Raw genomic sequence first — 56,720 nt, 5'->3', positions numbered from 1 at the left:
CGCGCAGGCGCGGCTTCTGGGCCTCCTGGCCGCAGGCGGGCGCTCCGGGCGGCAACCTGCTGGCCACCGGCGTGCTGGCCGTGCTCGCCGCCTGGCAGTCGGACGAGGCGTTCCTGAGCTGGGGCTGGCGGGTGCCGTTCCTGCTGTCCGGCGTGCTGGTGCTGATCGGGCTGTGGATCAGGCTCACCATCACCGAGTCTCCGGTCTTCCAGCAGGCCGAGCCGGAGGAGACGGCGCCGATCGTCGGCGTGCTGCGCCACCACTGGCGCGACGTGCTCACCGCGATCGGCGCGCGGCTGGCGGAGAACATCTCCTTCTACCTGATCACGGTGTTCGTCATCACCTACGCCAAGGCCCGCGGCATCGACAACTCCACCGTGCTGAACGCCGTGCTCATCGGCTCGGTCGTCCACTTCGCGACGATCCCGCTGTGGGGGGCGCTGTCGGACCGGGTGGGCCGCCGCCCGATCTACCTGGCCGGGGCGGCCGGCGTGGGCCTGTGGATCTTCGCGTTCTTCCCGCTCGTCGACACGGGCAACTTCCTGGCGATCACGCTGGCGGTGACCGTGGGGCTGATCTTCCACGGCATGATGTACGGCCCGCAGGCGGCCTTCTTCTCCGAGCTGTTCGGCACCAGGATGCGCTACACCGGGGTCTCGATCGGCGCGCAGCTGTCGGCGATCGTCGCCGGGGCGCTGGCGCCGGTCATCGCGGTGGCGCTGCTGCAGGCGTTCGGCAGCGGACTGCCGATCTCCGTCTACCTGGGCGGGGCGGCCGTGCTCACCCTCATCGCGGTCTTCGCCGCCCGGGAGACGCAGGGCCGCGACCTGGCGGAGCGGATCCGCGCGTGACGGCCGGGCCCGCCCGTGCGGTCGCCGGAGAGGTCACCGCACGGGCGGGCTCTTGGCCTCCTTCGGCCGCTGCACGTCGCTGGCGTCCTTCAGGTAGCGGTGCCTGCCGGCGCGGGCCAGCCGGACGATGTGCCGCGCTCCGGGCAGCCGCCGCCCGAGCCGGTGCAGGGCCGTGTCGCGGCCGAGCGGCGAGCGGCGGGCGGGCGTGACGGCGGCGACGGGCCGGACCGCGGCCCTGCCCCGGCGGAACTCCAGCGCGAACCGGAGCCCGGCCTCCTCCTCGGCGGTGCGCAGCGACACCGCCCACAGGCCCGGCCCCAGCTCGTCCGCGCCCGGCATCATCCGCTTGACGGGCACCTTGGCCACGAGCTGCCCCGCGATCTCGCCTGGCACGCCGGGCTCGACCAGCGCCGGGGCGCACACCTCGCGGGCGCCTCGCGCGCCGCTGCGCAGCACCAGCTCCAGCGGCGGCCCGCCGCTCGGCGGCACGTACGGCACGGGCAGCACGACGTACAGGTGCCCGCCCTGCCGCCGGACCGTCACCGCCGGCGACACCAGCGCGATCGACTCGGGGAACGAGCGCGGCTCGACGGCCAGGCCCAGCTCGCCCGTGTCGGTCCAGCACGGCAGCACCAGCCGGGACCTGGGCCGCTGCGACAGCACGCCGAGGCAGTTGAGCGGGCCCTCGGGCCGGCGCACGCGGCTGCGAGCCTGGTGCGCGCCGCCGTACATGCGGACGTGCACCTCCCACTGGCCCGGCAGCAGCGGCTCGCCCATCGCGGCGGCGGTCACGTCCACGCGGGCCTCGCCGACGAGCTGCACGCGGGTGTGGCGGCGCCCGTCCTGGATGCGCTCCACCCGGTAGGCCACGGGCAGGAAGTGGACGACGCCCGTGTCCGCGTGCCGGACGTAGACCTCCAGGCGGGCCCGTTCGACGGCGGAGGTGACGTCCGTGACGGCGTCGGGCAGCAGGCCGGCGTCGAGCGAGCGCGGCGGGATCCAGAACAGGCGGTCGCCCTCGGCGCGGAATCTGGTGGGCCGGCCGTCGCCCCCCACCACCTCGACGGTCAGCGCGAGCACGAGCACGTGGGCGTCCCAGCGGACCTCGGTCAGGTCGGCGCGCAGGCCGGCCCGCCGCGTCGAGTTCGCCAGGAGGACCAGCTGGTCGAGCCGCCCGGCGCGCAGCAGCGTGGCCACGGCGCGGAGCTGGACGGGCAGGTAGCGGTCCAGCCGTTCGGGGAACCGGTCGAGCACCAGGCCGCGCAGCAGCCGGAAGTACACGCTCCGGTCGGCCGACGAGGCGGCGAACCCGCTGCTCAGGAACGGCCTGAGCACGGTGGAGCGGAACCAGTAGCCGTACATGCGGTCGCGGTGGCGCCCCTCGCCGATGTGGGCGTCGATGTCGTCCAGCAGCGCCCGCAGCTCGGCGACGACCGTACGGGGGTCGTCCGCCGGCTCGGGACGCTCGCCGAGGTGGCAGCAGACGTGCTCGGCGAGGATCGAGACGACCTTGGCCTGCAGGTAGGCGCGCACCACGAAGGCCTGCTCGGCGATGTGCCCGCCGGGCTCGTCGAAGCTCAGCTCGTGCTCCTGCAGGAACGCGCGGCGGTAGAGCTTGTGCGGGGTGAGCAGGGCGAACAGCCGGTCGCGCAGGATGTCGGCGCGCCCCCGGCTGCGGTGGAAGGCGCTGACCGGCGGCCCGGAGTCGCGCACCAGCCGGCCGACCAGCACGTCGGCGTCGGTCTCCACCGCCCGGTCGTGCATCCGCTGCAGGGCGTCGCGTTCCAGCCGGTCGCCCTGGTCCATGAGGTAGACGTAGTCGCCCTGGGCTGCGGCGATGCCGACGTTGCGGCCGGGCAGCGGCGAGCCCGTGTGCGGCAGGTGGACGACGCGGACGTTGCGGCGGACGGCGGCGACGGTGTCGAGCCGCTCGGCGATCCCGTCGGTGGACCCGTCGTCCACGAAGATCACTTCGTACTCGTCGGCGGGCAGCGTCTGCTCCAGGACGGAGCGCAGGCACGCGTCGGCCGTATCACCGGGATTGTGGACATCGACGATCACACTGACCTTCACACCCATGCGGCCAGCGTGCGCCCACCCCCGTCAGGGGACGCGGCGGCTTGCCGATTGCAGAGGGAAAGATGACCCTCTGGTATCGGCGTCCAGACCGTCAGTACCAGCCGACCCGCTGCGAGTGGCCCCAGGCGCTGCAGGGCGAGCCGTAGCGGCCCTTGATGTAGCCGAGACCCCACTTGATCTGGGTGGCGGCGTTGGTCTGCCAGTCGGCGCCGGCGGAGGCCATCTTGCTGCCGGGCAGCGACTGCGGGATGCCGTAGGCGCCGGAGGAGCGGTTCATCGCCCGCTCGTTCCAGCCGCTCTCCTTGTGCCAGAGGCTCTCCAGGCAGCCCCACTGGTCGGCGCCGAAGCCGAAGGAGCCCATCATCGCCTTGGCGACGGCCTTGTTGCTGCCCGGCGAGGGGTCGCTGCCCGGCGGGAAGTTGGCGGGCGGGAAGCCGTCGCCGCCCGGCGCCCGCTCCTTGACCTCGACCCAGGAGTAGTCGCCGGGACCGCCGCCGCCCGCGCGGCCGTCCTTGAGCTTCTTGGCCCGGTACGCCTGGGCCGCCGCCGCCTTGAGCGCGTCGGCCTCGGGGTCGGGCGTGTAGAGGTCGCCGCTGGCGATCGCTGCCATGTCGTCCAGCTCGAACACCGGCTTGACCGGGGTGTTGGCGTTCTGGATGGCGGTGTAGGCGGTGAAGCCGCCGCCGCCGAGAAGGATCGCCGCGGACAGGCCGACGACCAGCACGCGCTTCGGCCTCACCCGGGACGGTGTGCGGGCCGGCCGGCGGGCCGAGCGGGGGGATGCGGAAGCGCGGCGCTCACTCACCTTCGGACCTGGGCTCACGAGCAATGAGCTTGCCCTGTCCCGGGGGGTGGTCCGCAACCGATACGAGACATTCGGTTGGTGTTCTCATGGTGATCGCCTGCTTGGCGTGCCGTTTCCCGTCGGGTGTGAATTTCCTCACAGTTCCCGTGGGCCCCGGCGGCACCGGGATCCTGGCGCGAGGACCACCCTTCGGGCGCCCGTACCGAAGGGAGGACCGCTTTCAGGGTGACCGGGGTTCTTTGTAGTCGCGTGAGTGAGCTGTCACAGTTTCATGACACTAGGCGGAAGCATGCCTGACCGGGGCGAATAATGTTCGTGTGGCCGGCATCCTCCTCGTCGAAGACGATCCCTCAGTCCGCACCGCTCTGGAGCTGGCGCTGACCAGGCAGGGCCATTCGCTCACCTCGTACGCGACCGGCGAGGAGGCGTTGGAGCACATCCGCTCGCGCCGCCCGGAGATCGCCATCCTCGACGTGATGCTGCCCGGCATCGACGGGGTGGAGGTGTGCCGCCGCATCCGCCGGCTCGACCAGCTCCCCGTCATCCTGCTCACCGCCCGCGGTGACGACCTCGACGTGGTCGTCGGCCTGGAGGCGGGCGCCGACGACTATGTGGTCAAACCCGTCGAGCCCAGGGTGCTGGACGCCCGCATCCGCGCCATCCTGCGCCGGGCCGAGTCGGCCACCTCCGACCGCATCACCTTCGGCGAGCTCGTGATCGACCGGGGGGCGCTGAAGGTGACGCTGGCCGGCAAGGAGATCCACCTGACGCCCACCGAGCTGCGGCTGCTGCTGGAGCTGGTCCGCCACCCCGGCCAGGTGCTCAACCGGCGCTACCTGCTGCGCGAGGTGTGGGACCACACCCACGTGGCCGACTCGCGCCTGGTCGACGCCTGCGTCCAGCGGGTCCGCGCGAAGATCGAGCCGGTGCCGGCCGAGCCCGTGTTCATCCACACCGTCCGCGGGTTCGGCTACCGGTTCAGCCCCCCGTGATGCGAGCACGGCTCGCAGCACGGCCCGTGCTGCGGCCCCCCACCGGGCTGCGCGCGCGGCTGGTCATCACCTTCACCCTGGTCGGGGTGCTGGCGTCCGTGCTGGTGGCGACGATCGGCTTCGAGCTCGCCAAGACCGCCCTCGTGCAGCGGGCCGAGGACAACGCCATCGGCGTGGTCACGAGGGAGCTGGACCGGATCACCTTCCCCATCGGCCGGCTCCGGCCGGGCGAGGCGGCGCCGGGCAGCGCCGAGCTGGCCTCGCTGGCCCAGGCGCTCGACGGGCCCGGCCGCAGCGTCATGGTGGAGTATCGCGACCTGACCTACTCCGACGGCCCGCTGACCATGGACGACGTGCCGAACGAGCTGTACGGCAGGGCCAAGGGGCACCTCGTCACTCAGCGCAGGGTGATCGACAACGAGCTGTGGCTCATCGTCGGCTCCGAGGTCTACCGCCAGAGCGGCAAGGACGCCGAGGCCACGGGGCTGCGGGCGTTCGTCTTCTTCCCGCTCCGCGCCGAGGAGAACCAGCTGTCCATGCTCAGGACCCGGCTCACCCAGGGCGGCACGGCGGTCGTGCTGATCGCCCTGGTCGTCGCCCTGGTGTCGGCCCGGCAGGTGCTGCTGCCGGTGAGGCGGCTGAGCGCGGCCGCGCAGGCGCTCGGCGAGGGCAGGCTCGACACGCGCCTGCCGGTGCACGGGCAGGACGAGCTGGCGGAGCTGACCTCCAGGTTCAACGACGCGGCGGCGGCCCTGGAGCTCAGTGTGTCGGAGCTGCGCGCGCTGGAGGCCATGTCACGCAGGTTCGTGGCGGACGTCTCCCACGAGCTGCGCACGCCGGTGACCGCGATGACGGCCGTGGCCGACATGCTGCACGAGGAGGCCGACCGGCTGCCCCCGGACACGGGTGAGGCGGTGCGGCTGGTGCTCCGCGAGATCGAGCGCCTGCGGGAGCTGATCGAGCACCTCATCGAGATCAGCCGCTTCGACGCGGGCACGGCCACGCTCAACCTGGAGACGGTGAACGTGGCCGACGCCGTCCACGACTGCCTGGAGGTGCGCGGCTGGTCCGGCGAGGTACGGGTCAGCGCCCCGAAGGGCCTGGCCGCCAACCTCGACCCGAGGAGGTTCGACGTGATCGTGGCCAATCTCGTCGGCAACGCGCTCAAGCACGGCGGACCGCCGGTGCAGGTCAGCGCCCGCGGCACGGAGAACGGCCTGGAGGTGAAGGTACGCGACCACGGCAAGGGCATCCCCCCGGAGGCGCTGCCGCACGTCTTCGACCGGTTCTACAAGGCCGGGGCGGGGCGGGCCCGCAGCCAGGGCAGCGGTCTGGGGCTGGCCATCGCGCGGGCCAACGTGCACCTGCACGGCGGCACCGTCTCGGTGCGTGCCCAGGACCCCGGCACGCTCTTCACGGTCTGGCTGCCCCGCGCATGACCGGCCGGCGACTCCTGGGAGCCACGCGCTCGGGCGCGGCGCTGCTCGTCACGGCGGTGGCGACGGCTGTGGCGGCGGCGGGGTGCGGGATCGCGCCGACCGACGTGCAGGAGCGGGCCAAGCCGCCGACCGTCGAGGTGCCGCCGCCGTCCAAGACCATCTACCTGCTGAAGAACGGCCAGCTCGCGCTGGAGCCCGCCGACGTCGAGTCGGACACGGTCGAGAGCCTGCTCACCGCCCTGTTCGCGGCCTCCGGCCAGCCGCTCGGCGACCGTGACACCGCGCTGCGCGGCTTCACGTTCGAGGGCATCGAGGACTCGCTCAACCCCGTGCAGCGCGATGAGGTGCAGCTTCCGCGGACCTCCACGTTGACGGTGTTCGTCAAGGGGCAGGGCCGGCTGTCCAGGCTCGGCAAGGCCCAGATCGTCTGCACGGCCCAGCAGGACGCCGCCTTCGAGCAGGTCAAGATCGTCCATCAGTACGAGAACCGCCCCTCCAGGACGGAGGGGCGGTTCATCTGCGGAGATCTCAGGTGAGCTAGAGGGTGATGTCCTCCAGCATCTCGGTGACCAGGGCGGCGATCGGCGACCGCTCCGACCTGGTCAGCGTGACGTGCGCGAACAGCGGGTGGCCCTTGAGCTTCTCGACCACCGCGACGACGCCGTCGTGCCGGCCGACCCGCAGGTTGTCGCGCTGGGCGATGTCGTGGGTGAGCACCACCCTGGAGTTGGCGCCGATGCGGCTGAGCACGGTCAGCAGCACGCCGCGCTCCAGCGACTGGGCCTCGTCCACGATCACGAAGGCGTCGTGCAGCGAGCGGCCCCGGATGTGGGTGAGCGGCAGGACCTCCAGCATGCCCCGGTCGAGGACCTCCTCGATCACCTCGGGCGTGGTCACCGCGCCGAGCGTGTCGTGGACGGCCTGGCCCCACGGCCCCATCTTCTCGCCCTCCGTGCCGGGCAGGTAGCCGAGCTCCTGCCCGCCCACGGCGTAGATGGGGCGGAAGACGATGACCTTGCGGTGCTGGCGGCGCTCCAGCACGGCCTCCAGGCCCGCGCAGAGCGCCAGCGCCGACTTGCCGGTGCCGGCCCGGCCGCCGAGCGAGACGATGCCGATCTCCGGGTCCATGAGCAGGTCGAGCGCGATGCGCTGCTCGGCGGAGCGGCCGTGCAGCCCGAACACCTCGCGGTCGCCCCGCACCAGCCGCACCGACTTGTCGGGCAGCACCCGGCCGAGCGCCGAGCCCTTGCTCGACAGCAGCCGCAGACCGGTGTGCGTGGGCAGGTCCCTGGCCTCCTCCAGGTCGGCGGTGCCCTTGTCGAAGAGCGTCTCGACGTCCTCGGTGGTGACCTGCATCTCGGCCATCCCGGTCCAGCCCGACTCGACGACCAGCTCGGCGCGGTACTCCTCCGCCGCCAGCCCGATCGAGGCGGCCTTGACCCGCATCGGCAGGTCCTTGGAGACCAGCACCACGTCGCAGCCCTCCGCGGCCAGTGCGCGGGCCACGGTCAGGATGCGGGTGTCGTTGTCGCCCAGGCGGAAGCCGACGGGCAGGATGGAGGGGTCGCTGTGGTTGAGCTCGACCCTGATGGTGCCGTCCCCCGTGGGCATCGGCTCGTCCAGCCTGCCGTACCTCACGCGCAGGTCGTCGAGGTAGCGCAGGGCCTTGCGCGCGAAGTAGCCGAGTTCGGGATGGTGCCGCTTTCCCTCCAGCTCGGTGATGACCACGATCGGGAGGACGACCTCGTGCTCCGCGAAGCGCGTCATCGCCGCCGGGTCGGCTAGCAGGACCGAGGTGTCCAGCACGTACGTGCGCTTGCCCGGCTCGCGCTCGGTGGGCTGGGTGGAAGGGTTGCTCGAGGACACTGCCACACGTTCTCCCCCGGGCACCCGCGGGAACGGGCACCCTGCAGACGAGGTGGGAATCGGACCGGACCCGTGCCCTCGGCCGTCACGTGCCGTCGGCGCCGGGTTCCGGCCCCCCTCGGCAGTTCGTGGCGCAAGGATGGGCCCTTTCCGGAGTGTCCGGCCTGTGACCGGACACTTCCAACGTTACGTACTGGATACCCAGATGTCCCATCAGGAACCGTAACGCCGGTGTCTCGCGGCATAGTCGCGCAGCGCCCGCAGGAAGTCGACCCTGCGGAAGTCAGGCCAGTAGGCCTCGTGGAAGTAGAACTCCGAGTGAGCGCTCTGCCAGAGCATGAAGCCCGACAGCCGCTGCTCGCCCGACGTCCGGATGAGAAGGTCCGGGTCGGGCTGACCGCGAGTGTAGAGATGCTCCGCGATGTGCTCGACATCGAGAACCTCGACGAGGTCCTCGATGCTCGCCCCCTTGCTGGCGTGCTCCTGGAGGAGTGAGCGCACCGCATCGGCAATCTCACGTCTTCCTCCATACCCAACTGCAACGTTCACAATCAGGCCCGGACGGTGTGATGTTGCTTCTTTCGCATTTTTCAGGACATTGGCTGTCCTGTCGGGCAGGAGGTCGAGCGCGCCGACGGGGCTGATCCGCCAGCCCTGGTCCACCAGCTCCTGCGTCACGTCCTCGATGATGCGCAGGAGGGGGTCCAGCTCCTCGCGGGGCCGGTTGAGGTTGTCGTTGGAGAGCATCCACACCGTGACCACCTCGACGCCGGTGTCACGGCACCAGGTGAGCAGCTCGGAGATCTTGTCGGCGCCCTTGCGGTGGCCGCTGGAGACGTCGCGCATGCCCATGGCACGGGCCCAGCGGCGGTTGCCGTCGATGATGACCCCGACGTGCCGGGGCATGCTGTCCCTCGACAGCTTGGTCTCCAGCCGACGCTCGTACAGCCGGTAGACCAGGTCGCGCAGGCCCACGGAGTCCCTCCCCAGTGGTGCGGTGCCAATGGCCGAATGACCTAACAGGCAATTATCACCGCGTTTCGCCTGTGCCCGCCCCCTCAACGGGATTCCTGGGGAGATCTTCAACCGGATTTCGCGCCAGCCCCCGGCCGCCGAGGCATCCTTCGGCCTCGTCCACCAGCCCGCTCACGAACTCCGCCAGCTCTCCCGACGTGAGCACCGCCCGCATGCCCACGCCACCCGTCCCCCACGCCTCCACGAAGGCACGGCGCGTCAGCCGCCACTGGCCGGGCCGCCCCGCCCGCGGCACCCAGAGCGGGATCGTCCGCAGCTGGCAACGCAGCTCGCCGCCGCCCACCACGCTCGACCTCGTACGGTAGCGGAACACGAACAGCTCGCTGTCCGGCTCCTCGTCGGGGAACCTGTCATCGGGATCGGGCCATCGCGCCGCCGCCCCACGCCCGGACCGCGCCTCGGCCACGCCGCGCGCCAGCCGCGCCAGCAGCCAGCCACAGCGCTCCCCCACCGTCCCGTACGGCGTGCCGTCGCGCCGGAGCTCGAGCGTCACCTCGTACGGCACGCCCACGCTGTCCGTGCACGCGACGGGCGTGACGGTCAGGAAAGATCCATCGACGCAACGTAGTCCTCCCACGTCGGTGGGATATCCGCCGCCAACTTCGCTAAACCCGCAAAAGCCCCCAAGAGTCCTGCCGTCCCCGGGCACGAGGCGGCCGGCCCCGCGCAGGGCGGGACCGGCCACGGGAAGGCGCCGTCAGGACAGGCGGTCCAGCAGCGCGTTGTACTCGTCCCACAGCTCCTTGGGCAGGTGGGAGCCGAACGTGTCGAAGTGCGAGCGGATCAGCTCGGCCTCCTGGCGCCAGACCTCGGGATCGACGCTGAGCAGCGTGCGCAGGTCCTCCTCCGACAGGCTCAGCCCCTCGGTGTCGAGCGTGTCGGGCACCAGCCCGATCGGGGTGGGCACGGCCTTGGCGTCGCCGTCGAGGCGCTGCACGATCCACTTGAGCACGCGGCTGTTCTCGCCGAAGCCCGGCCAGATGAACCGCCCGTCCGCGTCCTTGCGGAACCAGTTGACGTAGTAGATGCGCGGCGGCCTGGCCCCCTGACGGCGGCCCATCTCCAGCCAGTGCCCGAAGTAGTCGCCCATGTTGTAGCCGCAGAACGGCAGCATGGCGAACGGGTCGTAGCGCAGCTCGCCGACCTTGCCCTCGGCGGCTGCGGTCTTCTCGGAGGCGACGTTGGCTCCGAGGAAGACGCCGTGCTCCCAGCTCAGCGACTCGGTCACGAGCGGCACGGCGCTGGCGCGGCGGCCGCCGAACAGGATCGCCGAGATGGGCACGCCCTTGGGGTCCTGCCACTCGGGTGCGATGGTCGGGCACTGGGCGGCGGGAGTGGTGAAGCGGGCGTTCGGGTGGGCCGCCGGCTCGTCGCTGTCAGGGGTCCAGGAGCGCCCCTTCCAGTCGGTCAGGTGCGCCGGGGGCTCGTCGGTGAGCCCCTCCCACCACACGTCGCCGTCGTCGGTGAGCGCGACGTTGGTGAAGATGCTGTTGCCCCAGAGCGTCCTGACCGCGTTGGCGTTGGTGACCTCGCCGGTGCCGGGCGCGACGCCGAAGAAGCCCGCCTCGGGGTTGATGGCGTAGAGCCGGCCGTCCTCGCCGTACCGCATCCAGGCGATGTCGTCGCCCACGGTCTCGACCTTCCAGCCGGGGATCGTCGGCTGGAGCATGGCGAGGTTGGTCTTGCCGCACGCGCTCGGGAAGGCGGCGGCGACGTAGCGGGCCTCGCCGTCCGGCGGCGTGAGCTTGAGGATGAGCATGTGCTCGGCCATCCAGCCCTCGTCGCGGGCCATGGTGCTGGCGATGCGCAGGGCGTAGCACTTCTTGCCGAGCAGCGCGTTGCCGCCGTAACCGGAGCCGTACGACCAGATCTCGCGCGTCTCGGGGAAGTGGCTGATGTACTTGGTGGAGTTGCACGGCCAGGGCACGTCCTGCCGGCCGGGCTCCAGGGGCGCGCCGACGCTGTGCACGCAGCGCACGAAGTCGCCGCGCTCCTCGATGAGCCGCAGCGCCCGCTCCCCCATGCGCGTCATGACGCGCATGGACACGGCGACGTACGGCGAGTCGGTGATCTCCACGCCGAGCTGCGAGATCTCGCCGCCGAGCGGCCCCATGCAGAACGGCACGACGTACATGGTCCGCCCGCGCATGCAGCCCTTGAACAGCTCGCCGAACGTGGCCCGCATCTCCGCGGGGGCGATCCAGTTGTTGGTCGGCCCCGCGTCCTCCTCGCGCTCGGAGCAGATGAAGGTGCGGTCCTCGACCCGGGCCACGTCGCTCGGGTCGGACTTGGCGTAGAAGCTGTTGGGCCGCTTGGCCAGCCGCGTGAACGTGCCCTGCTCGCAGAGGAGGTTGGTCAGGCGCGTCCACTCCTCCTCCGAGCCGTCGCACCACTCGATCCGATCGGGCTGGGTAAGGGACGCTATCTCGTTCACCCACGCGACCAAATCGCTATTGGTCGTCGGGGCCGGGACTTCTACGGAAAGGGACACGGCTACGGCTCCTCCACTCTTCAGGGCCCAGTCATCATTAACGACGAAGCGGCGCCGAAGCCAATTGGCATAGACCTTTCGGCGGCGCCCGTCGTCGCAGGCAGCGGCCTTGACGATTGCAGCAGCCTACCCACGCGGAGCGGTTTTAAAATTGTCACTTCCGGGCCCTGGTATAAACCACAGCCTCTGGTCTAAACCAATGAGGCGACTGGTATAAACCATTTCCCGCCCGATTTCCCCTGCCCCGCGCGGCGATCAGAGGTCGGGGCCGGAGGCGCGGACCCGGTCGACGTGGCGCAGCGCGTCACGCAATTCGGCCAGCCAGGTGTCGGTGTTGCGGCCGACCAACCGCACGCACCAGGCCAGCGCGTCGCTGCGGCTGCGTGCCACGCCCGCGGCGACCAGCGTGTCGAGCACCTGGCGCTCCGACTGGCGCAGCCGCGTCATCACCGGCACCGACAGTGTGGTGAACATCACTGTCTGCCCGCCGCAGACGACACCCCACGAGACCTTCTGCCGGAACTTCCGCTCGGCCTCCCGGGCGATCTCGACCCGCCGTTCGCGGGTCTCCTCACGGAAGCGCGCCACCATCCCCTCGACCAGGGCGGGACGCTCCTCCTCCGGCACCTCGCCGGGCGGGTCGGGCAGGACGCCGACCACGGCGATCTCCTCGCGGTCCTGAACGATCTCCGGCGCGGCGGTGAACCAGCCCTCCGGAAGTCGCCCGGCGAACCAGGCGCGCACCTGTGCTGCTTCCATGTAATCAGAATTACACGACAACAGGCCGAATGCACGCGCCCGGCGAGACGCCGAGAGCGGGACTACCTGACGCGGGCCGCCACGGGCGGGCTCACGCGGACCACCCCGGCGAAGTTGCGGGTGTGGACCGGGGCGATCTTGACCACGTCGCCGGTGCGGGGCGCGTGCAGCATCTTGCCGTCACCCCAGTAGATGGCCACGTGGGAGATGTAGCCGGGGTTGGTCGGATCGCTGCGCCAGAAGAGCAGGTCGCCGGGCTGCGCCTGCGAGAGCGGCACCTGCGGGCCGGCGACCCACTGCTGGTGCGTCACCCGCGGCACCCTCACCCCCGCCTGGGCGAAGGCCCACTGCACCAGCCCGGAGCAGTCGAAGGTGTCGGGACCCTCGGCGCCCCACACGTAGGGCCGCCCCAGCTTGGAGGCGGCCGCGCGCAGCGCCACGGTGAGCTGCTGGCCCGACATGTACGCGCCGGCGGCGGAGGGACGCGCCTTGGCCTGGACGGGCCGCAGCACCGGGTTGACCGTGGCCACCTGGGTGCCCTTCGGCAGCACTTTGAGCAGGGCGGCGCGCAGTTTGACCGAGTCGGCCTTGGGGGCGCTGACGATCAGCGCGTTGTCGCGCGGCAGGCCGAGGGAGCGGGCCGTCTCCTTGGAGACGACGGCGTCGACCGCGCCGAAGCCGGTGGTGGCGTAGGCGCCGATGCGTAACGGCCCGGCCGGGCCGGCGACCCGGCTGTGCAGCTGCAGCCCGCCGTCGGTGCCGAGCACGAAGGACACCGCCACGTCACCCGCGGCGATGTTGCTCCACAGCGGGTCGGAGGCGGCGGTCACCTTGGGGGTGTAGGCGCGGAACGTCGAGGGGTCGACGCCCAGCGTCTGCACCCGTTTGTCGTCGAGCATGATGGAGGCCGCGTCGGCGAGCTCCAGCGCGGTCACCCCGCGCTGCGCGGCCACCTTCTCCAGCAGCTCTCTGGTGAACGGCTTGCGCGTCACCACGAACAGGTGGGGTTTGCGCAGCTTCGCCAGCGGCCTGACCGGCTGCACGGCTTTGGCCTCGGCGACGAGGGTCTGCGCCGGGGACGGGCGGGGCTGCGTGGTCGCCGGCCGCTGCCCCGTGGCCGGGCGCGGCCCGCGCGCGCTCTGCCCGTAGCGCTGGGCGCCCTGCCGCCCCTCCTGCTGCCCGGCCTGGGCGAGCAGCAGGACGTCGGCGGTCAGCACCGCCACCAGCGTCACCACGATGAACGGCACCAGCCACCGAGGATCGCGCCGCCTGCGCGAGCGCATGAGGAAGCTGAGATCCTGACGGATCGCCGAAGGTCGCATGAGCTCCGAACCTGCCGGGGCACGCATGAGTTCCGCCGGGCCCGTCGGGGCCCGGCGGTGCGTCTCGTCGGGGGTCAGTTGCCGATGTACGGGACGGCCTCGAGGATCTCGACCGTGTTCTGACGGCCGTTGGGCATGCTGTAGGTGGCCTTCTCGCCGATCTTCTTGCCGTTGATGGCCGCCCCGAGCGGGGACTTGGGCGAGTAGACGTCGATCGGGGCTCCGCTCTCCTCGCGGGAGGCGAGCAGGAAGGTCACCTCGTCGTCGTCGCCGACGAACCTGATCGTCACGGTCATGCCGGGACCGACGATGCCCTCGGTCTTGGGGGCCTCGCCCACCTTCGCGTTGTCGAGGATCTGGCGCAGATGGAAGATCCGGGCCTCCATCTTGCCCTGCTCGTCCTTGGCCGCGTGGTAGCCGCCGTTCTCCCTGAGGTCCCCCTCCTCACGGGCGGCCTCGATCTTCTTGGCGATGTCGACGCGCCCTGGGCCCGAGAGATACTCGTACTCCGCCTTCAAGCGGTCGTACGCCTCCTGCGTCAGCCATGTGACGTTCTCATCGCGAGAGTCGGCCACGGGTTCTCCTTGCTTGCCTAGGGGCCCTGGAACACTTGAGGTGCGTGTCGGTCGAATTGCGAAAGGCTAACAACTCAGCCGATGGTACGCTTCCCCAAACGTCTCATCATACGAGATTGCAGTACTGGATGTGGACAGAAGCCGCCTCGCCGCTGGTGGCCAGGCGTTCCTTGAGCCTCTTACTACCCGCGCCGGCCGCGATTGTTACGTCCTTGGCGCCCACTTCCCCCTGGGTCCGGTCCAGCGCCCGCACCCGGCACACGGCGGCGCGGTCGTCGGGCTTCGCCACCTCGAAGACGACCTCGGCCTCGCCCGGTGTGACGCTGAACGACACCACCTGGGCCGTGGCCCCGGTGCCGGAGCCGGTCATCGACCACATCACGTAGCCCCAGCCACCCGCGATGATGGCCACCAGCAGGCCGATCACGACATGGACGACGAGACGGCCGCCTCGTGTGGGACGGTCGGGGTAGTCGTCGGGTGTGCCGAGAACGGGTCCGTTCTCGACATCTCTGGTGGCCATGACGGAATCTCCCTGCACTCCCTCAGCGTTATCCGAGACAATTGTCTCGCGCGCGGGTCACGCCCTCGCGACCGCCCAGCAGAAACTAACCTCTGTTGGCCAGTGAACCGTCCGACCTAGGAGCATCGAGCCCGTGAGTGCACCGCTGAGGCTGATGGCAGTCCACGCACACCCCGACGACGAGTCGAGCAAGGGCGCCGCCACCATGGCGCGCTACGTTCGCGAAGGCGTCGAGGTGCTGGTTTGTACGCTCACGGGTGGTGAGCGGGGCTCCGTTCTCAACCCCAAGATGGACCGGCCCGACATCGTCGCCAACATCGCCGAGGTGCGCAGGGCCGAGATGGACCGGGCGCGCGAGATCCTCGGCGTCCAGCAGAGGTTCATGGGCTTCGTCGACTCCGGCCTGCCGGAGAGCGAGGAGGAGGAGCTGCCCGAGGGCTGCTTCGCCCTGCAGAAGCTTGACGTGGCCGCGGAGCCCCTGGTGGCCGCTGTGCGTGAGTTCAGGCCGCACGTGATCATCACGTACGACGACGACGGCGGCTACCCGCACCCCGACCACATCATGACCAACCGGGTGTCGGTGGAGGCCTTCGAGGCCGCGGGCGACCCCGACCGCTACCCCGGCACCGGCGACCCGTGGCAGCCGCTGAAGCTCTACTACCAGATGGGCTTCACCAAGGAGCGGTTCGAGGCCCTGCACGAGGCGATGACCGCGCGGGGCATGGGCTCCCCCTACTCCGACTGGATCGCCCGCTGGGAGGACCGGCCCGCCAAGTGGCCGGTGACCACGCGGGTGCCGTGCGCCGACTACTTCGAGCTGCGTGACCAGGCGCTGCTCGCGCACGCCACCCAGGTCGACCCCGACGGCTTCTGGTTCGTCTGCCCCCGCGAGCTGCAGCAGGAGATCTGGCCGACGGAGGACTACCACCTGGCCCGCTCGCTCGTCGACACCGAGCTTCCCGAGGACGACCTGTTCGCCGGCATCCACGCCGACGAGGTCTCCCCCGCCTGCCACTGAGGCCGCCAGCCCGCTCCCGCCGCGGCCGCCTGCCGGCGGCGGGAGCATCGCCCCCCGGTGGCAGACTGGAGGGGTGACAGTTCTCGCCGCCGGTGACGTCAGCCCGGGCCTGCTCGGCTTCGTCGTCATCGCTCTCATCGGACTGGCGACGTACTTCCTCATCAAGTCGATGAACAAGCAGATGGGGAAGATCAGCGTGCCGCGCGAAACCGACATCCCGCAGGACAAGGTCCCGCACGACAAGAAGGCCGGCTAGATGGCGGTCGACGTGGTCGACAACGTCGAGCGCAGTCGCTTCGAGGTGCACGTGGACGGCAAGCTGGCCGGGCTGGCCGACTACCGGCTGCGCGGCGCGACGATCGCCTTCACCCACACCGAGGTGGCGGCCGACTTCGAAGGACAGGGGCTGGCCGGCACGATGGTCAGGCACGCCCTCGACGCCAGCCGCGACACCGGCCTGCGGGTCGTCCCGCTCTGCTCGTACGTCGCCTCCTACATCGAGCGCCACCCCGAATACCAGGACCTGCTCGAAGCCGCGCCCGAGTAGGCGGGCCCGAGTAGGCGGGCCGGCTCAGTCGCGCGGTGACCAGGCCAGCTCCAGCGCCCGGGGCAGCCCCCACCATCCCAGCGGGGTCAGCACGTCGTCCTCGTCCACGATGCCGAGGTGGCCCCACAGGGTGACGACCGGCACGAACAACCGCTCGGTCGCCTCCACCTCGTCCACGCCCATGCCCGCGGCCAGGTCGAGGTCCATGGAGGAGTCCAGCTCGACGTCGATGTCCTCCGACTCGGCGATCAGCCGGGCGACCCGTTCGGGTGAGGCCAGCACGCCCGGCCCGAGCCGGGCCAGCGCGGCCACGGCGGCCAGCCAGTCGGCGTGCTGGATGGCGCACAACTTGGAGAGCACGTCGTCCTCGTGGCTCAGCTCGCCGTCCAGGTCGGCGAACTCCTCCAGGGTGTCGCCGTCCTCCGACAGGTCGGAGACCGGGCCGGCGATGCCGGCGGCCACCGACAGCCACAGCTCCCCGTCGTCGTCGGGCATCGGCCGCTCCTCGAACCCGGCGCAGGCCCTCAGCACGTTGGCCGGGTAGCCGGGCTGGCCGAGCAGCACGCGCAGCCGCGCCGCCGCCCGGTCGAGCTCGTCGGCGGGCAGCTCGGGCTGCTTGGGCAGCTCGGCGAGGATGCGTCGCAGCTCCGACAGCGCGAACGCCTCCTCCTCGTCCCAGACGGCGAACAGCTCCTCGTCCTGCTCGTCGTTGACGGCGAAGGCGGGCACGCGGCCGTCGGGGAGCGGCGTGCTCAGCCACTGCTCCTGCAGCTCCTCGTAGCCGTTGCGGGCCTCGGCGTCGCCACGGACCAGCGCGTCGGGGTCGATCTCGCCGGCCCGGACCCGCTCCTCCAGGTGGCGCACGAGCCGGGAGTACATCTCGGCGGCCACCGGCCCGCGCTCGTCCTCCTCCGGCCACACGAAGTAGCCGGGAGTCATGAGGACCGGCTCGGTCCCGGTCGCCTCGACCCAGCGCTGGACGTCGCCGACCGTGGCCAGCCCCGACTCGATCGAGCTCAGCGTGGTCCGCGCCGAATCCCAGAACGGCGCCGACAACGGGTTGCCCGCGGCGAGCAGGGCGCGCCGCAGGTCGGGGATGGCCACCAGCGCCACCCCGGAGGGCACGGCGAGCAGCGCCCGGGCCACGTCCCTGCGGGTCAGGGCCGCGGCCGGGCGGCCCGCGTGCGTGCAGACGAAGTCCAGATCCACTCTCCGTAACCTACGCCCCCTGCGCCCCGCCGCACACGCGCCCCCGGAACAGGACACCGAAGGGCCCCGGCCGGGCGGACGGGCCGCCCGCGACCCGTAGTGTGGGCAGGGGGAGGTCTTGATGAACCGTTTGAAGGACTCGACGAGCCCCTATCTGCTGCAGCACGCGGACAACCCCGTCGACTGGCATCCATGGGGCGACGAGGCGTTCGCCGAGGCACGCCGCAGGGACGTGCCGCTGCTGATCAGCGTGGGCTACTCAGCCTGTCACTGGTGCCATGTCATGGCGCACGAGAGCTTCGAGGACGACGAGACCGCGAGGCTGATGAACGAGCATTTCGTCAACGTCAAGGTGGACCGCGAGGAGCGGCCCGACGTGGACGCCGTCTACATGAGCGCCACCCAGGCCATGACGCACCAGGGCGGCTGGCCGATGACGGTGTTCGCCACGCCGGAGGGCCACCCGTTCTACTGCGGCACGTACTTCCCGCGGCCGAACTTCCAGCGGCTGCTGGCCGCCGTGCACCAGGCGTGGACCGGTGACCGCGACGCCGTGCTCAAGCAGGGCGCCAAGCTGGTGGAGGCGCTCAACACGCACACCGCGCTGCCGACCGGCCCGCTGCCCGACGCCGAGACGCTCGACCGGGCCATGCACAACCTGCGCGAGACGTTCGACCCGGTGCACGGCGGCTTCGGCGGGGCGCCGAAGTTCCCGCCGTCGATGGTGCTGGAGTTCCTGCTGCGCTCGGGCGAGCGGGAGATGAGCGGCAAGACGCTCGACGCGATGGCCCGCGGCGGGATCTACGATCAGCTCGGCGGCGGGTTCTCCCGCTACAGCGTCGACGCGGCCTGGGTCGTGCCGCACTTCGAGAAGATGCTCTACGACAACGCGCTGCTGCTGCGCGTCTACACGCACTGGTGGAAGGCGGGCGGCGGCCCGCCGGCCCGCCGGATAGCGCTGGAGACCGCCGACTGGCTGCTGCGCGAGATGCGCACCCCGCAGGGCGGCTTCGCCTCGGCCCTCGACGCCGACAGCGAGGGCGAGGAGGGCAGGTTCTACGTCTGGACGCCCGACGAGCTGCGCGAGGTGCTGGGCGAGCAGGACGGCGACTGGGCGAGCATCGTGTTCGACGTGACGGGCACGTTCGAGCACGGCACGTCGGTGCTGCGGCTGCTGGAGGACCCTCCCGACACGGAGCGGCTGACCTCCGTGCGGGCCCGGCTGATGGCCGCGCGCGAGCTGCGCGTCCGGCCGGGGCGCGACGACAAGGTGGTGGCCTCCTGGAACGGCCTGGCCATCGCGGCGCTGGCCGAGGCCGGCGTGGTGTTCGAGCGGCCCGACCTGGTCGACGCGGCCACCGCCTGCGCGGTGCTGCTCGACGACGTGCACGTGCTGGACGGCAGGCTGGCGCGCACCTCGCGTGACGGCCGGCCGGGTCCGAACGCCGGAGTGCTGGAGGACTACGCGAACGTCGCCGAGGGCCTGATCGCCCTCTACGGCGTGACCGGCGAGCCGCGCTGGTTCCGCCTGGCCGGGTCGCTGCTGGACACGGTGCTCGACCGGTTCGCCGACGGGGTGGGCGGCTTCTACGACACGGCCGACGACGCCGAGCGGCTGTTCCAGCGGCCGCAGGACCCCACGGACAACGCCACGCCGTCCGGCCAGTACGCCGCCGCCGGCGCGCTGCTGGCGTACGCCGCGCTGACCGGCTCGGCGCGGCACCGGGAGGCGGCGCACGCGGCGCTCGGCACCGTGTCGGTGCTGGCGCCCGGACACGCGCGCTTCGCCGGGTGGGGGCTGGCCGTGGTGCGGGCCGCGCTCGACGGGCCGGTGGAGGTGGCGGTCGTGGGCCCGCCGGACGACCCGCGCACCCGCGCCCTGCACCGCGAGGCGCTGCTCGCCGACGTGCCGGGCCTCGTCGTGGCCCTCGGCCGCGTCGGCCCCGGCGCGAGCACGGGCACCGGCACGGCGGAGGGCTCCGGCGGGTCCATGCCGGGGCCGGACGGCACGCTCGACTGGCAGGCGGCGGTCGCCGACCAGCCGCCGCTGCTGGACGGGCGGGGGCTCGTGGACGGGGCGCCCGCCGCGTACGTGTGCCGGGGCTTCACCTGCCGCCGACCGGTCACGACCGTCGAGGAGCTCCGGGCCGAGCTGGCCGGCCCCTGACCGCCGAGCGCGTCCTTGGGGCGGGTGCGGTCAGCCGATCGGTGACGGCTGGGTCTCCTCCTGGTCGGGCGGGCCGCCGCGGTCCGTCTCGTCGCTGGGCACGGCCGGGTCCTGCGTGGGCGGCGCGACCGTCTCCTCGGGCGCGCCGCTCCCGTCGTCGGGCGGCCCGGTGGGCGCCGGCTCGCTGAACGACGGCTCGGGCTCCTCCGGGCCGGTGGTCTGCCAGCCGTCAGGCCGGCGCGACGGCTGCCACTCGGGGACGTCCTCGTCGTACCGTTCGGGCACGGAGTAGTCGGGGTCGCCGAAGCCGCGGTCGGACGGCTCCGGGAACTCCTCGACCGGTTTGCCGTTCATGGCCTCGGTCATGAACGCCCGCCAGATCTGGGCGGGCAGCTGGCCGCCGAACTGCACGCCGTAGCCGGGGATGGTGACCGTCTTGTTGTCGTCGCGGAACATGTTCACGGCGACGGCGAGCTGCGGCGTGAAGCCGTTGAACCACACCGACGCCGAGTCGTCCGTGGTGCCCGTCTTGCCGGCGACCGGGCGGTCGTAGAGCCGGGCGGCCGTGCCGGTGCCGTGCTCGACGACCTGCTGCATGGCGTAGATGGCGTCGGCGGCGGCCTGCTTGCCGACCACCTCGGTGGCGGCGGGCTTGATGACGTCCTTCTTGCCGTCGGCGTCGGTGACCGACTTGACGACGTGCGCCTCCATGTGGACGCCGCCGTTGGCCAGGGTGGAGAAGCCGGAGGCGTTCTGCACGGCGCTCACCGAGGCCACGCCGAGCGGGAAGGAGGCGGCCGACTGGTGCGGCTGGAGCTGTTGCCTGGGGATGCCGGCGGCCTCGGCGGTGGCCGCGACCTTGTCCAGGCCGACCTTCTGCCCGAGGTCCACGAACGCCGTGTTGACGGAGTTGGTGGTGGCCTGCACCAGGTCGATCGGGCCGTACGAGCGGCCGTTGTCGTTGGGGATGGGGTGCTTGGGATCGGAGGCCACCCGCATCGGCGAGTTGCCGTCGACGCGGGTGGACAGGTCGTAGCCGTTGTCCAGCGCGGCGGCCAGCGTGTACGGCTTGAACGTCGAGCCGGCCGGCACCTTGGCGGAGAAGGCGTTGTCGTAGTCGGAGCGCTCCGGGTCGCCCCCGTAGAAGGCGACGACCTCGCCCGTGGCGGGGTCGACGGCGGCCAGGCCGGTGCGCACCTTCTTCGGCGTCGCCTCCGGCAGGACGCTCTTGACCGCGCGCCCGGCCGCCTTCATGAGCTTCTTGTCGAAGGTGGTGACGACGCGCAGGCCGCCGCTGTTGATGTCCTCGTCGCTGTAGCCGCGCCGGTTGAGCTCGGCGGTGACCTGGTCGAGCATGTACTGGGCCTGGCCCTTGAGGACGAACGGCTTCTTGGCCTTGGCGAGCTTCGGGAACCGCTGGGCGGTCGCCTGCTGGGCGTCCAGCGCCCCGGTCTGGCCCATCGCGTCGATGACGGCCTGCCAGCGCGCCTGGGCGGCGGCCAGGTCGGCGCCCTTGGGGTCGGCGAAGCGGCTCGGCTGCTGGATCACCGCGGCCAGGTAGGCGCCCTCGGCGACGGTCAGCTTGTCCACGTCCTTGCCGAAGTAGGCCTGGGCGGCGGCCTGGACGCCGTTGGCTCCGCGACCGAAGTAGATGGTGTTCAGGTACTGCTCCAGCACCCAGTCCTTGGTCTTGGACTGGTCGACCTTGATCGCGATCATGATCTCTTTGAACTTGCGGGTGAGGGTCCGCTCCTGGCTCAGGCCGCTGTAGTAGTTGCGGACGAGCTGCTGGGTGATCGTGGAGCCGCCCTGGAGCTGCTGGCCGGTGATCGTGGACCACAGCGCGCGGCCGGTGCCCTTGATGGAGATGCCGGCGTCCTGGTAGAAGGAGCGGTTCTCGGCGGCGATCACGGCGTCGCGCACGTGCCGGGGGACCTTGGCCAGTTCGACGTTGCGACGGTCGACGCCCTGGCGGGCGAGCACGCTCTTGCCGTCGCGGTAGTAGATGACCGAGCCCTGCGCGGTCGCCTGCTTCTGGGTGCTGTCGGGGATGGGGGTCATCGCCCAGGCGATGCCGAACAGCACGACGCCCAGAAGTATCCCCACGCCGACCGCGATCGACAGCCGCCGGAGCAGCCTCCGTTTCCGCATGCCCTTTCCACCACCGCTCCGCACCTGGTCATACCCCCGTATGCTGGGCGAATAGCAAGGGTAAACGACTGATAACGGTGCTCGCCCCCTCCTGCGAGGATACGTCTAGCGAGGGGCACGTCGCGGGACGTCCGCGACCAAGGGCAGCACACGGTACGGAACAGGCGTGTCGAGGGCGATGACGGACGAGGTCCTGAGCACGCCCTGGACGTCCACGATCTGGTCGATGACGCGCTGCAGATCGGCGTTGCTGCGCGCCACCACCCGGCAGAGCAGGTCGCTGCCGCCGGTGATCGTGTGCGCCTCCAGCACCTCGGGGATGCGCGCCAGGCCGTCGGCAACGGGGTCGTGCCCCGCCACCTGCCGGATCTCCATCGTGACGAACGCGGTGACACCGTAGCCGAGCGCCTCGGGCGAGACGTCGGGGCCGAAACCGGTGATCACGCCCCGGGAGAGCAGGCGGTCGAGGCGCGCCTGCACGGTGCCGCGGGCGACCCCGAGGCGGCGCGAGCACTCCAGCACGCCCAGGCGCGGCTCGGCCGCCAGCAGGGCGATGAGGCGGGCGTCCAGATCGTCGATCGTCATGGTGTACAGGAACTCCGGGATTTCACGTCGGCTATTGGGCAGATTGTCCACTCCTGAAGGTAACTCTTGCACAGCTCGTCCAGGAAAGACGAGATTTGGTGTCATGAGTGATGTTTTTCCGGTTAACGGCATGGACGCCGTGGTGTTCGCCGTAGGCAACGCCAAGCAGGCGGCGCACTACTACTCGACGGCCTTCGGCATGAGGCTGGTGGCCTACCGCGGGCCGGAGAACGGCAGCCGGGACGAGGTCGCCTACGTGCTGACCTCCGGCGGCGCCCGGTTCGAGTTCCGGGCCTCGATCAGGCCGGGCACCCCGCTCGCCCGGCACGTGGCCGAGCACGGCGACGGGGTGATCGACCTGGCCCTCGAGGTGCCCGACGTGGAGGCCGCCTACGAGCACGCCGTCGCCCAGGGGGCGCGGGGGCTGGCGGCGCCGTACACGCTGGAGGACGAGCACGGCAAGGTGGTGCTCGCGGCGATCGCCACCTACGGCGAGACGCGGCACACCCTCGTCGACCGGTCCAACTACGGCGGCGTCTACCTGCCCGGCTACGCGCCCGCCGAGCCGCTGGTGCCGGCGCCGGCGGTCAAGAACGGGCGGCTCTTCCAGGCCGTCGACCACTGCGTGGGCAACGTCGAGCTCGGCAAGATGGACGAGTGGGTGGAGTTCTACCGCAAGGTGATGGGCTTCACGAACATGGCCGAGTTCATCGGCGACGACATCGCCACCGAGTACTCCGCGCTGATGTCGAAGGTCGTCGCCGACGGCACCCGCAAGGTCAAGTTCCCGCTGAACGAGCCGGCGATCAGCCGCAGGAAGTCGCAGATCGACGAGTATCTCGAGTTCTACGGCGGGCCCGGCGTGCAGCACATCGCGCTGGCCACCAACGACATCCTGACCACGGTCGACCACATGCGGGCGGCCGGCGTCGAGTTCCTGGACACCCCCGACTCCTACTACGACGACCCGGAGCTGCGGGCACGCATCGGCCAGGTGCGGGCGCCGATCGAGGAGCTGAAGAAGCGCAAGATCCTGGTGGACCGGGACGAGGACGGCTACCTGCTGCAGATCTTCACCAAGCCGGTGCAGGACCGGCCCACGGTGTTCTTCGAGCTGATCGAGCGGCACGGCTCGCTCGGGTTCGGCAAGGGCAACTTCAAGGCCCTGTTCGAGGCCATCGAGCGGGAGCAGGAGCGCCGCGGCAACCTGTGACGCCCAGCGCCCCGCTGTCGTGTGGACCCACGCTCCCCTTACTCAGCGTAAGCTCATGCTCACGCCAAGGAAGGGGAGCGTCGTTCCATGAGGTCCATCCGTCACGTGGTCGCGCCGGTGGCCGCGATCCTGACCCTGCTGGGTTGCTCGCCCACCGACGGGGCCGTCCTGCCCACCCGGCCCCCCTCCGCCGGGGCCGCGGGCATCGGCGACCGTGACTTCCCGCTCGACGGCAACGGCGGCTACGACGTCACCCACTACGGCATCACCCTCGGCTACACCCCCGCCGCCAAGCGCCTCGACGGCGTCACCACCATCCGGGCCAGGGCCCTGCAACCGCTGTCGCGCTTCAACCTCGACCTGTCGGGGCTCCAGGTCGCCGAGGTGTCGGTCGACGGCGCCGGGGCGGCCTTCTCCCGCCAGGGCGACGAGCTGACCGTGGTCCCCGCCACCCCCCTCGCCTCCGGCGCCCGGTTCACCGTCAAGGTCGGCTACGGCGGGGAGCCGCGGCCCATCACCGACTCGGGCAACCTGGGCACGTTCGGCTTCATCCCGACCGCCGACGGCGCATTCGTGGCCGCCGAGCCCAACGGCGCCAAGACGTGGTTCCCCGCCAACGACCACCCGGCCGACAAGGCCACGTTCGACTTCGAGATCACGGTGCCGCGCGGGCTGACCGCGCTGGCCAACGGCGAGCCGGTCGGCGAGCCGACGACCAGCGGCGGCAGGACCACGTTCCGCTGGCGCGAGCGCCACCCCATGGCGACCTACCTCGCCACCGCCACCCTCGGCAGGTTCGAGCTGCGGGAGGGCAGGACGGCCGGCGGCGTGCCCAACGTCGCGGCCGTCGACCCGGCCTACCGCGACTCCCTGGACAAGCTCTACACCGTCTCCGGCGAGGTCACCGACCACTGGAGCGAGGTCTTCGGCCCCTACCCGTTCGCCTCCACCGGCGGCGTGGTCGACGACTACTCGGCGGGCTACGCGCTGGAGACCCAGACCAAACCGATGTACGGCGGCTTCTCCCCCGACGAGAGCATCATCGCCCACGAGATCGCCCACCAGTGGTTCGGCAACAGCGTCACCATCCAGCGCTGGCAGGACCTGTGGCTCAACGAGGGCTTCGCCACCTACGCCGAGTGGCTGTGGTCGGAGCACCGGGGCCGCACCACGGCCGACGCCCACTTCGCCGCCCTGCACGCCCGGCCCGCCTCCGACGCCTTCTGGACCTACCCGCCCGGGCGGGCCCGGCCCGACGACCTCTTCAACGACGCCGTCTACAAGCGGGGCGCCATGACGCTGCACGCCCTGCGCAAGGAGATCGGCGACCGGACGTTCTTCGCGCTGCTGCGCGAGTGGGTGCAGCGGCACAGGCACGGCAACGCCACCACCCAGCAGTTCGTCACCCTGGCCGAGCAGCGCTCGGGCAAGCGGCTCGACGCCCTCTTCGACGCCTGGCTCTTCCAGCCCCGCCGCCCGGCCTGACCCCCCCCCGCCAGGGGCACGCGCCACGTGCCCCTGGCGGCACAGGTCAGCTGCCCGCCGGCGGCTGCCCCTCGGGGCCGCCCACGTCGTACCAGAGCGGGTCGTCGACGAGCACGCAGGGCTTGACCGGCCCGTCGATCACCAGGCCGACGAACTGCCATCGCACCTGCGGCTCGTCGGATGTCTGGTCGTCGTTCTCGGCGAACTCCATCACCACGGTCTGCCCCGCGGCCACGTGCGCGGGGTCGATGTAGATCCCGTGCCTGGTCATCCGCACTGCCTTGGCGGACGGGGACTTGTCCCATTCCTCGGGGGTGGCCGACTCCCCTCCGAGAACACGCCCCCTGTTCGACTGGCAGCGCTTGCCCGGCGGGGTGTAGCTGACGTCGGCGGTGATCCCCATGCGCTTCAGGTCGCCCTCCAGCCTGTCGGCGTCCCTGAACTCCTTGATCTGCACCCGGATGGTGCCGTCGGCGTTCTCACTCACCGCGTACGCGGGCCGCTCCGTCCCCGTCAGGAGCGGCACCGCCACGGCGGCGGCGGCGGCCAGTCCGGCCACCGCCGCCCCCGCGAACAGGCGGCGGACGGTGGTCCTGCGGCGTCGCTCCCCACGGGCGGCGACTTCGGTCTTCAGTTCCATCAGCAGGCGCTCCTCGAAACTCATCGTGTCGTTCCTCCCATGACGAAGGGCACGGCCCGCAGCACGCGGCGGGCACGGTGCAGCCTCACCCTGGCGGTCCCCTGCCGGATGCCGAGGGCCTGTGCGGCCTCCGCGACCGTCAGCTGGTCGAGGGCGACCAACTCGATCACGGCCCGCTCTCCCTCCGGCAACTCGGCCATGGCCTCGAAGGCCCGCCGAGCGTGGCTCTCCGCGTCGATCCGCTCCTCCAGCCGGACGAGGTCGTCGGAGTCGAGCAGCCGCCGCCCGTTCAGCCGGTCGGCCAGCCTCGACTCCCTGAACGCCCGCCGCCGCTCGGCCGACAGCGTGTTGCGCGCCACGCCGTACAGCCACGCGATCTCGCTGCCGAGCCCGGACCGGTAGGTCTGGGCCGAGTCGAGTACCGCGACGAACACCTCCGCCACCAGGTCGGCGACCGTGTGCGGATCGTCGACCCGGCGGGCCAGGAAGCGCGTGACCGCGTCGACGTGGCGCCGGTAGAAGGCCTCGAACGCCACGGGGTCGGTGGCGATCTCCGCCTGTTTGCGACGCACCGGCCGTACTCCCTTCGTCGATCTTCACCCCTGCTTGGACCGACCCCGCCAAGGCGTTACACACCCAGCCCAAGCCACCTGACGCCGAGGGCGGCGGAGGTGCATCGCGTGACGGGAGAGGCGCGGGCGGCGACCTGTGACAGCGCCCCGCCGGGGCGCGCGGCAGGGCGCGGGCGGGGTGACCAGCGGGCGCGGGGGACGCCCACCTGCGGGCACGGGCGAGTGACCAGCGGGCGTGGGCAGGTGACCGGCGGGCGTGGGTGGGAGGCCGGGGGTGGGTCAGTCGCCGGGGGGTGTGGTGGCGGAGAAGACGAGCACCGAGGCGGTGAAGCCGTGCACGTGGTTGTGGCCGCCCACCGGCCCGACCTCGCCCGCGGCGAAGAAGCCGGCCATGCCGACGGGCCCCAGCGTGTCGCGCAACGCGACGGGGTCGTGGTCGGCGCTGCCGAACATGGCCGACCCCCGGCCGTTGCAGGAGAACAGCAACGCCCCGTCCACCCGGCCGAACTCCTCGCGGTGGGCGTCCAGCAGGTCGTACAGGTCCTCGTCGGCGGTGGCGGCGTCGCGCACCTGGAAGCGGACGGTACGACCCACCTCGACGACGTCGCCGATGGCCACCGCCTCGCGTTCGGGGTCGATGCCGATCACGCCCCGGATCAGGAAGTCGCCGCGTTCGTGGCGCTCGGCGTACTCGTCGATCGCCACGCCGATCTGCAGCCCGGAGGCGACCAGCTCGCGGTCGTCCTCGTCGAGGTCGCTGACGATGTCCTCCAGCCGGGCCAGGGCCGGCTGGCCGGCGAGCTCCAGGAGCAGGTTGTCCTCGGCGCGGGTGACCACCATGGACGGCCCGATCGGGCGGCAGCCCTGGCTGACCACGGTGCCGACCCGGACCGCTCCGCTGATCAGCACGCCGATCGCACCCTCGGTGTAGATCTCGCCGTCGGCGAAGAGCCGGACGGAGCCGCGGCCGTGCATGCCGTTGGCCAGCCCGCCGATGAGCGGCAGCTCGCCGAGGACCTCCGCCGACCGCTCGACGAACGCGTCGGTCGGGAACGAGTAGGGGTCGGCCAGCAGGATGGCCACGTGGTCGTCGGGGCTGCGCTCGGGCAGGCCGACGACGACGAACTTGTCCTCGGCGTTCAGCGTCTCCAGCGCGAACGTGGTCAGCCTGGCCTCGCCGAGCCTGGCCGCCCACGCGCTGACGGCGGGGGTGAGCTCCACCCCCTGGCCGTCGCCGATCACTCCCGTGGCGCTGCACCCGATGACGTTGGCGTCGGGCGCCAGCCGCATCGCACGCTGACCCGCCCGGGCGACGTCGTCGGGGTCGTCGCCGCAGATGAAGAAGCAGACCAGGTCGGCCTCGCCGCCGAGCCTGGACAGCGCCTGGCGCACGGCCCGTTCGGCCACCTCGACCAGGTCGGAGCCCACCGCGAGGCCGTCTGCGAATCGGCTGGTCATCAGGGCCACGCGTCCCGCCTCCCTCGGCTGCCAAGTTCCCTCAGGCTCGGATTCTCCCCATTAACGGAACAAGCACGCGCGCGAACCGTCACACAATGGGTCAGGATCCGAAATCTGGCTGGATGCGAAACTGCCCTGCCGCATCGGGCGCGGGAGACGTAGTCTCGTTCCCGTGCATCAGCCTCTAATTCTCCGGGAGCTGCGAGAGAGCGGCCACGTTCATCGCACCGTGAAAGCAGAGGTCCGCGAAAACCTGCTGGCCAAGCTGCGAGCAGGTGAGCCCCGTTTTCCAGGCATCGTGGGCTTCGACGACACCGTCCTGCCCCATCTGGAGCGGGCCCTGCTCGCCGGACACGACCTGGTCCTGCTCGGTGAGCGCGGCCAGGGCAAGACCCGGCTCATCCGTACGATCACCGGCCTGCTCGACGAGTGGACCCCGGTGGTCGAAGGATGCGAGATCAACGACCACCCGTACGAGCCGGTCTGCGCGCGCTGCCGCGCCCTGGCCCGGGAGCTGGACGACGAGCTGCCCGTCGCCTGGAGACACCGCGACGAGCGCTACGGCGAGAAGCTCGCCACGCCCGACACCTCCGTCGGCGACCTGATCGGCGACGTCGACCCGATCAAGATCGCTGAGGGGCGCACGCTCGGCGACCCGGAGACGGTCCACTACGGGCTCGTGCCGCGGACCAACCGCGGCGTGTTCTCCGTCAACGAGCTGCCCGACCTCGCCGAGCGCATCCAGGTGGCGCTGCTCAACGTGCTGGAGGAGCGCGACATCCAGGTGCGCGGCTACAACCTCCGCCTGCCGCTCGACATCCTGCTCATCGCCAGCGCCAACCCCGAGGACTACACCAACCGGGGCCGGATCATCACGCCGCTGAAGGACCGCTTCGGCGCCGAGATCCGCACCCACTACCCGCCGACGATCGAGGACGAGCTGGCGCTGATCCGCCAGGAGTCGATGCCCGACATCGGGGCCGACGTCCCCGAGCACCTGGTCGAGACCATCGCGCGGTTCACCCGGCTGGTCCGCGAGTCCACATCGGTGGACGCCCGTTCGGGCGTCTCGGCGCGCTTCTCCATCGCCGCCGCCGAGACGGCCGCGGCCTCGGCCGTGCGCAGGGCGGCGGTCACCGGCGAGGAGCATGCCGTCACCCGGGTGTGCGACCTGGCCAACGTGGTGCACAGCCTGCGCGGCAAGGTGGAGTTCGAGGTGAGCGAGGAGGGCCGGGAGACGGAGATCCTGGCCCATCTGCTGCGCCGGGCCACCGCCGAGACGTTCCGGAGCCGGCTGGGCGGGCTGGACCTCGCGCCGCTGACCGACAAGTTCGCGCAGGGCAACCAGGTCGAGTCGGGCGAGCTGGTGCCGGCCGGCGAGCTGCTGCACCGCATCGGGCCCGTCGAGGGCCTGTCCAAGATCATGTCCCGGCTGGGCATGGGCGAGGGCGAGGAGTCGCCCGGACACGCGGCCGCGGCGCTGGAGTTCGCGATGGAGGGCCTCTACCTCATGCGCCGCCTGTCCAAGGACGACCTGGACGGGGTGACCGTCTATCGCACCTGACCAAGGTGAGACGTTCCGGGTTAGCGTGGTGAGGTGATGGCCTACCGCTATGGCGCGTACCACGACGGCCCCGATCCCCTCGCCCCTCCGTACGACGTGCGGGCGGCGCTGGACGAGATGGGCGACGCCATCCTGTCCGGCTCCACGCCCGTGCACGCCCTGCGCGACCTGCTCAGGCGCGGCCTGCCGGGCGCCCAGGAGCGCAGCGGGCTCGACGAGATGCTGCGCGAGGTCCGCCGCAGGCGCCGCGAGCTGCGCGAGCGCGGCCGCCTCGACGGCACGCTGGAGCAGGCCAGGGCGCTGCTCGACAAGGCGATCGGGCAGGAACGGGCCGAGCTGTTCCCCGACCCGTCCGACGAGGCGCGGCTGCGCGAGAGCGAGCTGGACGCGCTGCCCGACGACACCGCGAGCGCCATCCAGGAGCTGAGCGGCTACGAGTGGCGCTCGGCCGCCGCCCGGCGCACCTTCGAGGAGCTACGCGACCTGCTGCGGCGCGAGGTGCTCGACAGCCAGTTCAAGGGGCTGCGCGACGCGCTGGCCAACCCCGACCCCCAGGCCATGGAACGGGTCCGGCGGATGATGGCCGACCTCAACGACATGCTCGACAGGGACGCCCGCGGGGAGCACACCCAAGCCGACTTCGACGCGTTCATGGGCGAGTACGCCGACCTGTTCCCCGAGCGGCCGCGCAACCTGGACGAACTGGTCGACATCCTGGCCCGCCGGGCCGCGGCCACCCAGCGGATGCTGGCCTCGATGACCCCGCGCCAGCGCGAGGAGCTGGGCAACCTCATCAACCAGACCCTCGACGAGGCCGGGCTGTCGGAGCAGATGCGCCGCCTCGGCGACGCGCTCGTCGCCCGCCGCCCCGACCTGGCATGGACCACGCCGGAGCGGCTCACCGGTGAGGAGCCGCTCGGCATGGGCGACGCGGTCACCGCGCTGGAGGAACTGGCCGACCTGACCCGGCTGGAGTCGGCCCTCCGCCAGGACTACCCGGGCGCCCGGCTGGACGACATCGACGAGGCGGCGGTGCGCCGCGCGCTCGGCCGGTCGGCCGTGGACGACCTGGAGGCGCTGCGGCGCGTCGAGCGGGAGCTGGAGGAGCAGGGCTACCTCCTGCGCCGCCGCGGCAAGCTGGAGCTCACCCCGAAGGCGGTGCGGCGGCTGGGCGAGACGGCGCTGCGCCGGGTGTTCGCCTCGCTCGACGCGGGGCGGCGCGGCGACCACGACCAGCGCGACGCGGGCTCGGCCGGCGAGCTGACCGGGTCGTCCCGGCCGTGGCGCTTCGGCGACGAGCAGCCCATCGACGTCGTGCGCACCCTGGTCAACGGCGTGCGCGGCGGCGGCCTGCGCCGCTCGCGGCCGGACGGCGAGGGCGCCGGGCGCCGGGACGGGCGCCGGGCCGGGCCCGCGTCGGCGGCGGTGCGGCTGTCGGTGGACGACTTCGAGGTGGCCGAGACGGAGCGGCGCAGCGCCGCGGCCGTCTGCCTGCTCGTCGACCTGTCGTACTCGATGGCGCTGCGCGGCACCTGGGCCGCGGCCAAGCAGACGGCGCTGGCCCTGCAGGCGCTGGTCGCCTCGAAGTTCCCGCAGGACGCCGTGCAGATCATCGGCTTCTCCAACTACGCCCGGGTGCTGCAGCCGGACGAGCTGGCGGGCCTCGACTGGGACATGGTCCAGGGCACCAACCTGCACCACGCCCTGCTGATCGCGGGCCGGCACCTCGACCGCCACCCCGACTTCGAGCCGGTCGTGCTGGTCGTGACCGACGGCGAGCCGACGGCGCACCTGCTGCGCAACGGCACGTCGGCGTTCGAGTGGCCGCCCTCGCGCGAGACGCTGGAGCTCACGCTCGCCGAGGTCGACAAGATGACGCGACGGCGGGCGACGCTCAACGTCTTCATGCTGGCTGCCGACGAGCGGCTGAAGGACTTCGTGGACGAGGTGGCACGCCGCAACGGCGGCCGGGTCTTCTCCCCCAGCGCCGACAGGCTCGGCGAGTACGTGGTCAGCGACTTCCTGCGGCTGCGCCGCGCCCGCTGACCACGCGGCCCGGCTCACGCGGCCCGATTTCGCGCGGCCGGGTCCAAGGGGCCGATTCACGCGGCCCGGGTCACGCCAGGCGGACGGGGCCGGGCCTAGGCTCGGGCTTCCACCAGGCGGACGTAGAAGTCGAGGGCGACGTCGAAGCCGTCGCGGCAGTTGCGGTGGGAGCGGTAGCAGGGCCGGAAGGCCGTGCTGGAGCCCACTCCGCCGCGGGCGTCGCGCAGCGCCTGCGGCACCCGCTCCGGCCGCGGCAGCAGCCCGCCGCCGAGGTAGCGGACGCCTGACAGCTCGGTGTGCCGGCCGCGTCCTCCGGAGACGAAGTGGCCGAGCCGCCACCCGCTCTCCTCGTCCCACACCAGCGCGCTGCCGTCGGACAGCAGGACGGTCGCGTCACGCGGATCGCAGGGGCCCTCCCACCAGTCGGCGACCTCGGGTCCGAGCACGTCCACGACGCGCCGCACGTAGCAGACCGGCTGCTGCAGCCACTCGTCGGAATACGGCTCGACGTGCCTGATGGCCACGGACGGCACCCCCTTGTGCCTCGCGGGTAAGCAAAACGGAACGATTGACAACCATACCCGCGCCGAACTTATTCCGAGACCAGAGCGTCTAGTCATTACGGACGATATTCACGTCCAGCACGGGGAAGGAGGCACTGTCATGATTGCCATGATTCTTCTGATCGCGCTGATGATCGTGGCCGTGACGGCCACGGAGCTCGTCCTGCACTGTGCCGCCCGGCGGAAGGAGAGTGTCGAGTCCCCGGCCGAGATCGCCGCCGACTAGTCTCAGCGGCATGTCCCTGCTTCTCTGGCTGCACATCGGGTTCGCGATCTTCACGATCGGGCCTCTCACCGCCGTGACCATGGCCGCGCCGCGCGCCATCCGCGCCAAGAACGTCGCCGTCCTCCAGAACATCCAGCGCACGACGCGCATCTACAGCATCGGCTCGCTGGGCGTGCTGGTGTTCGGCATCGCGCTGGGCGTGACCCTCGGCGGCGGCCTGCTGGGCAGGTGGCACATGACCGCGTCGATGACGCTGTTCATCGTCGCCATCGTGCTGCTCTTCCTCATCGACCGCGACCTGCGCGCCGCCGTCCGCGCCCTCACCAGCGAGAACGCGAACGACGACGCCAAGGTGCAGAACGGCAGGATCGCCGCCATCAGCGGACTGCTGGCCGTCATCTGGCTGGTGATCCTCGCTCTCATGATCTTCCCGAGCTGACGGGGGGTCAGCCCAGCGCCCGGGTGAGGTCGGCGAGCAGGTCGTCGACCGTCTCGATGCCGACCGACAGGCGCACCAGGTCGGCCGGCACCTCCAGCGGCGAGCCCGCCGCCGAGGCGTGGGTCATCCGGCCCGGGTGCTCGATCAGCGACTCGACGCCGCCGAGCGACTCGCCCAGCGTGAACAGCTCGGCGCGGTCGCACACCGCGACCGCCTCGGCCTCGCCCCCGGCCACGCGGAACGACACCATGCCCCCGAACCTCTTCATCTGCTTGGCCGCCACCTCGTGCCCGGCGTGCTCGGCGAGGCCCGGGTAGAGCACCTGGGTCACGCGGGGGTGGGCCAGCAGCAGGTCCACGACGCGCTCGGCGTTGTCGCAGTGGCGGTCCATCCGCACGCCGAGGGTCTTGAGCCCGCGCAGCGTCAGCCAGGCGTCGAACGGCCCGGCCACGGCGCCCATGGCGTTCTGGTGGTAGGCCAGCTCGTCGCCGAGCCCCCGGTCGGCCGCCACCAGGGCGCCGCCGACCACGTCGGAGTGGCCGCCGATGTACTTGGTCGTCGAGTGCACGACCACGTCGGCGCCGAGCGCGAGCGGCTGCTGCAGGTACGGCGAGGCGAAGGTGTTGTCGACGACCAGCAGCGCCCCGTTGTCGTGGGCGAGCTGCGCCAGGGCGGCGATGTCGGCGACGCCGAGCAGCGGGTTGGTGGGCGTCTCCACCCACACGATCCTCGTCTTCTGCGTCATCGCCGCGGCCACGGCGTCGAGGTCGCCGAGCGGCACCGGGTCGTAGTGCAGGTCCCAGCGCGCGTGCACCTTGGAGAACAGGCGGTAGGTGCCGCCGTAGGCGTCGTTCGGGATGATGACGTGGTCCTGCGGCTTGCACACGGTGCGCAGCAGGGTGTCCTCGGCCGCGAGGCCGGAGGCGAAGGCCAGCCCGCGCGCGCCGCCCTCGACGGCGGCGAGGGCCTCTTCGAGCGCGGTGCGGGTCGGGTTGGCGGAGCGGCTGTATTCGTATCCGGAACGCAGGCCGCCGACACCGTCCTGCTTGTAGGTGGACGTGGCGTAGATCGGCGGCACTACCGCGCCGGTCAGCGGGTCAGGCTCCTGACCTGCGTGGATCGCCAGGGTTTCGAAACCGTTGGTCATACGGCCACGGTAACGGAAGCGGCCCGCGACCCGTTCCCCAACGGATCGCGGGCCGACCGGGCGCGAGTCTCCCACCGCGCCCGCCGGGCCCGTGCCCCCTGTCAACGGCACGGGCCCGGATCTCTTCGGGCCGGACGTTTCCGCAGCTCAGGCGGCGCGGGGCGCGGGGCGCTCGTCGCGGACCCGGTCCGCCAGCCGCACCACGGCGCCAGAGGCGGCGCTCCGCGCGGTGCTCCCCCCGGCACCGGCCACGGCGTCGGCCACGGCGGCCTCGCGCGGCGCCCGCACCCGGGGGGCGTCGATGCGGCGCCCGCTGGCGCCCTCCGCCGGCTCCCCGTTGATGCGCGACAGCAGCACGGGGTCCGCCAGCGCGAGCAGCAGCCCGACGACCAGCCCGACACCCAGCAGCGTGAATCCGATGACCACCATGGCCGTTCCCCTTCCGACGTCTCCCAGCATCGGCGAGCGGCCCCGCCCCGCGCCTCCGCTGAAGGGCCGGTCCGCACCGGAAGCCCTCGGCCGATCGGTCGATCCGGCCCTTACGACTTCCGGCCTAGGCTGTGGCGCGTGGGGGAGTCCAAGCGCGTCGTCTACTGGATCCGCAGGCTGAGCGAGATCGCCATGCTCGGCTGGCTGAGCATGATGCTGCTGGTCGACATGGCCATCGCGGCCAACCTCGGCTGGCCGCAGTGGTGCGCGGCCGTCGCGGGCGTGGCGGGCATGGTGGCCGTGGTGCTGCGGCGTCGCTACCGGGTGCAGGGGTTCCTGGTCATGCTCGCGGTCTCGCTCGCCACCTCGCTGGTCCTCGCGCTGTCCTCCGTGAACGGGGTGCCCGGCTCGTCGGAGACGGGCTCGCTGCTCGTGCTCACCATCGGCGCGCTGCGCCACGTCCAGCCGGTACGGCGCGCCGCCGGGTTCGCCGTCGCGGCGCTGGCGGTCCTCATGGCCGAGGGGATCGGCCGCGACTACTACGGCAACGGCGTGGCCTTCTCGTTCATCCTGTTCGCCGGCTGGTCGATGGCCGCGGGCGTCGGCGGCTACCTGCGTTTCCAGCAGGAGCGCCGCAACGAGGCCGTCCACTCCGTACGGCGGGCCGAGCGCCTCGAACTGGCCCGCGAGCTGCACGACCTGGTGGCCCACCACATCACCGGCATCGTCGTGCAGGCCCAGGCGGCCCGCACGGTGGCGGAGCTGAAGCCCGAGGCCGTGGTCCCCGCCCTCGACGCGATCGCCACCGCCGGCGGCGACGCGCTCACCTCGATGCGGCGCCTGGTCACCGTGCTGCGGGCCGAGGAGCGGGCCGACCGCACGCCGGGCACGTCGCTGGCCGACCTGCGCCACCTGACCGAGCGGTTCGCGGAGACCGGGTCGCGCGTGGCCTTCGAGATCGCGCAGGGCATCGACGACACCACCCCGCCCCCCGAGGTGATGACGACGCTGCACCGGGTGCTGCAGGAGTCGCTGACCAACGTGCGCAAGCACGCGCCGGGCACGGCGTGGGTGGAGGCGTCCCTGCGGCGGTCCGACCGGTCGGTGGTGCTGCGGGTGCGCAACTACGGCTCGGCGCCCGACCCGCGGGTGTCACGGCTGGGCGGCGGTTTCGGGCTGGTCGGGATGGCCGAGCGGGTGGAGGCGCTCGGCGGCCGCCTGTACGCGGGCCCGTCCCCCGAAGGCGCCTGGGAAGTGGTCGCCGAGTTCCCGCTCGCCTGAGGCGTACGCCCGCTCCCAGGCGGCCTCGCCGATCGCGCCGCGAACGCGGGCGGTGATCCGCTCGACGTCGAAGCTCTCCCCGGCGGCCAGCGGCGTGCCCACCGCCCGCCGGACCGCCGCCGCCGCGCCGAGCAGCCGGGCCGCCTCGGCGTGCTCGCCCGCCAGCGACACCGCGCCGGCCAGCCCCTCCAGCGCCAGCGCGATGCCCCGCGGGTCGCCGGTGGCCAGCGCCGCCTCGTGGCCCGCCCGCTGCCTGGCCAGCGCCGTCGCGGCGTCGCCCCGCTGCTCGGCGGCGAAGCCCAGCTCGGCCATGACGAGCGCGATGCCGGACGTCCCGCGCACCTCGCGCAGCCAGCCGAGCCAGGGCGTCAGGAGCGCCTCGGCGCGCTCGGTGTCACCCTGCCGCCGGGCGCTCAGGGCCAGACCGAGCACGGCGTGCTCCTCCGCCGACTTGTACGACTGCGCCACGGCCAGCCGGCGGGCCCGCTCGTGGTAGTCGTCGGCCGTGACGTAGTCGCCCGCCAGCAGCGCGGTGCGGCCCAGGCCGGACAGCTTGAACGCCGTCTCGAAGCCGAGCCGTTCGGCCAGGCGGAGCTCCTCCTGGCGCAGCCGCGCCGCCTCGGCGTAGTCGCCGCGCATCTCGGCCAGCCGGTCGAGGCTGTCCATCGCCTCCAGCCGGCCCCAGGCGTCGCCCAGCTCGGTGAACAGGGCGAGGCTGCGCTCGGCGTCGCGCCGCATGGCCGCGAGGTCGCCGTGGAAGAGCCGGAGCCGGGCGCGCTGGGCCAGCGCCGCGGCGGTCCCCCACCGGTCGCCCAGCCGCTCGAACACGGTCAGCGCCCCGTTCACCGCCGCCTCGTGCGCCTCGTGGTCGCCGTACGCCCACCGGACGTGCGTCAGGAACCAGCCGGCCAGCGCGCGGCCCGGCTCGTCGAGGTCGGCGTGGTGGACGAGCGGCGGCCGCTCGCCGGTGAGCGCGGTCATCCCGGCCAGCCAGACCGACGCCGTGGCCGCCTCGGCCGGCGGCCCGCCGTGGGCCAGGGCGGCCGTCAGCGCCCTGCGCGCCTCCCCCAGCCTGCCGCGCAGGTACCAGTACCAGGCCAGGGCGTTGGCCAGGCGCAGCGGCTCGGGACCGGCCAGGGCGAGGCGCAGGTTGGCGGCTTCGGCGTCGAGCCGCCGCAGCCATGCGAGCTGGCCGGGGCCGCGCAGGTCGGCCCGTTCGGCCAGCTCGGTGTAGTGGCGCGCGTGCCGTTCCCTGATCGTCTCCTGCTCCCCGGCCTCGGCGAGCCGTTCGGCGCAGTAGGCGGCCACCGACTCCAGCAGCCGGTATCTCGGCCCGGGCGCCACCACGACCAGCGACCGGTCCACCAGCCTGGCCACCGTCTCGAAGACGTCCACACCCGGCTCGGCGCACACCTCCTCGGCCGCCTCCAGCGTGCAGCCGTCGGCGTGCGCGGCCAGCCGCCGCAGCACGACCCGCTCCGGGTCGGTGAGCAGGCCCCAGCTCCAGTCGATCGTCGCCCGGAGCGTGCGCTGCCGGGGCGGGGCGTCGCGCGCGCCGGCGTTGAGCAGCCTGAACCGGTCGTCGAGCCGTTCGGCGAGCCCGCGCACGCCGAGGGCGCGCACCCGCGTGGCGGCCAGCTCCAGGGCGAGCGGGATGCCGTCCAGGCGGCGGACGACGGTCGCGACGTGCTCGTCCGCCCCGATCCCGGCCCGCGTGGTGAACAGCCGGACCGCCTCGGGCTCGGCCAGCGGGGCCACGGGCAGCACATGCTCGCCGGTGACGCCCAGCGGCTCCTGGCTGGTGGCCAGCACCCGCAGGTGCGGGGCGGCCCGCAGCAGCGGGGTGACCAGCGCGGCCGTCTCCTCGACCAGGTGCTCGCAGTTGTCGAGGACGAGCAGCATGCGGCGCTCGGCCAGGGCGGCGGCCAGCCTCGGCGGCAACGGGCCGGCCCCGTCGTCGCGGACGCCCAGGACGGCCGCCACGGCCTGCGCCGCCTCGCAGCCCCCGGCCAGTTCCACGAGCCACACCCCGTCGGGGAACCCCTCCCCCGGGCCCCCGGAGCCGTCCAGGGCCGCGCGGGCGGCCTCCAGGGCCAGGCTGGTCTTGCCCACGCCGCCCGGGCCCGTGAGCGTGACCAGGCGCGCCGAGGCGAGCAGCTCGCGGAGCGTGGCCAGCTCCTCCTGCCGCCCGACGAGGGCGCTGAGGGCCGCGGGCAGGTTGGCGGGCGCGGGGCGCCGGCCGGCGAGCCCGGGGTCGTGGCGCAGGACGGCCGCGTGCAGCGCGGCCAGCTCCGGCGACGGGTCCACCCCCAGCTCCTCGGCCAGCCGCTCGCGCAGCGCGGTGTAGACCGCCAGCGCCTCGCCCTGCCGGCCGCCCCGGTAGAGGGCCTTCATGTGGAGCCCGTGCAGCCGTTCGCGCAGCGGGTGCGCCGCCACGAGGCCGGCCAGGTCGACGTCCTCGCCGAGCGCGAGCCGCAGCTCCGCCTGCTCTTCGAGGGCGTCCAGCCGCGCCTGCTCCAGACGCGTCCGCTCGGCGCGGGCGAAGTCGGCGTCGGCGAAATCGGCGAAGGCGGGGCCGCGCCACAGCGCCAGCGCCTCGTCGAGCCGGGCCATCCGCTCGCGCGGGTCGCCCGATCGCCGGGCGAGCAGCTCGTCGAAGCGGCGGGCGTCGGACCAGTGGTCCGCCAGCCGGTAGCCGGCCGGGCCGTGCGCGACCAGGGCGGGGTCGCCGAGGGCGCGGCGGAGCTGGGAGACGCGCGCCTGCAGGGTGCCCAGGGGGTTGCGCGAGGGCCGTCCGCCCCACAGGTCGTCGATCAGCCGGTCGGCCGGGACCGGGCCGCCCCCGTGCGCGAGGAGGTCGGCCAGCAGCGCGCGGACCTTCGGCTCGCCGACCGGGACGGGATCTCCGTCATCCGTCCGCACCTCCAGCGGGCCGAGCACTCCGAATCGCACCACACCACGACCAACCCGTAGCGGGTCCGCAGAATTTCCGTAGCGGCCGGCCGGAAGGTGGAGCCATGACGGATGTGACAGTGATCGGCCTGGGGCCGATGGGTGCGACGATGGCCGAGACGTTCCTCAAGGCCGGACATGACGTGACCGTGTGGAACCGCACGGCGAGCAAGGCCGAGCCGCTCGTGGCGAAGGGGGCCGCGCTCGCCGCCACGCCCGTCGGGCCGAGCGAGCTGCTGGTGGTCAGCCAGATCGGCTACCAGGCGATGTACGACAGCTTCGGCGAGCTGCGCCTCGACGGCAAGGTGGTCGTCAACCTCAGCTCCGGCACGCCCGAGGAGCTGCGCGCGGCGGCCCGCTGGGTGGCCGGGCGGGGCGGCGTGCTCGTCACCGGCGGGATCATGGTGCCGCCGCCGGGCATCGGACAGCCGGGCGCCTACACCTTCTACAGCGGCCCTCAAGAGGTCGTGGAGCGGCACGCCGAGACGCTGAAGGCGCTGTCGGAGGTCCACTACATGGGCGCCGACGAGGGCCTGGCGATGCTCTACTACCAGGCCCAGCTGCTGGTCTTCTGGTCCAGCCTCACCAGCTACATGCACGCCGTGGCGCTGCTCGGCACCGCCGGGGTCAAGCCGACGACGTTCATGCCGTACGCCCAGGAGACGTTCGCCGGGCTCGGCGGCGACGGCCCGATGGGCTTCGCCAAGATCCTGGCCGAGGAGTTCGAGGCCGGGGTCTACCCGGGTGACCTCAACACCCTGCACATGCAGGCCGTCGGGCTGGGCCACGCCGTGCACGCGCTCGCGGACGCCGGGCTGGAGACCACCGTGCCGGGCGCGCTCAAGGCGCTGTTCGAGCGCGCCGACGCCGAGGGGCGCGGCCAGGAGGGGCTCGGCACGGTGATCGAGTCGATCAGGAAGCCCTGACCCGCGTCACCGCCCCTCCAGCAGCGGCCCCGCCGGGTCGTGCGTGACGCCCTTGCGACGGGCGGCGATGCCCGACAGCGCCTCCAGGGCCACCCGGTTGGCCAGGTAGGCGGTGATGTCGGCGTGGTCGTACGGCGGGGCGACCTCCACGATGTCGATGCCGACCACCGGGAGCTCCAGGCAGATCCGGCGCACCGAGTCGAGGAGCTGGCGGGCGGACAACCCGCCGGGCTCCGGGGTGCCGGTGCCCGGGGCGTGCCCGGGGTCGCAGACGTCCACGTCGACGGACAGGAAGACGCCCTCGCACCCGTCGGTGGCGAGGGCGAACGCCTCGTCCAGGCAGTCGTCGAGGCCCCGCCTGCCGATCTCGGTCATCTCGAACGACCGCATGTCCTGGGCGGCCATCCACGCGAGGGTCTCCGGCCCCGGCCAGTAGCCGCGCAGGCCGATCTGCAGGAACCGGTCACCGCGCAGCGCGCCGGACTCGATCAGCCTGCGCATCGGCTGGCCGTGCCCGTACAGGGAGCCGAACTCGATGTGGCCGGTGTCGGCGTGCGCGTCGAAGTGCAGCATCGACACGTTGCCGTAGCCGTGGTGGCGCGCCACGCCCGTCGCGTCGGGCAGCGCGATCGTGTGGTCGCCGCCCAGGACCAGCGGCACGGCGCCCGACGACGCCACCGCGTGGACGGCCTCCTCCAGCGCGCCGATGGAGCGTTCGACGTCGCCGGAGTACATCTCCACGTCGCCCGCGTCGACCACGCGGATGTCGCGCAGCGCGTCGACCCGCAGCGCCAGGTGCGGGCGGGAGCCGTCCTGCGGCAGGTAGCAGGTCTGGCGGATCGCCGTCGGCCCGAACCGCGCGCCGGGCCGGTGCGACGTGCCGCCGTCGAACGGCGCGCCGACGATGACCACGTCGGCGCCGGCATAGGACGCCGGGTCGTCCAGGTCGCACCGGTCCACCCCGAGGAAGGTGATGTCGGGGCCGAACTGCGCTCCGTAGCGTGTCATCGAGGGCTCCCGTCCGGGCCGGGCTAGTGGTTGGCCAGGAAGCCGAGCAGGTCCTGCCGGGTGATCATCCCGGCGGGCTTGCCGTCCTCCAGCACCACCGCCGCGTCGGCCTTCTCCAGCGCCTCCACCGCGCGGGCCACCGGCTCGCCGCTGCCGATCGTCGGCAGGGGCGGCGACATGTGGTCGGCGATCGGGTCGTCGGACGACAGCTTGCCGTGGTAGAGCGCCTCCAGCAGGTCACGCTCGACGATCGAGCCGACCACTTCGGCGGCCATGACCGGCGGCTCCTCCTTCATCACGGGGAGCTGCGACACCGAGTACTCGCGCATGATCGAGATGGCGGTGCCGACCGACTCGTGCGGGTGGGCGTGCACGAACTCGGGCAGCCCGGCGCCCTTGCGCGCCAGCACGTCGCCGACCAGGCCCTCCTCGGAGGACTCGGTGAGGAAGCCGTAGTCGGCCATCCAGTCGTCGTTGAAGATCTTCGACAGGTAGCCGCGGCCGCCGTCGGGCAGCAGCACCACGACCACGTCGTCGGGCCCGGCCTGGGCCGCCACCCGCAGCGCGGCCACCACGGCCATGCCGCACGAGCCGCCCACGAGCAGCCCCTCCTCGCGGGCGAGGCGGCGGGTCATGGTGAAGGAGTCCTTGTCGGACACCGCGATGATCTCGTCGCAGATCGTGGTGTCGTACGTGGCCGGCCAGATGTCCTCGCCGACCCCCTCCACCAGGTAGGGCCTGCCGGTGCCGCCCGAGTAGACCGAGCCCTCCGGGTCGGCTCCGATGATCTTCACCCGGCCGCCGGAGACCTCCTTGAGGTAGCGGCCGGTGCCGCTGATCGTGCCGCCGGTGCCGATGCCCGCGACGAAGTGGGTGATGCGGCCCTCAGTCTGCTCCCACAGCTCGGGCCCCGTCGAGTGGTAGTGGGACTCGGGGTTGTCGACGTTGGAGTACTGGTCGGGCTTCCAGGCGTTGGGGATCTCCCGGGCCAGCCGGTCGGAGACCGAGTAGTAGGACTCGGGGTGGTCGGGCGCCACCGCGGTCGGGCAGACGACCACGTCGGCGCCGTACGCGCGGAGCACGGAGATCTTGTCCTGGGCGACCTTGTCGGGCACCACGAAGACGCAGCGGTAGCCCTTCTGCTGGGCCACGATGGCCAGGCCGACCCCGGTGTTGCCGGACGTCGGCTCGACGATGACGCCGCCGGGGCGCAGCTTGCCGGACGCCTCGGCCGCCTCGATCATGCGGACGGCGATGCGGTCCTTCACCGAGCCGCCGGGGTTGAAGTACTCGACCTTGGCGAGCACCTGGGCGGGCACTTCCGCCGAAACCTTGTGCAGCCTGACGAGCGGAGTGTTGCCCATGAGCTCGACCAGGGAATCATGTACGCGCACCGAGGTGTTCACCTTCTTTGCCAAAGCTTGGTCAGCTAGCTCGACGCCGAGGGCCGATGGGGGTGGCGGGCGCTCGGCTAGTTTCTTCAAGCAAACGCTACCGCCGAGTTCGCACGAGGGGGGCATCGCATGGTCTGGGCGCCGGGCGCGGCGCGCGCCGCCCGCAGGATCGCCATCGCGGCGGCGCTGGGCGGCGGCGGCCTGACGGCCCTGGGGGCCACGGCGTACGGGCTGCTCATCGTCGAGAGCCTGGTCGCCCGCAAGGTGATCGGGCAGCCGCACGGCCTCGACGGCCCGCCGTCCGACGGCGTGTACGGCGACTTCCCCGGCGAGCCGCTGACCCTGGTCATGCTGGGCGACTCCACCTCCGTCGGCCTGGGCGCGAGCGCGCCCGACCGGACGCCCGCCGTGCTGATCGCCAACGGCCTGGCGGCTCTCGCCGAGCGCCCGGTGCGGCTGCGCGTCCTCGGCCGGTCGGGGGCGGCCTCGGCCGAGCTGGGCGAGCAGGTGGACCAGGCGCTGCCGATGCGGCCCGACGTGGCCGTCATCTTCGTCGGCGCGAACGACGTGGTCACCCAGACCCCGCCGGCGGCGGCGGTGCGCCACCTGGTCAAGGCGGTGCGCCGGTTGCGCGAGGCGGGCGCGGAGGTGGTGGTCGGCACGTGTCCCGACCTGGGCACGGTGCGGCCCATCGCCCAGCCGCTGCGCTGGGTCACCCGGCGCTGGAGCCGCCAGCTCGCCGCGGCCCAGACGGTCGCGGTGGTCGACGCGGGCGGCCGGACGGTCGCCTTCGCCGACCTTCTCGGGCCCGAATTCGACACAAACCCCGCAGAGATGTTCGGACCGGATCGTTTCCATCCATCTGACCGAGGTTACGCACAGGCCGCTTACGCGGTGCTACCTTCTGTATGCACTGCGTTGGGGTTGTGGCCCGAGCCGCGTCCTGGGCGTGGCGAAGGACTGCAACCGATTTACCTTGCGGCGGCCGCGGCCGCGGAGGAGTCCGGCACCGAGGTCTCCGCGACCCGGGTCGCGGGGCAGGCGACGGGCCCCTACGGCAGGTGGGTGACGTTGTTCCGCCGGCGGCCGGGGCCGATGCTCAACGACGCCTGACGCCGGTCACCCTCCGCTCCGAGGCCGTCACTCCTCGTCCTGTTTGGAGTGGATTGACCGTGCTCCGGCCCCTCACGAAACCCGCCCCCGCCCTGGCCACGGCGCTGGCGCTGACCACCGCGCTCACCACCACGCTGACCGGCTGCTCGGGCAGCGACGCGGCCACGGCCGCCTTCCCCGCCTGGCACAACTCCGAGGTCAACGTCGTCAGCAGGATGGTCGCCGGGGGCGGGGTCGTCACGGCCACGTCCATGAAGCCCGGCGGCACGCTCGAGACCGTCGCCCTCGACCTCGCCACCGGCCGCCGGCTGTGGGCGCACCCGGCCACGATGGCGGGCCGGCTGCCCGGCATGGGCGTCTCGGCCCCCGCGCTGACCGAGCCGCCCGGCAAGGGCGCCGTCGTCGTGGCGCTCGACCCGGCCAGGACCGGCCGCTGGAACGCCACGGTCGTCGCCCGCGACGCCCGCACCGGCCGCCGGCTGTGGACCCGGCCGGCGCACTCCACCTTCGGCCCGCAGAGCTGCGGCCCGTACGTCTGCCTGTCGGAGCACACCGCGCTGTCGTCGGCGCGGGTGGTGGTGCTCGACCCGGCCACCGGCAAGCTCCTGTGGAAGCTGCCCGGCCTGGCCGAGGTCGAGTGGTCCGACGGCGAGCGGGTGCTCATGCTGCGTCTGGCGGCCTCGCCCACCGTCGAGTCGTACGAGCTCAAGACGGGCAAGCTGCAGTGGCAGCAGCCCATCGAGCAGGCCCTCGGCCCCGGCATCGACCTGTCGGGCGGCTGGGCGTTCGGCGCCGCCGGCTCCGATCTGGTCGGCTACCTCGCCCCCTACACCGATCCCCGTACGAAGAAGCTGACCACGTTCGGCCTGTTCTCCATCAAGATCGCCGACGGCACGGTCAACTGGATGCGGCCCTCGGTTGTGCGCGTCTACCCGAGCGGCAACCCCGGCTTCGCCCCCGTCGTGCGGCCGGTGGACCAGCAGGGCGCCTATGGCGGCTTCGCCCGGCTCGACTCCGGCACCGGGCGGGTGATCGGCCAGATCCCGGCCGCGTCGGTGCCCGGTTCGGGGTGGTGGCTCGCCTTCCCCGACCGCATGGACAAGCTGGGCTTCCTCAAGCACGCCGCCAAGGGATCGGTGTTCGACCTGACCACCGGCCAGGCGGTGCCCGTGGAGGAGCAGCGCGGCTGGTCCTTCTGCGTGACCGACCCCAAGCCGCTCCCGCTGAAGGGACAGGCGCCGGGCTTCTACTCGGTGGCCGCCGTGTGCGAGTACGACCTGGCGACGGGCCGGCGGGTGGCGGGCTCGCCGACGCCGCCCTCGTGGTTCACCGGCAGCCAGGACGGCTGGCGGCTGTGGCGTGACGAGAAGGGGGGCGCCCACGCCGTCAACGACAGCACGGCCGAGGCGCCGGGCATGTACGGCTGACCGAGGGTGGCGGGCCGGGCGACAGCGCGGAGACAACGTGGCGACGGGGCGACGGGACGGCCGGGCAGCACTGAAATATAGTTCTGTTAAGTGCTGACAGAGGAGGGGCAGATGCCCGAGGCAGTCATCGTCGCCACCGCCCGATCGCCGATCGGGCGCGCCTTCAAGGGTTCGCTCAAGGAGCTGCGCGCGGACGACCTGACCGTACGGATGATCAGGGCCGCGCTGGACAAGGTGCCCCAGCTCGACCCCACGACCATCGACGACATCATGCTGGGCTGCGGCCTGCCCGGCGGCGAGCAGGGCTTCAACATGGCCCGCGTGGTGTCGGTGATGCTGGGCCTGGACGGCGTTCCGGGCACCACGATCACCCGCTACTGCTCCTCGTCGCTGCAGACCACGCGGATGGCCTTCCACGCCATCAAGGCGGGCGAGGGCGACGTGTTCGTCTCGGCCGGCGTGGAGATGGTCTCCCGGTTCACCAAGGGCAACTCCGACTCGCTGCCGGAGACCCAGAACCCCTCCTTCGACGAGGCGGTGGCCCGCACCAAGCAGTTCGCCGAGGGCGGCCGTGACTGGCACGACCCGCGCGAGGACGACACGCTGCCCGACGTCTACATCGCCATGGGCCAGACCGCCGAGAACGTCGCCCGGCTCAGGGGCGTCAGCCGCCAGGAGCAGGACGAGTTCGGCGTGCGCTCGCAGAACCTCGCCGAGAAGGCCATCGCCGACGGTTTCTGGCAGAAGGACATCACCCCGGTGACGCTGCCCGACGGCACGGTGGTGAGCCAGGACGACGGCCCCCGGGCCGGCACGACGTACGAGGCGGTGGCCGGGCTCAAGCCCGTCTTCCGCCCCGACGGCACGGTCACGGCCGGCAACTGCTGCCCGCTCAACGACGGGGCCGCGGCCGTCGTCGTGATGAGCGACGTGCGGGCGGCCGAGCTGGGCATCACCCCGCTCGCCCGGATCGTCTCCACCGGAGTCACCGGCCTGTCCCCCGAGATCATGGGGCTGGGCCCGGTCGAGGCCTCCCGGCAGGCGCTCGCCCGGGCCGGGATGGCGATCGAGGACGTCGACCTGGTCGAGATCAACGAGGCGTTCGCCGCCCAGGTCATCCCGTCGTACCGGGAGCTGGGCATCGACCTCGACCGGCTGAACGTCAACGGCGGGGCGATCGCCGTGGGGCACCCGTTCGGCATGACCGGGGCCCGCATCACGTCCACGCTGATCAACAGCCTCCAGCACCACGACAAGTCCATCGGTCTGGAGACCATGTGCGTGGGCGGCGGCCAGGGCATGGCGATGATCCTGGAGCGCCTCAGCTGACGTTCGCCTGACCGGGCGCCGCGCGGACGTGCCGCGCCCGGTCGGCGCCGGCGGGGTCAGCCGTGGACGTCGGGGCCGGCCCGGTGCGGGGCGATGCGGATGACGACCCGGCGCTCGCGCACCATGGCCGCCCGGTAGTCGTCCCAGTCGGGATGCTCGCCCGAGATGTCGCGGTAGTAGGAGACCAGGTGGTCCATCGCCTCGGGCAGCGCGACGACCTCCGCCGTGCCGTCCACCTGCACCCAGTCGCCGAAGAAGGCGTCCGTGAAGGCGCAGACGGACACCTGCGGGTCGCGGCGGGCGTTCCGTGTCTTGACCGCCGTCTCCCTGCTGCTGACCACCAGGAACCCCTCCGCGTCCACGCCCACCACCACCGGCGACATCTGCGGCCGGCCGTCGGCGTGCCGGGTCAGCAGGACCGCGTGGTGGCTGCCGCGGAGGAACTCTCTCGCTCTGTCCAGATCCATGGCCCCATGATGACGCGCCCGTGCCGGAGCACGGGCGCGTGGGCAGGGCGGGCTCTAGATGAAGCCCATGCGGTTGCGGCGGTGCCGCTCGTGCTCGTGGACGATCGCGGCGGCGTAGCCGTGGGTCAGCCCGTGCTCGTCGGCGAGCCAGTTGGCCCGCTCGTCACATCGCAGGAAGCTTGGGCCGTTGTCGATGGCTTGGAACCACTCGGGGAGTTCGCGTCCCGTTATCGCCGGGACCCTTGCGATCAGTTTGGTCTGCGTCTCCGGTGAGTGGTTCAAGGACATGGGCACCTCCACGGAATAAGGTCCTTTGCTTGACACTGCAACACCTCATCCGGAATCGCAACCCCCAACTCGCCACCAATTCGTTACGAACTGTTGATCTCCCGGCAAGCAGAAGGGCCCCGCCGGGTCGGCGGGGCCCTGCGCAGCAGCGGGGCGACGTGCCCGGTCAGTCGCTGCTGGTGAAGTAGCTGATGAAGCGCAGCACCTCGATGTAGATCCACACGAGGGTGAGCGTGAGCCCGAAGACGCACTGCCAGGCGAACTTCTCCGGAGCGCCCTGCTTGACGCCCTGCTCGATCGCGTCGAAGTCGAGGAGCAGGAAGAAGCACCCGATCAGGATCATCGCGATGCTGAAGACCCAGCCGATCGGGGAGTCGGTCCGCAGGCCGAGCCCACCGGGGACGAAGAAGCCGAGGATCAGGTTGACCAGGACGAGGCCCAGTGCCGCGATGGCGGCGCCCATCACGTACTTGACCATCTTGGACGTGACCCGCACGATCCGCAGTGAGTAGACGGTCAGCATCGCGCCGAAGGCGAAGGCCGTGCCCAGCACCGCCTGGAGCACGATGTTGTTGCCGAACATCGACTGGAACAGGGAGCTGAGCGCCCCCAGGAACACACCCTCGAAGACCGCGTAGGCGAGGATGAGCGCGGGGTTGGTGCTCTGCTTGAACGACGCGACCAGGCCGAGGACCAGCGCGACGAGGGCCGAGCCGACGGCCACCGCCATGGGGACCTCGAAGTACCACGCGGCGGCGGCGGCCGCGACGAGCGCGCCGAGGGTGATGAACCCGCGGACCACGACATCGTCGAGCGTCATCGTCCGGTATGCCGGCTGGGCCGGGGGTGCGTACGACGGGCTGTCGTACATGCGCTGCAGCTGGTCAGGCGTGGGGGCGGGCGCTCCCCAACCACCGGACTGCTGCCGCGACCTGCTGAAAACGGGGTTCTTGCTCTCCATCGCTGCCTCCTGTGGCCGAGCCTATTGGACCGGTCACCGCCTAGGTCAACTCGCGCCCAGATCTATGTAGGTTCGAGACGTCATCGCGAGCACAACGAACGTGACACCAGGGAAGTTCCCGGCGTCAGCGGCGTCGAAAACAGGGTCCATTTCCGAGGGTGGACGTGCGTGCCCCCGGCGGGATTCGAACCCGCACGTCAACCCTTTTAAGGGGTTTGCCTCTGCCATTGGGCTACGGGGGCGCCGCAATCATACGAAACGGACCATGCTCCCGAGGAGCACAACTTCGCATCATGCGTCACAACTGTGAAGCCTGCGATGAAGTGATAGGGCTCCTGGCACTCTGTCCAGGGACAACGCCCTTGGTCCCGATGGTGCTGAAAGGACCGGGGTTCGGAGGCATCGGCTTCGATGGTGACGGGATCTTGCGTTTCTGGCAACCGCTTATGTGTAGTACGTCGCGTTTTCCCTGCTCGGACGACTGCAGGTAACGGAGCGTACCCGCGCGGTTTTCACCGGGCCTTCACAGCATGTGAGTTTCCACACGACGCAAAGTGATTTCGCTGTCAAGACCGGCGCCCACGGCGGCGAGCCGGGCCGCCAGGCCCGCCACGTCCACCTCGGCCGGCAGCTCCACGTCGGCGATCAGCACGTACAGGCGGCCGGTCAGCCGGCTGCTCATGCCGGTGATGTGGCCGCCGACCCCGGCGAGCTCGGCGCTGATCGCGGCGAGGATGCCCGGCCGGTCCGGCCCGTGGACGGTCAGCACGTGGCCGCGCCCGGTGGGCGGGGAGCCGAAGTGCCGGCGCGCGTCGACGGCCGAGGCCGTCACCACCAGGTCGGGAGCGCTCACCCGCCGCAGCAGGTCCTCCGGGCTGAGGTCGCCCGACACCAGTAACATCATCGCGACGTGCCCGCCGAGCAGCGTCATCGTCGAGTCCTGGATGTTCGCCCCGCACCCGGCGAGCGAACCGGTGACCGCGGCGATGACGCCGGGCCGGTCGACGCCGAGCACGGTCACCGCTGAGAGCCCCACCCGTGGATCCCCTCTCGTCCGAAGATCGCGGGCACCGGAACGCCCCGGCGCGAGGGCACCGGGGCGCTGCTGAGCCGCCACAGAGCCGGGCTAGCGGCGTGTCGTCGCCACGGCGGCCCTGAAGCCGTCACGCGGGTGTTCGACCTCGCCGAGCGAGATCGTCTCCCGCTTGAAGAACAGCGCGAGGGTCCAGTCGACGACGACACGGACCTTCCGGTTGAGCGTCGGCACCCGCGACAGATGGTAGGTCCGGTGCATGAACCACGCAGGGAATCCGCGAAGCTTGACGCCGTAGACGTTGGCCACGCCCTGGTGCAGGCCGAGTCCGGCGACCGATCCGACATACTTGTGGCGGTAGTCGACCAGTTGCTCACCGCGCAGGTGGCGGACGATGTTGTCGGCGAGCACCTTGGCCTGGCGCACCGCGTGCTGCGCGTTGGGCGCGCAGTACTGGCCCGGGTTGGTCACGTCGGGCACGCCCGCGATGTCACCGGCGGCGAAGGCGCCCTTGACGCCCGCGACGGTCAGCGCCGCCGTGGTCTTGACCCGGCCGCGCTCGTCGAGCGGCAGGTCGGTGGAGTTGACGATCGTGCTGGGCTTGACGCCGGCCGTCCAGACCAGGGTGTCGGCGTCGAACTCCGTGCCGTCGGAGAGCACGACGTGGCCGCCGACGCAGGACTCCAGGCGCGTCTCCAGCTTGACCTCGATGCCGCGCTCGCGGAGTTGCTCCAGCGTCCACTTGCCCATCTCCGGGCCGACCTCGGGCAGCACCCGGTCGGTGGCCTCGACGAGCACCCAGCGCAGGTCGGACGGCTCGATGTTGCGGTAGTAGCGCGTGGAGTCCTTGGCCATGTCCTCCAGCTCGGCCAGCGCCTCGACGCCCGCGAACCCGGCGCCCACGACCACGAACGTCAGCGCGCGGCGGCGCACCTCGGGGTCCTCGGTGGACTCGGCCACGTCGAGCAGGTGCAGGACGCGGTTGCGCAGCGCGATGGCCTCGCCCACGGTCTTGAAGCCGATGCCGATGTCGGTGAGGCCGGGGATCGGCAGCGTGCGCGAGATCGAGCCCGCGGCCATGACGAGAACGTCGTAGGCGAGCTCGCGCTCCTCGCCCTCGGCCGGCTGGAAGGTGACGGTCCGCTCGCCGTGGTGGACCTTGGTGACGTGGCCGTTGAGGATCTCCACCTTGGGCAGCACCCGGCGCAGCGGCGCGACGAGATGCCGAGGTGACAGGTTGCCGGCGGCCGCCTCGGGGAGGAACGGCTGGTAGGTCATGTAGGACTGGGGGTCGATGATCGTGATGCTGACGGAGCCGTCGCGCAGCTCGCGGCGGAGGGTCTTCTGGAGTCGGAGTGCGGTGTAGAGGCCGACGTAGCCGCCGCCCACGATCACAATGCGCTTGTTCATCTGAGGCCCATCCTCGTTTGTGAAAGCATTCACAAGCTTACGTCCCGGCGGGATGGAACTCCACTGCGTGATGAATGCGATTCATCACACCATGAGGTGAGCCGCCCTGGTGAAGACGTCGTCGAGCATCGCGGCGGTCACCCGGCCGGTGAAGGTGTTCTGCTGGCTCGGGTGGTAGCAGCCGAGCAGGGTGACGGGCGTGTCCCCGTACGAGAGGACGACCTCGGCGCCGTGGCCGAACGGCGGGCGGCTGCGCGGCAGGGCGTATCCCGCCTCCCTCAACGCCGGCCACAGGGCCTGCCAGGCGTAGCCCCCGAGCGCGACGACGACCCGGACCGACGGGGCGACCAGCGCGACCTCGCGGGCCAGCCACGGGAAGCAGGCCGCCTTCTCGTCGGGGGCGGGCTTGTTGGCGGGCGGCGCGCAGCGCACCGAGGCCACCATCCGGGCGCCGACGAGCCGCTGCCCGTCTCCGGCGTGCGTGCTGGTCTCCTGGGCGGCCAGGCCGCAGCGGTGCAGCGAGGCGAACAGCCAGTCGCCGCTGCGGTCACCGGTGAAGATGCGGCCCGTCCGGTTGCCGCCGTGGGCGGCCGGGGCGAGGCCCGCGACGAGCAGGCGCGGGCGCTCGTCGCCCCAGCCGGGGACCGGGCGGCCCCAGTAGGTCTCGTCCGCGAACGCGCGCCGCCTCACCTGGGCGACCTCCTCGCGCCAGGCCACCAGGCGGGGACAGGCGCGGCAGACCGACTGCCGCGCGGTGAGCTCCGCGAGGGTGTGACTGGTGGCCGCGAGGCGGCGCACGTCCGCGGGGTCGTGGGCGACCGGCGTCTCGTCGGTCGCCGGGTCCTCGGGCCAGCCGGTGCCGGGGGGAACGAAGCTCATGCCTTCGATGGTGCCCGATCCGCGGCCCGGCACCGGCCTGCGACCCGTCAGCGGGACGGCTTCGGAGACGGCCTGCCGGGCGACTCGCGGAACGACTCGGGCGAGAGCTCGGGAGACGTCTCCGGAGACGACTCTGGGGACGGCGCCTCGCTGGCGACGGCGGTGGGCACGGGCACCTGCGAGGGTCCGGCCGTCGCCGCCGGGTCGGCCGTCGGGCACGGCGGGCCCTGGGTGCCGCCGGACTCGGGCGAGGCGTGCTCGACCAGGGGCAGCGGGTAGCGGGTAGCGGTTGAGTATCGGCTCGCCGCACGCCCGGTTCACCGTGTAGCCGTGCGCCTCCGGGTCGGTGGTGAGCGGCCGGCCGTTCTGGTCGTAGAGGTAGACGTCGGTCAGCGGGGTGCCGTCCTTGGCGTACGGCTTGATGTTTTGAACTCCTCCCCGGCCTGAAGTGAAGGCCCGAGATTCTCCCGTCGCGTCGTGGTCAAGCGGCGCGCGGGGGTTGACGCTTCGCAGACCGGGTAGCCCCGAGGTCTCCACGTCCTGACACCGGCGTTCCGTCGGCGTTTGCGATGTTGATGGCCGCGTTGGTATCCGCGTGGCCGATCCAGCCGCAGGCCGGGTTCTTGCAGGCGAACACCGCTCGGGTTTCCCGGTTGGCCGCCTCGCGGCGCCCGCACCGGTGGCAGGTCTGCGAGGTTCCCGGCGCGCAGACCTTCACAACCCGCCCGCCCCGATCCCAGCTCTTGTATTCCAGCAGGGTGACGGTCCGGCCCCAGGCTTGCTCGCTGATCGCCCGATTCAGCCCGGCTTTGGCCGCAACGTTCTTACCGGGCACCTCGACGGTGCCCTTCGCGGAACGGATCATGTTGGTGATCCGCAAGTCCTCCACCTTGATCACGCTGAAGGTGCGCGCGAGTTCGGTGGTGGTCTGGTGCTGCCAGTCGACGGCCCGGCGCTTGGCTATCGCGCGCAGCCGTCTGATCTGGTCATAGGTACGGATCAGCCGCTTGGCACGCGATCTTTCCGTCACGCCCGCCGCTTTGTGCCGGGCCTCTTTCTGCCGGGCCGCCTTCTTCTCCAACCGGCGCAGCCGCTGCCGCTCGCCGGCCGACAGCCACGGCCCATGCTCGCGGCTGGTGCCGTCGGACAACGCCAGCGCGACCTTGACGCCCCGGTCGATCCCCACCTCGGGCCCGGCGTGCCGGGCGGGCGAGGCAACCACGGTATCGGTGCGGAACACGATGGACCAGCCGAATGCGTCCTTGACCAGCCGCGCTCCGGTGATCCGCCCGGCAGGGCCGCCCAGGGTGACGCCGGGCAGGTCCTTGGTCCACCGGAAACGGGCCCGGCCCGCTTTCGGGAGGTTGACCGCGCCCCACCGGCGGTTGACCCGCTTGATCTGCAAGTCGCGGGCCTGGGGGACATCGACAGCCATCCTCGACCGCAACCGGGCCTTGAACGCGGGCCGTCCGGCGGGATGCCCGGGGTTGAAGAAGTTCGCCCACGCCTGCCGGTAGGTCTTCAACACCGCCTGGGCGGCCTGAGCCGGGAGCCGCCCCAGCCAGTCGATCTCCTTGCGGGCCGCCCGGATCGCCTCATCGCATTCCTTCAAGGACGCAAAACGGCCCTGCCGGAAGGTGAAGTACTCGTGCAGCAGGTTCCACAACGCGCGGGCGGCGTGCGCCTGACCGTCCAGCACCGCAACCTGGGCGGGACTGAGGTCCAGTCGCGCAACCTGCGCTCTGGCCCGCCTCCCCGACTCCACCGGCTGATCGTATCGTCCACCACAAACCTCCATGCCCATGTGGTGTTCGTGACGAAGTATCGGCGTTGGGCGGATGGCGATCGGCGGTGCGCCACTCACTGTCCTGCGCCAGTACATCGAACAGCGGAAACGGCCCGTCCGATCGCCAGACGCCGGTTCGCCTGGCGGCCAATCGGCTGTTCCCGCCCCGCAGCGCCAGGCGGCCCCGGGCGGACCGGCCCCACCACACCGACGCCGCCGCGAACGCGACGACCAGCAGCCAGCCCAGCGCGTCGCCCGGCACGACCAGGTCGTCGGCGAAGCCGGCCAGGATCATGGCGAGCAGGTAGCCACGCAGCACCCACCACCCCGGCCGCAGCTCCGGCAGGAAGCCCACAAAGCCGCGGTAAGGGCCCTTACCCATCAGGTTGACATGGAGGTCGCGCAACCGCTCCAGGGGCCGCAGGCGGCGTTTCTGGCGGCTCGCAGGCCGGCCCCCGTAGGCGGCCACGAGCTCCTCCGCGTACGCCGCCGGCGGCCCCAGCCGCTCCACCAGCGGGACCTCCGACTCCGCCGCGATCTCCGCCAGGTGGTCGTCGAGGTCGTCGAGCAGCTCCTCGGCGTCGGGGTGACCGGCCAGGGCCGTGCGCACGGCCTGCGCGTAGCGAGCCGGGGTGTCCAGGGGGCCGTCGCCGGCCTCAGGACCGAGGTGCTGGGTCACTGTGCCCCTCCTTGAGCAGGGATGCCATGGTGGCCGCGAAAGACGTCCAGGTCCGGGCGGAGGAGGCGTACATGCTCCTGCCGACCTCGTTCAGCCCGTAGTACTTGCGATGGGGCCCCTCGTCGGAGGCCACCACGTACGAGGTGAGGGCGCCGGCCTTGAACAGCCTGCGCAGCGTCCCGTACACCGAGGCGTCGCCCACGTCGTGCAGGCCCGCCTCCCTCAGCCTGCGGACGACGTCGTAGCCGTAGCCGTCGCGCTCGTCGAGCACCGCGAGGACGGCCAGGTCGAGCACGCCCTTGAGGAGCTGGCTGCTATCCACGGCATGCACACTACTGCGCTTTACGCAGTAGTGGCAAACGAGAAAGCCGGATGGCGCCACGGGGACGCCATCCGGCCTGGTCGTTCATCCCGGTCGGGCCGACGTGTCAGCCCTCGTCGGGGGTCAGGCCTTCGGCGGGCAGGTCGCCGTGAAGGTGGTGCTGCCGGAGGCGGCCTCGTTCGGGCTCACGACGACCAGCGCGACCGAGCCCGAGGTCTCGGAGGCGCCGTGGGTGCCGCCGATGCCCCAGGTCACGTTCAGGCTGCCGTTCACCTGGCGCTCGAGCGTCTCGTGCTCGCGCTTGCCGTTGATGACCCAGTAGTACTTGACCGTGGCCGGGCCGGTGCTGGTGAGCGTGGCCTGGAAGTCCACACCCGGGCCCCGGTTGTCGGCGCACATGTCGTTGCGCTGCCCCGCGACCGTCACGCTGGACACCGAGACCTTGGGCTTCGGCGCCTCGCACGCGGCGTAGGACTGCGTGATCGAGTCGGTGTTGCGCGGCCCGGAGACCGTCAGCGTGATCCGGCCGCCCTTGGTGGCGTAACCACTCAGCGCCTGCTCGTCGAGCTGGACGTTACGGGTGCCGCCGTGGCGGAACCAGACGTCGTCGGTCTTGACGGTGCGGCCGTTCAGCTTCCACGCGTACTCGACTCGGCCGCGGGCGGTCGAGCTGACGTTCGCGTGCGCGCTGACCGCGCAGGTCTCGTGGTTGGTCGCCGTCACCAGGCCGGAGACGGACACGCGGGGAGCCGGAGCCTCGTCCTGGCAGACGACCTTGTAGTAGGCCCTGTTGGACACGGCGTGGCCCGGACGCAGGACCTCGAGCTTGGCGTAGCCGCGCTGGCTCTCCCGGGGGGAGATGCCGAAGCCGACCCGCTTGCTGCTCCACACCTTGGTCTTGCCGTAGTCGACGACCTCGCCGTTGAGGATCCAGCGGTACTTCACCCAGGCCGGCTTGTTGACCTTGATCACGCCGCCGAAGTGGACCTTGTTCCCGGGGGTGCAGGACCCGACGTAGGTGCTCGGGCTGGCCCAGGCGCGGGCGGAGACCCGGAACCGGTTGCTGAGCTGGTCCTCGTCGATGACCTTCGACTCGGCGCAGGTGACCGAGAAGTGGCTCCTCTTGGAGGTCACCTTGCGCGGGCTGAGGACCTGCAGGGCCTCCCAGCCCTCGACGTCCTCGCCGAAGGTGTTGGACTGCGACACCTTGACGTACTTGGTGCCCTTGCCGCTGAGCTTGATCGTCTTGACCTTGCTCGCGGACCCGTCACCGTGCAGCCAGCGGTAGGCCAGCGTGGTCCTGCCGGTGAGCTTGACCTTGATCTTGGCCGAGAACGAGACCTTGGCCGGACAGGCGCCCACGTAGCTGCGGTCCGCGGTCGTCGGCGTGGACACCGAGACCTTGGGCTTGGCCTTCGAGGCGGACGCCGTGGCCGCGGTGGCCGCCTGGGCCGGGGTGGCGACCAGCCCGATCAGGCCGGCCAGCATCGCGGCGGAGGCGCCGAACGCCGCCGCCCGACGCGCTAACGGTGATGATGACTTCATGGTGAGAGTGCTCCATTCCGTGAGGGAAAAGACGCGCTCGGGAACGGTCGCCACGCCGACACCATACGTGTCCGGCAATATGGCAAAGCCCCCGTAATGCCCCTTTACCTAAGCACAATACTGATTGCACACTCAACACGATGCCGAACGTGAAATGTCCGATTTAGCGGCGCTTTTTAGGCTATGGACCACGCAATTCCGTCGAGGATGTCGTGCTCACTGACCACGACCTGCGAGAACGCGAAGCGGCGCATGACGGTGTCGAGTATCAGGGCCCCCACCCCGATGACATCGACCCGCCCCGGATGCATCACCGGAATGCCGGCCCGTTCACCATGGGTCATCGTCAGCAGCCGCCGCGTGACCTCGTGGACCTCCTCGGCGGTGATGTGCGCGTGGTGGATCCGGTCACGGTCGTAGGCCGGCAGGCCGAGCGCGATGCCGGCCACCGTCGTCACCGATCCCGCCAGCCCGACCAGCGTGTGCGCCCGCTCCACGGCGACCGTCTCGGTCACCTTGTCGAGCGCGGCCTCGATGTCGGCGGCCACGGCCTCCAGGGCCGCCGCCGACGGCGGGTCTCCGGCATCGCGCAGGTGCCGCTCCGTCAGCCGCACGCAGCCGATGTCGACGGAGAGGGCCTGCTCGGCGTGGCGCGAGCCGAGCACGAACTCGGTGGAGCCGCCGCCGATGTCCACCACGAGGTAGGGCCCCATCGGACCCTCGGGGTGCTCGGTCTCCGGCGACAGGTGGAGCAGCCCGCGGGTCGCGCCCGTGAACGACAGCTCCGCCTCCTCGTCGCCGCTGACCACCTCCGGCTCGACGCCGAAGATCTCGCGCACCCCGTCGACGAACTCCTGCCGGTTGGCCGCGTCACGCGTCGCGCTGGTCGCCACCACTCTGGTGCGCTTGGCGCCGTGGCGGTCGATCAGCTCGCGGTAGCCGCGCATCGCGGCGAAGGTGCGCTGCGCGGCCTCGGCCGACAGCCGGCCGGTCTCGTCCACGCCCTGCCCCAGCCGTACGATCTCCATCCGCCGCTCCACCTCGGTGAGCGTGTCGTGCGGGATGTCGGCGACGAGCAGTCGTACGGAGTTGGTGCCACAGTCGACGGCGGCTACACGCATGGTCCGTCACTCCACCAATCGGGGAGGGCATCGAGCGCCTCCCGGCCGAACGGGTTGGTCCCGGGGGCGGCCAGCTCGTGCGCGACGAGCGCGTGCAGGCACTTGACCCGCGACGGCATGCCCCCGGTGCTCTGCATATCCCGCGGAAGCGGCTCCATGCCGGCGTCCTCGGCCGCCTTGTCGCGCCGGGCGACGTAGTCGTCGTGGGCGGCCTGGTAGCGCGCGGCCAGCTCGGGATCGTCCGCGAGCCTGGCCTGCATCTCGCGCATCAGGCCGGAGCCCTCCAGCGTGCCGATGGCCGAGGCCGCCCGGGGACAGGTCAGGTAGTAGAGGGTGGGGAACGGCGAGCCGTCGGGCAGCCGCGGCGCGGTCTCCACCACGTCGGGGTTGCCGCACGGGCAGCGGTGCGCCACCCCGCGCAGTCCTCGGGGCGGGCGGCCGAGCTGCCGCCGCACCGCCTCCACGTCGCTGTCCCGCACGCCCTCGGCGGGCTTGGGCTCAGGGCTGTCCAACGGTCTCCTTCTCCCCCGTGCCCGCCTTGCGGCCGGTGCCCGCGTCGGCGGCCTCGACGGACTTCCACAACGTCTGGTACCACGGCGGCGC

The 56,720-nt window shown here is 71.9% G+C and carries 52 protein-coding genes, 1 tRNA gene and 1 pseudogene (2 of these 54 cut by a window edge); 18 read left to right on the top strand and 36 right to left on the bottom strand.

The genetic code is table 11. The features are described 5' to 3' along the window. Nucleotides 1-851, top strand: partial view of an MFS transporter gene (locus CXR44_RS23145; RefSeq protein WP_101788194.1) — the 3' portion only. 448 nt of this gene lie to the left of the window's left edge; only the last 851 of its 1,299 coding nucleotides appear in the window; its start codon lies beyond the left edge, outside the window; its stop codon occupies nt 849-851. 33 nt (nt 852-884) lie between these two features. Here CXR44_RS23145 and CXR44_RS23140 read toward each other — a convergent pair whose 3' ends face one another. Together CXR44_RS23140 and CXR44_RS23135 are read right to left on the bottom strand one after the other, a co-directional pair. After that, nucleotides 885-2,930, bottom strand: a complete 2,046-nt coding sequence (locus CXR44_RS23140) for a glycosyltransferase family 2 protein (protein ID WP_101788193.1) — start codon at nt 2,928-2,930, stop codon at nt 885-887. A gap of 91 nt (nt 2,931-3,021) precedes the next feature. After that, nucleotides 3,022-3,669, bottom strand: a complete 648-nt coding sequence (locus CXR44_RS23135; protein WP_245899344.1) for an aggregation-promoting factor C-terminal-like domain-containing protein — start codon at nt 3,667-3,669, stop codon at nt 3,022-3,024. A gap of 383 nt (nt 3,670-4,052) precedes the next feature. Between CXR44_RS23135 and CXR44_RS23130 the strand changes: the two genes are divergently transcribed. The 3 genes from CXR44_RS23130 to CXR44_RS23120 are packed head-to-tail and all read left to right on the top strand — an operon-like array spanning nt 4,053 to nt 6,702. Next, nucleotides 4,053-4,727: a response regulator transcription factor gene (locus CXR44_RS23130; protein ID WP_101788192.1), complete on the top strand. Its 675-nt coding sequence runs from the start codon at nt 4,053-4,055 to the stop codon at nt 4,725-4,727. A gap of 26 nt (nt 4,728-4,753) precedes the next feature. Further along, nucleotides 4,754-6,166 carry a sensor histidine kinase gene (locus CXR44_RS23125; RefSeq protein ID WP_101788191.1) on the top strand — a complete coding sequence of 471 codons (1,413 nt, stop codon included), beginning with the start codon at nt 4,754-4,756 and terminating at the stop codon, nt 6,164-6,166. Beyond that, entirely contained in the window at nt 6,163-6,702 is a 540-nt protein-coding gene (locus CXR44_RS23120) for a hypothetical protein (protein ID WP_101788190.1), read from the top strand. The genes CXR44_RS23125 and CXR44_RS23120 overlap by 4 nt, the downstream gene beginning before the upstream one ends. Nucleotide 6,703: 1 nt before the next feature. On the opposite strand, the gene phoH2 is transcribed toward CXR44_RS23120, so the two are convergent. The 8 genes from phoH2 to CXR44_RS23080 form a co-directional block, all read right to left on the bottom strand. Next, on the bottom strand, nt 6,704-8,032 hold the full coding sequence (phoH2, locus tag CXR44_RS23115) for an RNA 5'-3' helicase PhoH2 (RefSeq protein ID WP_245899370.1): 1,329 nt from the start codon (nt 8,030-8,032) through the stop codon (nt 6,704-6,706). A gap of 213 nt (nt 8,033-8,245) precedes the next feature. Then, the gene (locus CXR44_RS23110; protein ID WP_101788189.1) at nt 8,246-9,007 is read right to left on the bottom strand and encodes an isoprenyl transferase; all 762 of its coding nucleotides are present in this window, start codon (nt 9,005-9,007) and stop codon (nt 8,246-8,248) included. A 55-nt stretch (nt 9,008-9,062) separates the two neighbouring features. Beyond that, nucleotides 9,063-9,644: a hypothetical protein gene (locus tag CXR44_RS23105; RefSeq protein ID WP_101788188.1), complete on the bottom strand. Its 582-nt coding sequence runs from the start codon at nt 9,642-9,644 to the stop codon at nt 9,063-9,065. Nucleotides 9,645-9,764: 120 nt separating this feature from the next. Further along, nucleotides 9,765-11,558 carry a phosphoenolpyruvate carboxykinase (GTP) gene (locus tag CXR44_RS23100; protein ID WP_101788187.1) on the bottom strand — a complete coding sequence of 598 codons (1,794 nt, stop codon included), beginning with the start codon at nt 11,556-11,558 and terminating at the stop codon, nt 9,765-9,767. A 255-nt stretch (nt 11,559-11,813) separates the two neighbouring features. Next, nucleotides 11,814-12,317, bottom strand: a complete 504-nt coding sequence (locus CXR44_RS23095) for a hypothetical protein (RefSeq protein ID WP_101788186.1) — start codon at nt 12,315-12,317, stop codon at nt 11,814-11,816. A 62-nt stretch (nt 12,318-12,379) separates the two neighbouring features. Further along, nucleotides 12,380-13,639, bottom strand: a complete 1,260-nt coding sequence (locus CXR44_RS23090; protein WP_245899343.1) for a C40 family peptidase — start codon at nt 13,637-13,639, stop codon at nt 12,380-12,382. Between the two features lie 74 nt (nt 13,640-13,713). Further along, nucleotides 13,714-14,214 carry a transcription elongation factor GreA gene (gene greA, locus CXR44_RS23085; RefSeq protein ID WP_101788184.1) on the bottom strand — a complete coding sequence of 167 codons (501 nt, stop codon included), beginning with the start codon at nt 14,212-14,214 and terminating at the stop codon, nt 13,714-13,716. 106 nt (nt 14,215-14,320) lie between these two features. After that, complete coding sequence (locus CXR44_RS23080; protein WP_101788183.1) at nt 14,321-14,737, bottom strand: DUF4307 domain-containing protein; 417 nt, start codon at nt 14,735-14,737, stop codon at nt 14,321-14,323. A gap of 133 nt (nt 14,738-14,870) precedes the next feature. Here CXR44_RS23080 and mca point away from each other — a divergent pair, with 133 nt between their 5' ends. The 3 genes from mca (at nt 14,871) to CXR44_RS23065 (ending at nt 16,302) form a co-directional block, all read left to right on the top strand. Further along, nucleotides 14,871-15,755 (top strand): mycothiol conjugate amidase Mca, encoded by an 885-nt coding sequence (gene mca, locus CXR44_RS23075; protein ID WP_101788182.1) that lies wholly within the window; start codon nt 14,871-14,873, stop codon nt 15,753-15,755. 73 nt (nt 15,756-15,828) lie between these two features. Continuing rightward, complete coding sequence (locus CXR44_RS23070) at nt 15,829-16,011, top strand: hypothetical protein (RefSeq protein ID WP_245899342.1); 183 nt, start codon at nt 15,829-15,831, stop codon at nt 16,009-16,011. Beyond that, on the top strand, nt 16,012-16,302 hold the full coding sequence (locus tag CXR44_RS23065) for a GNAT family N-acetyltransferase (protein WP_101788181.1): 291 nt from the start codon (nt 16,012-16,014) through the stop codon (nt 16,300-16,302). Between the two features lie 24 nt (nt 16,303-16,326). Here CXR44_RS23065 and CXR44_RS23060 read toward each other — a convergent pair whose 3' ends face one another. Then, nucleotides 16,327-17,511 (bottom strand): hypothetical protein, encoded by a 1,185-nt coding sequence (locus CXR44_RS23060; protein ID WP_180903660.1) that lies wholly within the window; start codon nt 17,509-17,511, stop codon nt 16,327-16,329. 121 nt (nt 17,512-17,632) lie between these two features. Between CXR44_RS23060 and CXR44_RS23055 the strand changes: the two genes are divergently transcribed. Beyond that, nucleotides 17,633-19,678, top strand: a complete 2,046-nt coding sequence (locus CXR44_RS23055; protein WP_180903659.1) for a thioredoxin domain-containing protein — start codon at nt 17,633-17,635, stop codon at nt 19,676-19,678. 30 nt (nt 19,679-19,708) lie between these two features. Here CXR44_RS23055 and CXR44_RS23050 read toward each other — a convergent pair whose 3' ends face one another. Further along, a complete protein-coding gene (locus tag CXR44_RS23050; RefSeq protein WP_101788179.1) occupies nt 19,709-21,829 on the bottom strand; it encodes a transglycosylase domain-containing protein in 2,121 nt (706 codons plus the stop codon). Between the two features lie 105 nt (nt 21,830-21,934). Then, a complete protein-coding gene (locus CXR44_RS23045; protein WP_101788178.1) occupies nt 21,935-22,414 on the bottom strand; it encodes an Lrp/AsnC family transcriptional regulator in 480 nt (159 codons plus the stop codon). A 103-nt stretch (nt 22,415-22,517) separates the two neighbouring features. Here CXR44_RS23045 and hppD point away from each other — a divergent pair, with 103 nt between their 5' ends. Both hppD and CXR44_RS23035 read left to right on the top strand, forming a co-directional pair. Further along, complete coding sequence (hppD, locus tag CXR44_RS23040) at nt 22,518-23,627, top strand: 4-hydroxyphenylpyruvate dioxygenase (RefSeq protein WP_101788177.1); 1,110 nt, start codon at nt 22,518-22,520, stop codon at nt 23,625-23,627. A gap of 87 nt (nt 23,628-23,714) precedes the next feature. Further along, on the top strand, nt 23,715-25,112 hold the full coding sequence (locus CXR44_RS23035) for a M1 family metallopeptidase (protein WP_101788176.1): 1,398 nt from the start codon (nt 23,715-23,717) through the stop codon (nt 25,110-25,112). A 46-nt stretch (nt 25,113-25,158) separates the two neighbouring features. Here the strand turns inward: CXR44_RS23035 and CXR44_RS23030 are convergent, their stop codons facing one another. The 3 genes from CXR44_RS23030 to CXR44_RS23020 all read right to left on the bottom strand — a co-directional run bounded on the left by CXR44_RS23030 (nt 25,159) and on the right by CXR44_RS23020 (nt 27,782). Beyond that, complete coding sequence (locus tag CXR44_RS23030; RefSeq protein ID WP_101788175.1) at nt 25,159-25,776, bottom strand: hypothetical protein; 618 nt, start codon at nt 25,774-25,776, stop codon at nt 25,159-25,161. Further along, on the bottom strand, nt 25,773-26,324 hold the full coding sequence (locus CXR44_RS23025; RefSeq protein ID WP_180903658.1) for an RNA polymerase sigma factor: 552 nt from the start codon (nt 26,322-26,324) through the stop codon (nt 25,773-25,775). The genes CXR44_RS23030 and CXR44_RS23025 overlap by 4 nt, the downstream gene beginning before the upstream one ends. 279 nt (nt 26,325-26,603) lie before the next feature. After that, on the bottom strand, nt 26,604-27,782 hold the full coding sequence (locus CXR44_RS23020; protein ID WP_101788373.1) for an FIST signal transduction protein: 1,179 nt from the start codon (nt 27,780-27,782) through the stop codon (nt 26,604-26,606). Between the two features lie 142 nt (nt 27,783-27,924). Here CXR44_RS23020 and CXR44_RS23015 point away from each other — a divergent pair, with 142 nt between their 5' ends. Both CXR44_RS23015 and CXR44_RS23010 read left to right on the top strand, forming a co-directional pair. Next, entirely contained in the window at nt 27,925-29,346 is a 1,422-nt protein-coding gene (locus CXR44_RS23015) for a sigma 54-interacting transcriptional regulator (RefSeq protein ID WP_101788174.1), read from the top strand. A gap of 36 nt (nt 29,347-29,382) precedes the next feature. After that, nucleotides 29,383-31,392 carry a vWA domain-containing protein gene (locus CXR44_RS23010; RefSeq protein ID WP_101788173.1) on the top strand — a complete coding sequence of 670 codons (2,010 nt, stop codon included), beginning with the start codon at nt 29,383-29,385 and terminating at the stop codon, nt 31,390-31,392. A 95-nt stretch (nt 31,393-31,487) separates the two neighbouring features. Here CXR44_RS23010 and CXR44_RS23005 read toward each other — a convergent pair whose 3' ends face one another. Continuing rightward, nucleotides 31,488-31,916: a DUF6292 family protein gene (locus CXR44_RS23005; RefSeq protein ID WP_245899341.1), complete on the bottom strand. Its 429-nt coding sequence runs from the start codon at nt 31,914-31,916 to the stop codon at nt 31,488-31,490. Between the two features lie 275 nt (nt 31,917-32,191). Here CXR44_RS23005 and CXR44_RS23000 point away from each other — a divergent pair, with 275 nt between their 5' ends. Further along, nucleotides 32,192-32,620 carry a DUF2269 family protein gene (locus CXR44_RS23000; RefSeq protein ID WP_101788171.1) on the top strand — a complete coding sequence of 143 codons (429 nt, stop codon included), beginning with the start codon at nt 32,192-32,194 and terminating at the stop codon, nt 32,618-32,620. Nucleotides 32,621-32,627: 7 nt separating this feature from the next. Here the strand turns inward: CXR44_RS23000 and CXR44_RS22995 are convergent, their stop codons facing one another. Next, nucleotides 32,628-33,767 carry a cystathionine gamma-synthase gene (locus CXR44_RS22995; protein WP_101788170.1) on the bottom strand — a complete coding sequence of 380 codons (1,140 nt, stop codon included), beginning with the start codon at nt 33,765-33,767 and terminating at the stop codon, nt 32,628-32,630. A gap of 147 nt (nt 33,768-33,914) precedes the next feature. Then, nucleotides 33,915-34,196: a hypothetical protein gene (locus tag CXR44_RS22990; protein ID WP_101788169.1), complete on the bottom strand. Its 282-nt coding sequence runs from the start codon at nt 34,194-34,196 to the stop codon at nt 33,915-33,917. Between the two features lie 192 nt (nt 34,197-34,388). Between CXR44_RS22990 and CXR44_RS41955 the strand changes: the two are divergent. Further along, nucleotides 34,389-35,411, top strand: a pseudogene (locus CXR44_RS41955) (histidine kinase); the annotation flags it as partial. Here CXR44_RS41955 and CXR44_RS22980 read toward each other — a convergent pair. Beyond that, on the bottom strand, nt 35,349-38,432 hold the full coding sequence (locus CXR44_RS22980; protein ID WP_342748592.1) for an ATP-binding protein: 3,084 nt from the start codon (nt 38,430-38,432) through the stop codon (nt 35,349-35,351). The pseudogene CXR44_RS41955 and the gene CXR44_RS22980 sit on opposite strands and share 63 nt — an antisense overlap. Nucleotides 38,433-38,494: 62 nt before the next feature. Here CXR44_RS22980 and CXR44_RS22975 point away from each other — a divergent pair, with 62 nt between their 5' ends. After that, nucleotides 38,495-39,355, top strand: coding sequence for an NAD(P)-dependent oxidoreductase (locus tag CXR44_RS22975; RefSeq protein ID WP_101788167.1), 861 nt, complete (start codon nt 38,495-38,497; stop codon nt 39,353-39,355). Nucleotides 39,356-39,361: 6 nt separating this feature from the next. Here the strand turns inward: CXR44_RS22975 and speB are convergent, their stop codons facing one another. Both speB and CXR44_RS22965 read right to left on the bottom strand, forming a co-directional pair. Continuing rightward, complete coding sequence (gene speB, locus CXR44_RS22970) at nt 39,362-40,363, bottom strand: agmatinase (RefSeq protein ID WP_101788166.1); 1,002 nt, start codon at nt 40,361-40,363, stop codon at nt 39,362-39,364. A 23-nt stretch (nt 40,364-40,386) separates the two neighbouring features. Continuing rightward, complete coding sequence (locus tag CXR44_RS22965) at nt 40,387-41,757, bottom strand: cystathionine beta-synthase (protein WP_101788165.1); 1,371 nt, start codon at nt 41,755-41,757, stop codon at nt 40,387-40,389. Between the two features lie 129 nt (nt 41,758-41,886). On the opposite strand from CXR44_RS22965, the gene CXR44_RS22960 reads away from it, so the two are divergent. The 3 genes from CXR44_RS22960 to CXR44_RS22950 all read left to right on the top strand — a co-directional run bounded on the left by CXR44_RS22960 (nt 41,887) and on the right by CXR44_RS22950 (nt 45,626). Then, nucleotides 41,887-42,870, top strand: coding sequence for an SGNH/GDSL hydrolase family protein (locus CXR44_RS22960; RefSeq protein ID WP_101788164.1), 984 nt, complete (start codon nt 41,887-41,889; stop codon nt 42,868-42,870). Nucleotides 42,871-42,929: 59 nt separating this feature from the next. Then, on the top strand, nt 42,930-44,297 hold the full coding sequence (locus tag CXR44_RS22955; RefSeq protein ID WP_245899340.1) for an outer membrane protein assembly factor BamB family protein: 1,368 nt from the start codon (nt 42,930-42,932) through the stop codon (nt 44,295-44,297). Nucleotides 44,298-44,408: 111 nt separating this feature from the next. Next, nucleotides 44,409-45,626 (top strand): acetyl-CoA C-acetyltransferase, encoded by a 1,218-nt coding sequence (locus CXR44_RS22950; protein WP_101788162.1) that lies wholly within the window; start codon nt 44,409-44,411, stop codon nt 45,624-45,626. A 56-nt stretch (nt 45,627-45,682) separates the two neighbouring features. Here CXR44_RS22950 and CXR44_RS22945 read toward each other — a convergent pair whose 3' ends face one another. The 14 genes from CXR44_RS22945 to CXR44_RS22880 all read right to left on the bottom strand — a co-directional run. Then, nucleotides 45,683-46,093 carry a PPOX class F420-dependent oxidoreductase gene (locus CXR44_RS22945; RefSeq protein WP_101788161.1) on the bottom strand — a complete coding sequence of 137 codons (411 nt, stop codon included), beginning with the start codon at nt 46,091-46,093 and terminating at the stop codon, nt 45,683-45,685. Between the two features lie 54 nt (nt 46,094-46,147). Beyond that, nucleotides 46,148-46,381: a DUF4287 domain-containing protein gene (locus CXR44_RS22940; protein ID WP_101788372.1), complete on the bottom strand. Its 234-nt coding sequence runs from the start codon at nt 46,379-46,381 to the stop codon at nt 46,148-46,150. A 166-nt stretch (nt 46,382-46,547) separates the two neighbouring features. Then, nucleotides 46,548-47,342, bottom strand: coding sequence for a Bax inhibitor-1/YccA family protein (locus CXR44_RS22935; protein WP_101788160.1), 795 nt, complete (start codon nt 47,340-47,342; stop codon nt 46,548-46,550). Nucleotides 47,343-47,511: 169 nt separating this feature from the next. After that, a tRNA-Leu gene (locus CXR44_RS22930) sits at nt 47,512-47,584 on the bottom strand. A 281-nt stretch (nt 47,585-47,865) separates the two neighbouring features. Continuing rightward, nucleotides 47,866-48,378, bottom strand: a complete 513-nt coding sequence (locus CXR44_RS22925) for a glycine cleavage system transcriptional repressor (protein WP_101788159.1) — start codon at nt 48,376-48,378, stop codon at nt 47,866-47,868. Between the two features lie 90 nt (nt 48,379-48,468). Continuing rightward, a complete protein-coding gene (locus CXR44_RS22920) occupies nt 48,469-49,785 on the bottom strand; it encodes an NAD(P)/FAD-dependent oxidoreductase (RefSeq protein ID WP_101788158.1) in 1,317 nt (438 codons plus the stop codon). An 84-nt stretch (nt 49,786-49,869) separates the two neighbouring features. Next, the gene (locus CXR44_RS22915) at nt 49,870-50,664 is read right to left on the bottom strand and encodes a uracil-DNA glycosylase (protein ID WP_101788371.1); all 795 of its coding nucleotides are present in this window, start codon (nt 50,662-50,664) and stop codon (nt 49,870-49,872) included. Between the two features lie 481 nt (nt 50,665-51,145). Beyond that, on the bottom strand, nt 51,146-52,363 hold the full coding sequence (locus tag CXR44_RS22910) for an RNA-guided endonuclease InsQ/TnpB family protein (protein ID WP_245899339.1): 1,218 nt from the start codon (nt 52,361-52,363) through the stop codon (nt 51,146-51,148). Next, nucleotides 52,260-53,129: a hypothetical protein gene (locus CXR44_RS41060; protein WP_245899338.1), complete on the bottom strand. Its 870-nt coding sequence runs from the start codon at nt 53,127-53,129 to the stop codon at nt 52,260-52,262. Before CXR44_RS41060 ends, CXR44_RS22910 begins: the two co-directional genes overlap by 104 nt. Further along, a complete protein-coding gene (locus tag CXR44_RS22900) occupies nt 53,107-53,451 on the bottom strand; it encodes a PadR family transcriptional regulator (RefSeq protein ID WP_101788155.1) in 345 nt (114 codons plus the stop codon). Before CXR44_RS22900 ends, CXR44_RS41060 begins: the two co-directional genes overlap by 23 nt. A 123-nt stretch (nt 53,452-53,574) precedes the next feature. Beyond that, nucleotides 53,575-54,996 (bottom strand): hypothetical protein, encoded by a 1,422-nt coding sequence (locus CXR44_RS22895; RefSeq protein WP_144070055.1) that lies wholly within the window; start codon nt 54,994-54,996, stop codon nt 53,575-53,577. A 176-nt stretch (nt 54,997-55,172) separates the two neighbouring features. After that, complete coding sequence (locus CXR44_RS22890; protein WP_101788153.1) at nt 55,173-56,117, bottom strand: Ppx/GppA phosphatase family protein; 945 nt, start codon at nt 56,115-56,117, stop codon at nt 55,173-55,175. Next, nucleotides 56,108-56,629, bottom strand: a complete 522-nt coding sequence (locus CXR44_RS22885) for a DUF501 domain-containing protein (RefSeq protein WP_397024643.1) — start codon at nt 56,627-56,629, stop codon at nt 56,108-56,110. The genes CXR44_RS22890 and CXR44_RS22885 overlap by 10 nt, the downstream gene beginning before the upstream one ends. Further along, on the bottom strand, nt 56,616-56,720 hold the end of the coding sequence (locus CXR44_RS22880) for an FtsB family cell division protein (protein ID WP_101788152.1). It continues 318 nt past the right edge of the window; 105 of the gene's 423 nt are visible here — the last part of the coding sequence; its start codon lies off the right edge, out of view — the gene reads right to left on this strand; the stop codon is at nt 56,616-56,618. Before CXR44_RS22880 ends, CXR44_RS22885 begins: the two co-directional genes overlap by 14 nt.

It is taken from the genome of Nonomuraea indica, assembly GCF_002850745.1.
In the GTDB taxonomy this organism is placed as follows: Bacteria; Actinomycetota; Actinomycetes; order Streptosporangiales; family Streptosporangiaceae; genus Nonomuraea; species Nonomuraea indica.
This window is presented reverse-complemented; position numbering and strand designations above follow the sequence as displayed.

What these genes read in the sequence shown, in the direction of transcription:
- hppD (WP_101788177.1), top strand. Translation starts at nt 22,518, where the DNA reads ATGAGTGATGTTTTTCCGGTTAACGGCATGGACGCCGTGGTGTTCGCC.
- CXR44_RS22945 (WP_101788161.1), bottom strand. Translation starts at nt 46,093, where the DNA reads ATGGATCTGGACAGAGCGAGAGAGTTCCTCCGCGGCAGCCACCACGCG.
- CXR44_RS23120 (WP_101788190.1), top strand. Translation starts at nt 6,163, where the DNA reads ATGACCGGCCGGCGACTCCTGGGAGCCACGCGCTCGGGCGCGGCGCTG.
- CXR44_RS22895 (WP_144070055.1), bottom strand. Translation starts at nt 54,996, where the DNA reads ATGAAGTCATCATCACCGTTAGCGCGTCGGGCGGCGGCGTTCGGCGCC.
- CXR44_RS22960 (WP_101788164.1), top strand. Translation starts at nt 41,887, where the DNA reads ATGGTCTGGGCGCCGGGCGCGGCGCGCGCCGCCCGCAGGATCGCCATC.
- CXR44_RS23010 (WP_101788173.1), top strand. Translation starts at nt 29,383, where the DNA reads ATGGCCTACCGCTATGGCGCGTACCACGACGGCCCCGATCCCCTCGCC.
- CXR44_RS22975 (WP_101788167.1), top strand. Translation starts at nt 38,495, where the DNA reads ATGACGGATGTGACAGTGATCGGCCTGGGGCCGATGGGTGCGACGATG.
- CXR44_RS23035 (WP_101788176.1), top strand. Translation starts at nt 23,715, where the DNA reads ATGAGGTCCATCCGTCACGTGGTCGCGCCGGTGGCCGCGATCCTGACC.
- CXR44_RS23050 (WP_101788179.1), bottom strand. Translation starts at nt 21,829, where the DNA reads ATGCGGAAACGGAGGCTGCTCCGGCGGCTGTCGATCGCGGTCGGCGTG.
- CXR44_RS23020 (WP_101788373.1), bottom strand. Translation starts at nt 27,782, where the DNA reads ATGACCAGCCGATTCGCAGACGGCCTCGCGGTGGGCTCCGACCTGGTC.
- CXR44_RS23000 (WP_101788171.1), top strand. Translation starts at nt 32,192, where the DNA reads ATGTCCCTGCTTCTCTGGCTGCACATCGGGTTCGCGATCTTCACGATC.
- CXR44_RS22990 (WP_101788169.1), bottom strand. Translation starts at nt 34,196, where the DNA reads ATGGTGGTCATCGGATTCACGCTGCTGGGTGTCGGGCTGGTCGTCGGG.
- CXR44_RS22940 (WP_101788372.1), bottom strand. Translation starts at nt 46,381, where the DNA reads ATGTCCTTGAACCACTCACCGGAGACGCAGACCAAACTGATCGCAAGG.
- CXR44_RS23030 (WP_101788175.1), bottom strand. Translation starts at nt 25,776, where the DNA reads ATGAGTTTCGAGGAGCGCCTGCTGATGGAACTGAAGACCGAAGTCGCC.
- CXR44_RS23045 (WP_101788178.1), bottom strand. Translation starts at nt 22,414, where the DNA reads ATGACGATCGACGATCTGGACGCCCGCCTCATCGCCCTGCTGGCGGCC.
- CXR44_RS22995 (WP_101788170.1), bottom strand. Translation starts at nt 33,767, where the DNA reads ATGACCAACGGTTTCGAAACCCTGGCGATCCACGCAGGTCAGGAGCCT.
- CXR44_RS23080 (WP_101788183.1), bottom strand. Translation starts at nt 14,737, where the DNA reads ATGGCCACCAGAGATGTCGAGAACGGACCCGTTCTCGGCACACCCGAC.
- speB (WP_101788166.1), bottom strand. Translation starts at nt 40,363, where the DNA reads ATGACACGCTACGGAGCGCAGTTCGGCCCCGACATCACCTTCCTCGGG.
- CXR44_RS23140 (WP_101788193.1), bottom strand. Translation starts at nt 2,930, where the DNA reads ATGGGTGTGAAGGTCAGTGTGATCGTCGATGTCCACAATCCCGGTGAT.
- CXR44_RS22920 (WP_101788158.1), bottom strand. Translation starts at nt 49,785, where the DNA reads ATGAACAAGCGCATTGTGATCGTGGGCGGCGGCTACGTCGGCCTCTAC.
- CXR44_RS23065 (WP_101788181.1), top strand. Translation starts at nt 16,012, where the DNA reads ATGGCGGTCGACGTGGTCGACAACGTCGAGCGCAGTCGCTTCGAGGTG.
- CXR44_RS23055 (WP_180903659.1), top strand. Translation starts at nt 17,633, where the DNA reads ATGAACCGTTTGAAGGACTCGACGAGCCCCTATCTGCTGCAGCACGCG.
- CXR44_RS22915 (WP_101788371.1), bottom strand. Translation starts at nt 50,664, where the DNA reads ATGAGCTTCGTTCCCCCCGGCACCGGCTGGCCCGAGGACCCGGCGACC.
- CXR44_RS22890 (WP_101788153.1), bottom strand. Translation starts at nt 56,117, where the DNA reads ATGCGTGTAGCCGCCGTCGACTGTGGCACCAACTCCGTACGACTGCTC.
- CXR44_RS22950 (WP_101788162.1), top strand. Translation starts at nt 44,409, where the DNA reads ATGCCCGAGGCAGTCATCGTCGCCACCGCCCGATCGCCGATCGGGCGC.
- CXR44_RS23090 (WP_245899343.1), bottom strand. Translation starts at nt 13,639, where the DNA reads ATGCGACCTTCGGCGATCCGTCAGGATCTCAGCTTCCTCATGCGCTCG.
- CXR44_RS23095 (WP_101788186.1), bottom strand. Translation starts at nt 12,317, where the DNA reads ATGGAAGCAGCACAGGTGCGCGCCTGGTTCGCCGGGCGACTTCCGGAG.
- CXR44_RS22935 (WP_101788160.1), bottom strand. Translation starts at nt 47,342, where the DNA reads ATGGAGAGCAAGAACCCCGTTTTCAGCAGGTCGCGGCAGCAGTCCGGT.